The organism is Streptosporangium sp. NPDC004631, assembly GCF_053601935.1.
Genome location: NZ_JBSGCR010000015.1, coordinates 12,684 through 67,613, shown reverse-complemented (window position 1 = coordinate 67,613; position 54,930 = coordinate 12,684). Strand labels below are relative to the sequence as shown.

General features: G+C 69.5%; 60 protein-coding genes, 5 tRNA genes and 1 riboswitch (1 of these 66 cut by a window edge). Of the genes, 30 read left to right on the top strand and 35 right to left on the bottom strand.

Annotated features, from left to right (window positions below):
• The 3 genes from ACWEF2_RS17335 to ACWEF2_RS17325 form a co-directional block, all read right to left on the bottom strand.
• Positions 1–672, bottom strand: the 5' portion of a protein-coding gene (locus ACWEF2_RS17335) for a lysine N(6)-hydroxylase/L-ornithine N(5)-oxygenase family protein (RefSeq protein ID WP_453816290.1). 627 nt of this gene lie to the left of the window's left edge; 672 of the gene's 1,299 nt are visible here — the first part of the coding sequence; the start codon lies at positions 670–672; the stop codon falls past the left edge of the window.
• 73 nt (positions 673–745) lie between these two features.
• Positions 746–916 carry a hypothetical protein gene (locus tag ACWEF2_RS17330; RefSeq protein ID WP_453816288.1) on the bottom strand — a complete coding sequence of 57 codons (171 nt, stop codon included), beginning with the start codon at positions 914–916 and terminating at the stop codon, positions 746–748.
• 153 nt (positions 917–1,069) lie between these two features.
• A complete protein-coding gene (locus tag ACWEF2_RS17325) occupies positions 1,070–1,438 on the bottom strand; it encodes a hypothetical protein (RefSeq protein WP_453816286.1) in 369 nt (122 codons plus the stop codon).
• Positions 1,439–1,730: 292 nt separating this feature from the next.
• Between ACWEF2_RS17325 and ACWEF2_RS17320 the strand changes: the two genes are divergently transcribed.
• The 3 genes from ACWEF2_RS17320 (at position 1,731) to ACWEF2_RS17310 (ending at position 4,210) form a co-directional block, all read left to right on the top strand.
• Positions 1,731–2,726: a LuxR C-terminal-related transcriptional regulator gene (locus ACWEF2_RS17320; RefSeq protein WP_453816284.1), complete on the top strand. Its 996-nt coding sequence runs from the start codon at positions 1,731–1,733 to the stop codon at positions 2,724–2,726.
• 147 nt (positions 2,727–2,873) lie between these two features.
• The gene (locus tag ACWEF2_RS17315) at positions 2,874–3,293 is read left to right on the top strand and encodes a ribosomal maturation YjgA family protein (protein WP_453816282.1); all 420 of its coding nucleotides are present in this window, start codon (positions 2,874–2,876) and stop codon (positions 3,291–3,293) included.
• 107 nt (positions 3,294–3,400) lie between these two features.
• Positions 3,401–4,210 carry an Fpg/Nei family DNA glycosylase gene (locus ACWEF2_RS17310; protein ID WP_453816280.1) on the top strand — a complete coding sequence of 270 codons (810 nt, stop codon included), beginning with the start codon at positions 3,401–3,403 and terminating at the stop codon, positions 4,208–4,210.
• 25 nt (positions 4,211–4,235) lie between these two features.
• Here the strand turns inward: ACWEF2_RS17310 and dapA are convergent, their stop codons facing one another.
• The gene (dapA, locus tag ACWEF2_RS17305) at positions 4,236–5,108 is read right to left on the bottom strand and encodes a 4-hydroxy-tetrahydrodipicolinate synthase (RefSeq protein ID WP_453816279.1); all 873 of its coding nucleotides are present in this window, start codon (positions 5,106–5,108) and stop codon (positions 4,236–4,238) included.
• 71 nt (positions 5,109–5,179) lie between these two features.
• On the opposite strand from dapA, the gene ACWEF2_RS17300 reads away from it, so the two are divergent.
• Together ACWEF2_RS17300 and ACWEF2_RS17295 are read left to right on the top strand one after the other, a co-directional pair.
• Positions 5,180–6,049: a LysR family transcriptional regulator gene (locus ACWEF2_RS17300; RefSeq protein ID WP_453816277.1), complete on the top strand. Its 870-nt coding sequence runs from the start codon at positions 5,180–5,182 to the stop codon at positions 6,047–6,049.
• A 133-nt stretch (positions 6,050–6,182) separates the two neighbouring features.
• Positions 6,183–6,617, top strand: coding sequence for an Lrp/AsnC family transcriptional regulator (locus ACWEF2_RS17295; protein ID WP_355598163.1), 435 nt, complete (start codon positions 6,183–6,185; stop codon positions 6,615–6,617).
• A 143-nt stretch (positions 6,618–6,760) separates the two neighbouring features.
• On the opposite strand, the gene ACWEF2_RS17290 is transcribed toward ACWEF2_RS17295, so the two are convergent.
• Positions 6,761–7,828: an alpha/beta hydrolase gene (locus ACWEF2_RS17290; protein ID WP_453816275.1), complete on the bottom strand. Its 1,068-nt coding sequence runs from the start codon at positions 7,826–7,828 to the stop codon at positions 6,761–6,763.
• Between the two features lie 239 nt (positions 7,829–8,067).
• On the opposite strand from ACWEF2_RS17290, the gene ACWEF2_RS17285 reads away from it, so the two are divergent.
• A complete protein-coding gene (locus tag ACWEF2_RS17285) occupies positions 8,068–8,625 on the top strand; it encodes a GNAT family N-acetyltransferase (RefSeq protein WP_355598065.1) in 558 nt (185 codons plus the stop codon).
• Positions 8,626–8,645: 20 nt separating this feature from the next.
• On the opposite strand, the gene ACWEF2_RS17280 is transcribed toward ACWEF2_RS17285, so the two are convergent.
• The gene (locus ACWEF2_RS17280; RefSeq protein ID WP_453816272.1) at positions 8,646–9,056 is read right to left on the bottom strand and encodes a hypothetical protein; all 411 of its coding nucleotides are present in this window, start codon (positions 9,054–9,056) and stop codon (positions 8,646–8,648) included.
• Positions 9,057–9,304: 248 nt separating this feature from the next.
• Here ACWEF2_RS17280 and ACWEF2_RS17275 point away from each other — a divergent pair, with 248 nt between their 5' ends.
• Positions 9,305–10,120: a sirohydrochlorin chelatase gene (locus tag ACWEF2_RS17275; RefSeq protein WP_453816271.1), complete on the top strand. Its 816-nt coding sequence runs from the start codon at positions 9,305–9,307 to the stop codon at positions 10,118–10,120.
• Positions 10,121–10,182: 62 nt separating this feature from the next.
• Positions 10,183–10,590: a nitroreductase family deazaflavin-dependent oxidoreductase gene (locus ACWEF2_RS17270; RefSeq protein WP_453816270.1), complete on the top strand. Its 408-nt coding sequence runs from the start codon at positions 10,183–10,185 to the stop codon at positions 10,588–10,590.
• Between the two features lie 7 nt (positions 10,591–10,597).
• Here the strand turns inward: ACWEF2_RS17270 and pgeF are convergent, their stop codons facing one another.
• Positions 10,598–11,284 (bottom strand): peptidoglycan editing factor PgeF, encoded by a 687-nt coding sequence (gene pgeF / locus ACWEF2_RS17265; protein ID WP_453816421.1) that lies wholly within the window; start codon positions 11,282–11,284, stop codon positions 10,598–10,600.
• A 75-nt stretch (positions 11,285–11,359) separates the two neighbouring features.
• Entirely contained in the window at positions 11,360–12,538 is a 1,179-nt protein-coding gene (gene glgA / locus ACWEF2_RS17260; RefSeq protein WP_453816268.1) for a glycogen synthase, read from the bottom strand.
• 43 nt (positions 12,539–12,581) lie between these two features.
• On the opposite strand from glgA, the gene glgC reads away from it, so the two are divergent.
• Together glgC and ACWEF2_RS17250 are read left to right on the top strand one after the other, a co-directional pair.
• Positions 12,582–13,814: a glucose-1-phosphate adenylyltransferase gene (gene glgC / locus ACWEF2_RS17255; RefSeq protein WP_453816419.1), complete on the top strand. Its 1,233-nt coding sequence runs from the start codon at positions 12,582–12,584 to the stop codon at positions 13,812–13,814.
• 293 nt (positions 13,815–14,107) lie between these two features.
• Positions 14,108–15,685, top strand: a complete 1,578-nt coding sequence (locus ACWEF2_RS17250; protein ID WP_453816266.1) for a pentapeptide repeat-containing protein — start codon at positions 14,108–14,110, stop codon at positions 15,683–15,685.
• 25 nt (positions 15,686–15,710) lie between these two features.
• On the opposite strand, the gene ACWEF2_RS17245 is transcribed toward ACWEF2_RS17250, so the two are convergent.
• From ACWEF2_RS17245 to ACWEF2_RS17225, 5 genes are all read right to left on the bottom strand, one after another.
• The gene (locus tag ACWEF2_RS17245) at positions 15,711–16,706 is read right to left on the bottom strand and encodes a ribonucleotide-diphosphate reductase subunit beta (protein WP_453816264.1); all 996 of its coding nucleotides are present in this window, start codon (positions 16,704–16,706) and stop codon (positions 15,711–15,713) included.
• Positions 16,707–16,739: 33 nt separating this feature from the next.
• Positions 16,740–18,935: a ribonucleoside-diphosphate reductase subunit alpha gene (locus ACWEF2_RS17240; RefSeq protein WP_453816262.1), complete on the bottom strand. Its 2,196-nt coding sequence runs from the start codon at positions 18,933–18,935 to the stop codon at positions 16,740–16,742.
• Between the two features lie 120 nt (positions 18,936–19,055).
• Positions 19,056–19,254: riboswitch (cobalamin riboswitch) on the bottom strand.
• Positions 19,255–19,258: 4 nt separating this feature from the next.
• The gene (locus tag ACWEF2_RS17235) at positions 19,259–20,281 is read right to left on the bottom strand and encodes a Bug family tripartite tricarboxylate transporter substrate binding protein (protein ID WP_453816260.1); all 1,023 of its coding nucleotides are present in this window, start codon (positions 20,279–20,281) and stop codon (positions 19,259–19,261) included.
• A 103-nt stretch (positions 20,282–20,384) separates the two neighbouring features.
• Complete coding sequence (gene glmS, locus ACWEF2_RS17230; protein ID WP_453816258.1) at positions 20,385–22,205, bottom strand: glutamine--fructose-6-phosphate transaminase (isomerizing); 1,821 nt, start codon at positions 22,203–22,205, stop codon at positions 20,385–20,387.
• A gap of 11 nt (positions 22,206–22,216) precedes the next feature.
• On the bottom strand, positions 22,217–22,492 hold the full coding sequence (locus ACWEF2_RS17225) for a hypothetical protein (RefSeq protein ID WP_453816256.1): 276 nt from the start codon (positions 22,490–22,492) through the stop codon (positions 22,217–22,219).
• 153 nt (positions 22,493–22,645) lie between these two features.
• Between ACWEF2_RS17225 and ACWEF2_RS17220 the strand changes: the two genes are divergently transcribed.
• The 5 genes from ACWEF2_RS17220 to ACWEF2_RS17200 all read left to right on the top strand — a co-directional run bounded on the left by ACWEF2_RS17220 (position 22,646) and on the right by ACWEF2_RS17200 (position 25,263).
• Positions 22,646–24,820 carry an N-acetylmuramoyl-L-alanine amidase gene (locus ACWEF2_RS17220; protein ID WP_453816254.1) on the top strand — a complete coding sequence of 725 codons (2,175 nt, stop codon included), beginning with the start codon at positions 22,646–22,648 and terminating at the stop codon, positions 24,818–24,820.
• Positions 24,821–24,857: 37 nt separating this feature from the next.
• Positions 24,858–24,929 (top strand) — tRNA-Gly (locus ACWEF2_RS17215).
• 25 nt (positions 24,930–24,954) lie between these two features.
• Positions 24,955–25,025: transfer RNA gene (locus ACWEF2_RS17210), tRNA-Cys, on the top strand.
• Positions 25,026–25,102: 77 nt separating this feature from the next.
• Positions 25,103–25,174, top strand: a tRNA-Gly gene (locus tag ACWEF2_RS17205).
• A 14-nt stretch (positions 25,175–25,188) separates the two neighbouring features.
• Positions 25,189–25,263: transfer RNA gene (locus ACWEF2_RS17200), tRNA-Val, on the top strand.
• A 180-nt stretch (positions 25,264–25,443) separates the two neighbouring features.
• Here ACWEF2_RS17200 and ACWEF2_RS17195 read toward each other — a convergent pair.
• Together ACWEF2_RS17195 and ACWEF2_RS17190 are read right to left on the bottom strand one after the other, a co-directional pair.
• Positions 25,444–26,376, bottom strand: coding sequence for an inositol monophosphatase family protein (locus tag ACWEF2_RS17195; RefSeq protein ID WP_453816252.1), 933 nt, complete (start codon positions 26,374–26,376; stop codon positions 25,444–25,446).
• Positions 26,377–26,393: 17 nt separating this feature from the next.
• Entirely contained in the window at positions 26,394–27,488 is a 1,095-nt protein-coding gene (locus ACWEF2_RS17190) for a hypothetical protein (protein WP_453816250.1), read from the bottom strand.
• A gap of 272 nt (positions 27,489–27,760) precedes the next feature.
• Between ACWEF2_RS17190 and ACWEF2_RS17185 the strand changes: the two genes are divergently transcribed.
• From ACWEF2_RS17185 to pcp, 6 genes are all read left to right on the top strand, one after another.
• Positions 27,761–28,057, top strand: coding sequence for a hypothetical protein (locus tag ACWEF2_RS17185; protein WP_453816248.1), 297 nt, complete (start codon positions 27,761–27,763; stop codon positions 28,055–28,057).
• A gap of 145 nt (positions 28,058–28,202) precedes the next feature.
• Positions 28,203–28,868: a hypothetical protein gene (locus tag ACWEF2_RS17180; protein WP_453816246.1), complete on the top strand. Its 666-nt coding sequence runs from the start codon at positions 28,203–28,205 to the stop codon at positions 28,866–28,868.
• Positions 28,869–28,874: 6 nt separating this feature from the next.
• Positions 28,875–29,036: a hypothetical protein gene (locus ACWEF2_RS17175; RefSeq protein ID WP_453816244.1), complete on the top strand. Its 162-nt coding sequence runs from the start codon at positions 28,875–28,877 to the stop codon at positions 29,034–29,036.
• A gap of 768 nt (positions 29,037–29,804) precedes the next feature.
• The gene (locus ACWEF2_RS17170) at positions 29,805–30,782 is read left to right on the top strand and encodes a hypothetical protein (RefSeq protein ID WP_453816242.1); all 978 of its coding nucleotides are present in this window, start codon (positions 29,805–29,807) and stop codon (positions 30,780–30,782) included.
• Between the two features lie 27 nt (positions 30,783–30,809).
• Positions 30,810–31,187, top strand: coding sequence for a thiol-disulfide oxidoreductase DCC family protein (locus ACWEF2_RS17165; protein ID WP_453816240.1), 378 nt, complete (start codon positions 30,810–30,812; stop codon positions 31,185–31,187).
• Positions 31,184–31,804 (top strand): pyroglutamyl-peptidase I, encoded by a 621-nt coding sequence (gene pcp / locus ACWEF2_RS17160; RefSeq protein WP_453816238.1) that lies wholly within the window; start codon positions 31,184–31,186, stop codon positions 31,802–31,804. Before ACWEF2_RS17165 ends, pcp begins: the two co-directional genes overlap by 4 nt.
• Before the next feature lie 40 nt (positions 31,805–31,844).
• Here the strand turns inward: pcp and ACWEF2_RS17155 are convergent, their stop codons facing one another.
• Both ACWEF2_RS17155 and ACWEF2_RS17150 read right to left on the bottom strand, forming a co-directional pair.
• The gene (locus tag ACWEF2_RS17155; protein WP_453816237.1) at positions 31,845–32,891 is read right to left on the bottom strand and encodes a hypothetical protein; all 1,047 of its coding nucleotides are present in this window, start codon (positions 32,889–32,891) and stop codon (positions 31,845–31,847) included.
• Positions 32,892–33,040: 149 nt separating this feature from the next.
• Positions 33,041–34,474 carry a glutamate--cysteine ligase gene (locus ACWEF2_RS17150; protein WP_453816235.1) on the bottom strand — a complete coding sequence of 478 codons (1,434 nt, stop codon included), beginning with the start codon at positions 34,472–34,474 and terminating at the stop codon, positions 33,041–33,043.
• A gap of 280 nt (positions 34,475–34,754) precedes the next feature.
• On the opposite strand from ACWEF2_RS17150, the gene ACWEF2_RS17145 reads away from it, so the two are divergent.
• Positions 34,755–35,444: an SDR family NAD(P)-dependent oxidoreductase gene (locus ACWEF2_RS17145; RefSeq protein ID WP_453816233.1), complete on the top strand. Its 690-nt coding sequence runs from the start codon at positions 34,755–34,757 to the stop codon at positions 35,442–35,444.
• 150 nt (positions 35,445–35,594) lie between these two features.
• Here ACWEF2_RS17145 and ACWEF2_RS17140 read toward each other — a convergent pair whose 3' ends face one another.
• Entirely contained in the window at positions 35,595–36,533 is a 939-nt protein-coding gene (locus ACWEF2_RS17140; RefSeq protein WP_453816231.1) for an MBL fold metallo-hydrolase, read from the bottom strand.
• 309 nt (positions 36,534–36,842) lie between these two features.
• On the opposite strand from ACWEF2_RS17140, the gene ACWEF2_RS17135 reads away from it, so the two are divergent.
• Entirely contained in the window at positions 36,843–37,661 is an 819-nt protein-coding gene (locus ACWEF2_RS17135) for an SAM-dependent methyltransferase (RefSeq protein ID WP_453816229.1), read from the top strand.
• 210 nt (positions 37,662–37,871) lie between these two features.
• Complete coding sequence (locus tag ACWEF2_RS17130) at positions 37,872–38,480, top strand: aldo/keto reductase (RefSeq protein WP_453816227.1); 609 nt, start codon at positions 37,872–37,874, stop codon at positions 38,478–38,480.
• 261 nt (positions 38,481–38,741) lie between these two features.
• Here the strand turns inward: ACWEF2_RS17130 and ACWEF2_RS17125 are convergent, their stop codons facing one another.
• Entirely contained in the window at positions 38,742–41,063 is a 2,322-nt protein-coding gene (locus ACWEF2_RS17125; protein ID WP_453816226.1) for a tetratricopeptide repeat protein, read from the bottom strand.
• 119 nt (positions 41,064–41,182) lie between these two features.
• Positions 41,183–41,530, bottom strand: a complete 348-nt coding sequence (locus tag ACWEF2_RS17120) for a hypothetical protein (protein ID WP_453816224.1) — start codon at positions 41,528–41,530, stop codon at positions 41,183–41,185.
• Between the two features lie 266 nt (positions 41,531–41,796).
• On the opposite strand from ACWEF2_RS17120, the gene ACWEF2_RS17115 reads away from it, so the two are divergent.
• Positions 41,797–41,886 (top strand) — tRNA-Ser (locus ACWEF2_RS17115).
• A gap of 382 nt (positions 41,887–42,268) precedes the next feature.
• Here ACWEF2_RS17115 and ACWEF2_RS17110 read toward each other — a convergent pair.
• The 9 genes from ACWEF2_RS17110 to ACWEF2_RS17070 form a co-directional block, all read right to left on the bottom strand.
• The gene (locus tag ACWEF2_RS17110; protein ID WP_453816223.1) at positions 42,269–42,781 is read right to left on the bottom strand and encodes a hypothetical protein; all 513 of its coding nucleotides are present in this window, start codon (positions 42,779–42,781) and stop codon (positions 42,269–42,271) included.
• A 170-nt stretch (positions 42,782–42,951) separates the two neighbouring features.
• Positions 42,952–44,316, bottom strand: coding sequence for a tyrosine-type recombinase/integrase (locus ACWEF2_RS17105; RefSeq protein ID WP_453816221.1), 1,365 nt, complete (start codon positions 44,314–44,316; stop codon positions 42,952–42,954).
• Positions 44,313–44,504: a helix-turn-helix transcriptional regulator gene (locus ACWEF2_RS17100; RefSeq protein WP_453816219.1), complete on the bottom strand. Its 192-nt coding sequence runs from the start codon at positions 44,502–44,504 to the stop codon at positions 44,313–44,315. Before ACWEF2_RS17100 ends, ACWEF2_RS17105 begins: the two co-directional genes overlap by 4 nt.
• A complete protein-coding gene (locus ACWEF2_RS17095; RefSeq protein WP_453816217.1) occupies positions 44,504–45,895 on the bottom strand; it encodes a replication initiator in 1,392 nt (463 codons plus the stop codon). Before ACWEF2_RS17095 ends, ACWEF2_RS17100 begins: the two co-directional genes overlap by 1 nt.
• Before the next feature lie 97 nt (positions 45,896–45,992).
• A complete protein-coding gene (locus ACWEF2_RS17090) occupies positions 45,993–46,133 on the bottom strand; it encodes a hypothetical protein (RefSeq protein ID WP_453816215.1) in 141 nt (46 codons plus the stop codon).
• Positions 46,123–46,440, bottom strand: coding sequence for a hypothetical protein (locus ACWEF2_RS17085; RefSeq protein WP_453816213.1), 318 nt, complete (start codon positions 46,438–46,440; stop codon positions 46,123–46,125). The genes ACWEF2_RS17090 and ACWEF2_RS17085 overlap by 11 nt, the downstream gene beginning before the upstream one ends.
• 14 nt (positions 46,441–46,454) lie before the next feature.
• A complete protein-coding gene (locus ACWEF2_RS17080; RefSeq protein WP_453816212.1) occupies positions 46,455–47,105 on the bottom strand; it encodes a DUF2637 domain-containing protein in 651 nt (216 codons plus the stop codon).
• 21 nt (positions 47,106–47,126) lie between these two features.
• Positions 47,127–48,476: an FtsK/SpoIIIE domain-containing protein gene (locus ACWEF2_RS17075; RefSeq protein ID WP_453816210.1), complete on the bottom strand. Its 1,350-nt coding sequence runs from the start codon at positions 48,474–48,476 to the stop codon at positions 47,127–47,129.
• The gene (locus tag ACWEF2_RS17070; RefSeq protein ID WP_453816208.1) at positions 48,469–48,822 is read right to left on the bottom strand and encodes an SCO3933 family regulatory protein; all 354 of its coding nucleotides are present in this window, start codon (positions 48,820–48,822) and stop codon (positions 48,469–48,471) included. The genes ACWEF2_RS17075 and ACWEF2_RS17070 overlap by 8 nt, the downstream gene beginning before the upstream one ends.
• A 129-nt stretch (positions 48,823–48,951) precedes the next feature.
• On the opposite strand from ACWEF2_RS17070, the gene ACWEF2_RS17065 reads away from it, so the two are divergent.
• Positions 48,952–49,284 (top strand): GntR family transcriptional regulator, encoded by a 333-nt coding sequence (locus tag ACWEF2_RS17065; RefSeq protein WP_453816206.1) that lies wholly within the window; start codon positions 48,952–48,954, stop codon positions 49,282–49,284.
• Between the two features lie 5 nt (positions 49,285–49,289).
• Here ACWEF2_RS17065 and ACWEF2_RS17060 read toward each other — a convergent pair whose 3' ends face one another.
• A complete protein-coding gene (locus tag ACWEF2_RS17060; protein ID WP_453816204.1) occupies positions 49,290–49,472 on the bottom strand; it encodes a hypothetical protein in 183 nt (60 codons plus the stop codon).
• Positions 49,469–49,687, bottom strand: a complete 219-nt coding sequence (locus ACWEF2_RS17055; RefSeq protein ID WP_453816203.1) for a hypothetical protein — start codon at positions 49,685–49,687, stop codon at positions 49,469–49,471. Before ACWEF2_RS17055 ends, ACWEF2_RS17060 begins: the two co-directional genes overlap by 4 nt.
• A gap of 153 nt (positions 49,688–49,840) precedes the next feature.
• Between ACWEF2_RS17055 and ACWEF2_RS17050 the strand changes: the two genes are divergently transcribed.
• The 3 genes from ACWEF2_RS17050 (at position 49,841) to ACWEF2_RS17040 (ending at position 51,522) form a co-directional block, all read left to right on the top strand.
• Positions 49,841–50,581: an XRE family transcriptional regulator gene (locus tag ACWEF2_RS17050; protein WP_453816201.1), complete on the top strand. Its 741-nt coding sequence runs from the start codon at positions 49,841–49,843 to the stop codon at positions 50,579–50,581.
• Between the two features lie 3 nt (positions 50,582–50,584).
• A complete protein-coding gene (locus ACWEF2_RS17045) occupies positions 50,585–51,064 on the top strand; it encodes an NUDIX hydrolase (protein WP_453816199.1) in 480 nt (159 codons plus the stop codon).
• Between the two features lie 71 nt (positions 51,065–51,135).
• On the top strand, positions 51,136–51,522 hold the full coding sequence (locus tag ACWEF2_RS17040; RefSeq protein WP_453816197.1) for a nuclear transport factor 2 family protein: 387 nt from the start codon (positions 51,136–51,138) through the stop codon (positions 51,520–51,522).
• 3 nt (positions 51,523–51,525) lie between these two features.
• Here ACWEF2_RS17040 and ACWEF2_RS17035 read toward each other — a convergent pair whose 3' ends face one another.
• From ACWEF2_RS17035 to ACWEF2_RS17025, 3 genes are all read right to left on the bottom strand, one after another.
• Complete coding sequence (locus ACWEF2_RS17035; RefSeq protein WP_453816195.1) at positions 51,526–52,077, bottom strand: HD domain-containing protein; 552 nt, start codon at positions 52,075–52,077, stop codon at positions 51,526–51,528.
• Positions 52,078–52,142: 65 nt separating this feature from the next.
• Positions 52,143–52,613, bottom strand: a complete 471-nt coding sequence (locus tag ACWEF2_RS17030; RefSeq protein ID WP_453816193.1) for a GntR family transcriptional regulator — start codon at positions 52,611–52,613, stop codon at positions 52,143–52,145.
• A gap of 6 nt (positions 52,614–52,619) precedes the next feature.
• Positions 52,620–52,958, bottom strand: a complete 339-nt coding sequence (locus tag ACWEF2_RS17025; protein WP_453816191.1) for a hypothetical protein — start codon at positions 52,956–52,958, stop codon at positions 52,620–52,622.
• A gap of 166 nt (positions 52,959–53,124) precedes the next feature.
• On the opposite strand from ACWEF2_RS17025, the gene ACWEF2_RS17020 reads away from it, so the two are divergent.
• The gene (locus tag ACWEF2_RS17020) at positions 53,125–53,856 is read left to right on the top strand and encodes an XRE family transcriptional regulator (protein WP_453816189.1); all 732 of its coding nucleotides are present in this window, start codon (positions 53,125–53,127) and stop codon (positions 53,854–53,856) included.
• 273 nt (positions 53,857–54,129) lie between these two features.
• Here ACWEF2_RS17020 and ACWEF2_RS17015 read toward each other — a convergent pair.
• On the bottom strand, positions 54,130–54,930 hold an 801-nt coding region (locus ACWEF2_RS17015), incomplete at its 5' end, for a hypothetical protein (RefSeq protein WP_453816187.1).

Genomic DNA, 54,930 nt, shown 5'->3' with positions numbered 1-54,930 from the left:
GCACTGGGCGTTGGGCATGCCCTGGTGGACGGCCCAGAGCATCTCGGCCGCGCTCTGCGCGCCGCCGATCACCGCGACCCTCTGCGGGGCGTCGTGGTCGAGCCGGGCGACTTCCCGGCTGTACTCGGTGCTGTGGATGATCCGCTCCCTGGGGAGCGCCGTGAACACCTCGGGGATGTGCGCGTCACGGCCCGCGCCGACCACCAGGGTGCGGCAGGCGATGGTCGAGCCGTCGCCGAGCCGGACGGTCCACCGCTCGACCTGGCCGTCGTGGGACAGGATCGGCTCGATCGCCACGCAGCGCCGGTCGTACTCGATGCGCACCTGCGCCAGCGATTCAGCCACCCAGAGCAGGTAGTCGGATATCTCCATTCTATAAGGGGTGAAGCTTCCCAGGTTGACGAATTCGTTGAGCCTTCCCACGGAGTGCAGATAATTAACGAAGGAGAATTTGCTCTGCGGGTTTCTCAAGGTGACCAGATCCTTGAGAAAGGAGACCTGGCTCTGTGTCCACGGCAGCAGCATTCCGCGCTGCCAGGCCACGTTCTCGTGCTGTTCGATGATCAGTGTTCTGGTTGCCAGTTCCGGTGCGAGCTCTTCGAGAGCCACGGCGAGGGCTAGATTGGACGGCCCTGCACCGAGTGCGAGCAGCTCGACTTCCTGGTGATTCACAGTGGTCGCCTCCCGGACGACTTCCCGGGCACGGCGCCCGGGGCGAATGGGTTTCCCCTCGGATCACTCCGGATCACTGCCAGCCGGCTCCGGTGGTCGGAGTGGGGGCCCGGACTGCGGTGAGAGCCGTGTTGCCGCCGGCCGTCCCGCCGGCCATGGCCGTGGTCGCCACGGTGGCCACGGGGGCGGCGGCGGGCGAGAGGGCGCCGAACACGGCGGCGTCCGAGCGGGTCATGGCGTTCATTGTTTTCTTCCCTTCGGCCGATGGCGCTCGGCGCCCTTCTCGCTTTTCCGCGGGTTCGGTGTTTCCGGCGCACCTTCTCCGGACATTTCCCGCTTTTTTCTGACACTTTGATTCTTGGCCGACATATGGGGGTCTTGGAAGGCTTCCGGGCTGTCAGGGCGCTGCACTGGCAGGACACTGCCAGGCTTCCCCGCCGAGCGTGTCGAGACGGGCGAGCACCAGATCGAGGTTGCCGCCGCTGCCCGTCAGCGACCAGCCGGCGAGCGCGGGCACCGTGTCGAGGCAACGCAGGCACAACCGGATCGCCGCGCCCTCGGCGGCGTTGAGCGTGGGCTGCCGGAGGAAGAACCCGAGATCGACGCCGGCGGAACGCGCCTCGCTGTAGACGTGCTCAAGCCGATCCTCGGGCTCCGCCAGCACCATGATCAGCCGCCGGAGCTCGGAGGCGGAGATCCGCTCCTCGGGCGGGGCCGGACGGCCCCCGCTCTCGGGGGCGCGCAGCCGTGCGTTGATGAGATACATGAATCGACCGTGGTCGGCCCGCGGCGAACAGACCAGGGTTTTCCACTGGCAGGCCCCTGCATGGCAGAGACCTGCCAGCGGTACCGGGAACCCGCCGGAACCGCCGCCGGCGACGGCGGTTCCGGCGCTCGAAGGCGACCGAGGGCGACGAGGCGACTGGAAGTGATCGGGGATTATTGGGGGTTATCGACATAACCCGGTCATCACTCCGCCGAGCTAACGTCAGGCCGCGACCATGACTGGTCTGGCCCACACGGTCGTGTCGCGGCCACGCTCGCATCGTGGAGGTGTCGTGCTCACGCTGCTCGGCCTCGGATCCACCGAGGAAACCATCTATCGAACCATGCTGGAGAACCCCTCCTACGGGGTGACCGAGCTCAGCCTGGAGCTGGGCTGGCCGGTCCACCTGATCCGCAGTACGCTGGACGAGCTGGCCAGGCTGTCGCTTCTGCGTCCCTCCTGGGAGGAGCCGGACGTGCTGCGCCTGGTCCGTCCCGAGGTGGGGCTGGCCGCGCTGCTGGCCCGCGAGGAGGCCGCGCTGCTGAACAGGCAACAGGAGATCGAGCGGGGCCGGACAACCGTCGCCCAGATGATCGCGGCCTACGCGGACCACAACCCGGCGCAGCTCAGCGGGGATTCCGAGACGCTTACCGGCATCGACACGATCCGCGCCAGGATCGAGGAGCTGTCCGCCGAATGCCGTCAGGAGCTGCTCGGCTTCGAACCACAGGGCGCTCAGACCCCGGACAACATCGAGGCGAGCCGTCCCCTGGACAGGGCACTGCTCGAACGCGGCGTCGCGATGCGCACCATCTACCTGGACAGCGTCCGCAACGACCAGCCGACCATGGGGTACGCGGGCTGGCTCACCGAACACGGCGGCCGGGTTCGCACGGTGCCCAGCCTCCCGCTCCGCATGATCGTCTTCGATCGGCGGACGGCCCTGGTGCCGACGAATCCCGAGGACAGCGGCACCGGGGCGGTCCTGTTGCGCGGCGCGGGCATCGTCACCGCCCTGATCGCGCTGTTCGAGCAGACGTGGGAGACCGCCATCCCTCTCGGCGAGGAGCACCGGACCGACGACAAGGGGCTCAGCAGCCAGGAGCGTGAGATCCTCCGTCTGCTCTCCATCGGGCTGACCGACGAGGCGGTGGCCCGCAGGCTCGACGTCTCGGTGCGCACCCTGCGGCGTGTCACCGCCGGGCTGATGGAACGGCTCGACGCCCGGAGCCGGTTCCAGGCCGGATACCTCGCGGCCGTCAGGGGATGGCTGCCCACCTGCCCGTGACAGCGGTCCCACCCGGCGGCTCCGGCCCCGGGACCTCCGTTCCGGCGCCCGGTTGCAACGCTCCACACCCGTTCTCGGCGGAATACCGGCAGATCTCCGGGCTGTTTGGATGCCTGAGGCCCGTGGCGGCACCATCAGAGGAGACACGTGGGTACGAGCACCTCTCGTCCGCCCTGGCTCCGCAGCCGGGTGCCCGCCGCGCTCGCCGCCGTCGCGATCGTCGCCGCCGGGCTGACGGTCCGCGCGGTCACCGACGGCTGGTTCGGCAAGTACGCGGGTGACGCCCTCTACACCGTGCTCGTCCACACGCTGATCGTGCTGGCCCGTCCCCGTGTCCCGCCGGTCCGGGCCGCGCTGGGCGCCCTGGCGTTCAGCTGGGCGATCGAGTTCGCGCAGCTCACCTCCGTCCCCGCCACGCTCTCCGAGGCGAGCGTGGCGGCCAGGCTGGTGCTCGGCAGCACGTTCGGCGCCGCCGACCTGGTCGCCTACGCCGTAGGGGCCGCCCTCGCCGGAACGGCGCACGCACTGGCCCGCGGCCTCCGCTCATCCGGACACGTCACCCGATAGCCCGGCCTCCCCCTCGTCAGCACGGGTACCGCCGGGGAGGGCGGCGGCCACCCGGCGGGGCTCCAGGCGCCCTGCCGGTCTCCGATCAGGCCGTATCATGGGGGACCATGCCTGAAGGACACACCATTCATCGGCTGGCCGCGCTGCACCGGCGGATGTTCGGTGGCGGGACGGTGCACGCCGAGAGCCCACAGGGCAGATTCGCCGCCGGGGCGCTCCAGATCGACGGGCGGGTGCTCCAGGAGACCGACGCGCACGGCAAGCACCTGCTGCTCGGCTTCGACGACGACCGCTGGCTCCACATTCACCTGGGCATCTACGGCAAATACACCTTCGGCCCGACGCCGCCGCCCGCGCCGACGGGGATGGTACGGCTCCGCCTGAGCGGCGCCGAGGAGTACGCCGACCTGCGCGGGCCCAACACCTGCGAGCTGATGGACCCCGGGGAGAAGAAGGCGCTGCACGGCAGGCTCGGGCCGGATCCGCTGCGCGCGGACGCCGATCCCGAGCTCGCCTGGCGGCGGATCGGCCGCAGCCGCACCTCCATCGGGGTCCTGCTGATGGACCAGTCGGTCGTGGCGGGCGTCGGCAACATCTACCGGGCCGAGGCGCTGTTCCGGCAGGGCGTGGACCCGTCCCGCCCCGGCCGTGACCTCACCCGCGAGCGGTGGACGGCGATCTGGGCCGACCTGGTGCTCCTCATGGCCGACGGGGTGCGGGTGGGCCGGATCGACACGGTCAGGCCCGAGCACACCCCCGAGGCGATGGGCCGCCCGCCCCGGGTCGACGAGCACGGCGGCGAGGTCTACGTCTACCGGCGCTCCGGCATGCCCTGCCTCCTGTGCGGTTCCGAGGTCAGAGCCGGGGTGCTCGCCGGCCGTAACCTCTTCTGGTGTCCGAGCTGCCAGGCCGCCTGAGCCGCGCGGCCGGGCGGGCCGTGTGTCAGAGCAGGCGTGCCGCCGCCTCGACGGCCGCCTGACTCGCCGGGACCAGTGGGAGGCGTACCGAGGCGGTGGGGATGCGGCCCCCGGCGTGCAGCACCCCCTTGATCACGGTGGGGTTGGGCTCGGCGAACAGGCTCGCCGACATGACGGAGAGCCGGTGGCCCAGGGCCCGCGCGCGCGCGACGTCACCGGTGCGCCAGGACTCCACCAGTTCCACGTATTCGGCGGTGCGCAGGTGGGCCGAGGCGAGGATGCCTCCGGAGGCGCCGAGGGCGAGCAGCGCGGAGAGGAACGGGTCGTCCCCGGCCAGCACCGCGAAGTCGTCCGGCAGATCGGCCAGCAGGGTGACGGTGTCCTGGTCGACGCCCCCCACCGCCTGCTTGACCCCGGCCACCATGGGCAGTTCCCCCAGCCTGCGCAGGGTGGCCGCGCCCACGGACTGCCCGGTCCGGTAGGGGATGTTGTAGATCACCATCGGCACCGGGCTCTGCTCGGCCAGCACCGTGAAGTGGGCGAGCACCCCGGCCTCGGACGGGCGGACGAACGACGGCACGGTGACCAGCGCCGCCGACACCTCAGGCCGGTCCTTCAGGGCGCGCAACGCGTCGGCGGAGCTCCGGGTGTCGCTTGATCCGGCCCCGACGATCAGCTCCGTCCCGTGTTCCCGGCTCACCCTCGCGCACACCTCGACGACCGCCCGCCGCTCCTCCTCGGCGAGTGTGGCCACCTCGGCGGTGGTGCCGAGCGCCACCAGCCCCGCGGCCCCGTCGGCGAGCGCGGTGCGCGCGAGGTCTTCGAGCGCCTCCAGGGCGATCTCACCGTTCTCGGCGAACGGGGTGATCAAGGGAACGTAGATACCGCTGAGAGTCATGACCCCAGCCTGACGGCAGGTGACCATGCAGGTCCAGTTCCGTTTTCTTCCGAAACCGTTAAGCTGAACTGATGCTCGATGTGCGCCGTCTCCGCCTGCTCCGCGAACTGTCCTACCGGGGCACGATCGCCGCGGTCGCCGAGGCCCTGATGTTCACGCCCTCGGCGGTCTCCCAGCAGCTCGCCGCGCTGGAACGGGAGGCCGGGGTGGCGCTGCTGGAGAGGACCGGCCGCGGGGTGACTCTCACCCCGGCGGGGATCGCGCTGGTGGGACACGCGGAGGCCGTGCTGGAACGGCTGGAGCAGGCTTCGGCGGAGCTGGCCGTGGCACGCACCGGCCTGGTCGGGACCATCAGGATCGGCGCCTTCCCCACCGCCACACGCACGATCCTGCCCGCGGCCCTGGCCACCCTCGGCCGGGACCACCCCCGGCTGGAGCCGATGGTGGACGAGACGGACCCCGCCGAGGTGGCCCCCCGGCTCCGGGCGGGCGACCTGGACCTGGCCCTGGTCCACGAGTACGACTTCGTCCCCGCCGCGGCCGACCTCGCCCTGGACACCGAACCTCTGCTGGAGGAGCCGATGTATCTCGCGTCCGGCACCGGCGGCGACTCCCTGGTACGGCGGCGCGACGCCGCGTGGATCGTCTCCAAGCCGGGCACGCTCTGCTACGAGATGACGGTACGGGCCTGCCAGGCCGCCGGGTTCGCGCCCAGGATCCGCCACCACATCGACGACTTCGCCGCCGTGCTGGCGATGGTCGCCGCCGGCCAGGGCGTCGCGCTCGTGCCCGAGCTGGGGGCGGCCGATCCGCCGGAGGGCGTCCGGCTCACCGAGTTGCCCATGCGCCGCCGTACCCAGATCGCCTTCCGCCGGGGCGCCGCCGCCCACCCGGCCCTCGCCGCCTTCACCGCCGCGCTGCGCTCGTCGATCCCCCGTTGAACGGCCTCGCGGCCCCCGCCCCGACCTGCGGTAACACATCCGGAAATAATGAAAGAAAAGGTACCTTCAGGATGAGACCTTCCAGACCGAAGGCGCTGAGGCCGACCGGGTTATGAGATGACGGAGCGTGACGGTGGACGCGGTGGACTGGACCCTCCTGGCCGAGTTGCAGGCCGACGCGCGGCTGTCCTACAGCGAGCTCGCCAGGCGGGTGCACATGTCGGCCCCGGCGGTGGCCGAGCGGGTACGGCGGCTGGAGGAGACCGGGGTGATCACCGGCTATCACGCGCGGATCGATCCGGCGCTGGCCGGGCGCGGGGTGGCCGCGCTGATCAGGATGTCGTGTTACGGACCGCGCTGCGTGCTCCGCGACGAGCAGGCTCTGGCGTGGCCGGAGATCCTGGAGGTGCACCGGGTGACCGGGGACACCTGCTGCCTGCTGCGGGTGGCCGCCTCCTCGATGACCGCCTTCGAGGAGCTGATCGACAGGCTCGCGCCGTACGGTCACCCGTCGAGCATGATGGTCCTGTCCAGCCCGGTCCCCTGGCGCCCGCTCTCCCCCGCCTAGGGTTCCGCCCAGCCGTACCCGCCCGTGGGGCCCTCTCCTCACATCGCCGTCACCGCCCCCTGCCGGCCGTGCCCGCCCGTGGGGGCGGGGGGACCGCCGGGGCGTCGGATCCGGCGCCCTCACCGGTGTCCCGGTCGGAGGGGTCAGGACGTGCGGCCGGCGATCACGCCGGCGGTTGCCCGCCAGATCGGGGAGGCCGGGTCGATGATGTCGAAGTGGTCGCCGGACATTTCTAGATATGTCACCTCATCGCCAGATTCCTGGGCGGCGCGCGCGTAGCGGCGGCTCAGGTCGACCAGGTCGAGGTCGTCGCCGTCGCCCTGCGCGACGAGCTGGGGCACCCCCAGCGGGAGGCGCTCCAGCGGGCTGGACCGCCCGTACACGGCGGGCAGGTCGGCGGCCGATCCGCCCAGGGCCGAGGCGACCGCGCCGGAGCCGAGGTGCCTGCGGTCGCCCTCCACCAGGTCGAGGACTCCGGCCAGGGAGACGGCGAGGGTGATCCGGCGGTCGTCGGCCGCGGCGCGGAGGGCCAGCTGCCCGCCCGCCGAATGGCCGATCACCACGACGGGACCGGGCACGTCCCCGGCCGCCAGCGCGACGCCCCGGGCGACGTCCTCGGTGGTCGCCGCCCAGCCGTGCAGGTCGGGACGCCGGTATTCGAGGTTCCAGGCGGCGAATCCCCGCTCGGCCAGGTCGACGCAGAGCGCGTCCATCAGATCCGCGCCCCAGACCGAGCGCCAGTAGCCGCCGTGCACCAGCACCGCCACGGGCGCCGGTCCCGCGTCCTCGCGCGGCGGCCGCACCTCCGCCCACTGGTCGGGGTGCTCACCGTAGGCGACCCTGCGCGCGGGGCTGCGCAGCCGGTGTACGGCGTGCCTGATCGCCCAGGTCAGCCCCCCGACTCCCCGGCCGTACAGGTGGGTGACCTCCGGGTCCCCCGGGCCGGAGACGGACCTCGTCAGGTCGAGCCGGACCGCGTGGGGACGCCGCGAGAGCAGATCGCGCGCCTCGGGATCCGGGCCCGGGAGGACGACCAGGGCGCCGGGGAACTCCAGGGCGGCCCGGAGATCGGGCAGGCCGGGGGCGGGCACCGTCCTCCCCTTGACGCCGAGGGCCGCGAACTCGCGATCGGCGACCTCCGCGAGCAGCCGGAGATCGGCGACCAGACCGGGACCGGTCACCACGAGCACGTCAGGGACAGAAGGGATCATCCGCCCATTGTCCCCCATCGTGCCCACCATCGCCCCGGCGGCCACGGCGCCGCACCGGGATCATCCCGGGAGGCAGGCCGGGGGTTGTATCGAGAAAGATCACCTTCGTCGTGACTTCCGGGTCACCGCTCCTCCGGCCGACACCAACTCGACAGATTAAGAATATTTATCGCCTTTGGTGGGTTTGTCGGGTGGAACGATCTCTAGCCGTAGGACCTCTGAGGCGTTAGCGTCTGCGCATGGAGCACGTTGAGATCTCCGGTAAGAGGCTCCGGCTGAGGGAGGTCACCTACGATGACGTGGACGCGCTGCACGCCGTCTACGGCGATCCGGCCGCCACCGAGCACCTGCCGTTCGACCCGCGCAGCCGCGAGGAGGTCGAGGGGATCGTCACCGAGGCGCTGCGCGGCGCCAAGGCCGAGCCCCGGCGGCTGTACCTGCTCGCGGTGGTCGATCTGGAGGACCGCGAGACCATCGGGGTGGCCAGGCTGCACATCGAGGCCGACCACCCGCACAGCGCGGAGATCGGCCTGGGGCTCCGCCCCGACCACTGGGGCCGGGGCATCGGCACCGACCTGATCCGGCTGATGCTGCTGTTCGGTTTCCGGCACCTGCGCCTGCACCGCGTCTGGGGCGCCCGCTCCCCCGCCAACACCGCCGCCCAGCTCGCGATGCTGGTCGCCGGAATGGTGGAGGAGGGCAGGATCAGGCACCACGTGCGGGCCCACGGCACCTGGCGCGACTCGGTCGTCCACTCGGCCCTTGAGGACGAGTGGGAGGGACACAGGGACGTCTGAGTGTCGCGGGGAGCCCGCCCTCACCCCTCGCCGGGGACCGGCCTCGGGGATCCCGATCCGGCGCGGGGCCAGGCCCACACCGCCATGGCGACGACCCCGCCGAACAGCGTCACGCCGAACGGGACGTGCAGCGCCGTGTTACCCGCGCCGCCGACCGCGGACTGGGCGAGGCCGAGGAGGAGCAGGGCCAGGCTCGCCAGTGCCGGCCGGCCCGGCCCGCGGCCCGGACGCCAGAGCACGACGGCCGCCACCAGCTGGACCAGGCCCAGCAGGTGAACCGCGCCGGCTCCCATGGCGTGCGCCCCCGCGGCGCCTCCGTTCAGCAACCGCCCGGCGGTCACCGCCTGGACGAGGATCGCCACCGCGTTCAGCGCGATGACGATCCGCAGCACGGTCAGCGTGCGGCCTGCCTGCGCGACCTCGGACCCCACCGGAGCCACCTCTCTCCCGGAAAACCCCGGAAACCTCTGGGAAACCGTCGGCCTGAAGTGTCCCGGAGCCCGATGACCATGACATCCGCCGCTCGGCGCAGCCCGGACTACACCTCTCGGCATACTCCGCCCAGCCCCTGGATGAGGGCCCATCGCGCGCGGCGGAAGGCCCCCTCGGAAAATGTCGTGACAAAATTGCTGCCGTTTCTCATTACAAAGATCATAAAATAGCTCTAGAGTCCGCGCATGTGAGTGAGAGTTCCATCCTCCCTGTGCGCGGACGCGCCGTGCGGCCCTCCGGCCGGCACCGCAGACCCGTGCCCGCCCAGCTTCCGCCCGAGGCACCCGCGCTGGTGCTGGCCGCGCTCGGCGACGCCTCCGGCGCCGCCACCGAGTTGGCGGCCCTGATACGGGTGGACAACCCCCAGATCGAGGTCCGCCTGGCCGGCCTCGGCAGAGACGGCAAGGAGCTGACCTCCGAGCTGGAGACGGCCGCCGGCAAACGCCCCAAGGACGGCGTCGCCGCCATCGTGGTGCCGCTGCTGACCTGCCCGCACCCGGTAGCGGACCCGCTGATCGCCACGGCCGTCGCGGCGAGCGGGGTGTCCGTGACGGTCACCGAACCGCTCGGCCCCCATCCGCTGCTCGCCGAGGCGCTGCACATCCGGCTGGCCGAGAAGGACCTCGCCCGGGCCGACCGGATGCGCCTGCTCAACGTCTCCAGCCCGATCGACGCGGTCATCCTGGCCACGGTCGGCGGCGAGGCCGCGGCCGCGGAGGGGCAGGCGACGGCCGTACTGCTCGCCTCTCGGCTGACGCTCCCCGTCCTGGTCGCCTCCCTGGACGGGGCGCCCGCCGTCGCGGCCGCGGCCGAGCGGCTGCGGGGCATCGGCGTCGAGCGCATCGCGCTGTCCCCGTGCTTCATCGGCCCCGAGGCCGATCCCGGGCTGGCGCGCGCCGCGGCGGCGGAGAACGGGATCGCGTGCGCCGACCCGCTCGGCGCGCACGGGCTCATCGCCGACCTCGCGGCACGCGCCTACGGGAGCATCCTGGCCCTAGGCTGACGTGAGAGATCCCCCGAGGGGGGTACTGAGCAGGCGTGAGTACCGTCAGAGGGGGATCGATCATGTTGTTCGGGAGAGAGCACGTCGAGCGCTACCGCGCGACCGACGGCGCCGAGGGGCACGACTGGCAGGGCACCACGGCCCTGATCCTGACCACCACCGGCCGCCGGACCGGCGAGCGGCGCGACGCGCCGCTCATCTACCAGCGCCACGGAGACGACTATCTCGTGGTGGCCTCCAACGGCGGCGCCGACGCCCCGCCGACCTGGTATCTCAACCTGCAGGCCGACCCGGAGGTGGAGGTCCAGGTGCGGGGTGACCGGTTCAGGGCGAGGGCGCACACGGCCACCCCCGAGGAGAAGGCCGAACTCTGGCCGATCATGACCGCGGCCTGGCCGCCCTACGACGAGTATCAGACCAAGACCGACCGGGAGATCCCGGTGATCGTGCTGGAGCGCGTCCCGTCCTGACCCCGGCTCAGGTCTCCAGCCAGACGTAGCCGGCGAAACGGCCGGTCCGCCGGTCCCTGCGGTGGGAGAAGAGGTCGGCGGTCTCGATGGTGCAGCGGGTGTCGTGGGTGACGTCACGGACCCCCGCCTTGGCGAGCTGCGAGATGATCGCGGCGCGCAGGTCGAGGGCCGGGGTGTCCTGACGGGTGATCGACCAGGCTTCGGGCAGCACGGCCGCGACCTCGGCGCGGAGCGCGGCGGGCACCTCGTAACAGGTGCCGCAGGCCATCGGGCCGATCAGGGCGGTCATTCCCGCCGGGTCCGCTCCGCGTCCGGCCATCTCCTCCACCAGGGCGGGGACCACGCCGAGAACGGTGCCGACCCGGCCGGAGTGCGCGGCCCCGACCAGGCCCGCACTCGGGTCGGCCAGCAGAACGGGGGCGCAGTCGGCGCAGAGCGCCGCCAGGCCGAGTCCGGGCACGTCGGTGCAGACGCCGTCCAGCGGCGGCGGGTCGTCGCCGAACGGCTCGCTCACGTACCGGACGTCGGCGCTGTGCACCTGCCGCATGAACACGACCCGGTCCAGGCCGAACTCGGCGGCGGTCCTGGCCCGGTTGACGGCGACCGCCTCCGGGTCGTCGCCGCACATGCCCCCGAGGTTGCGGCTGCCGTACGGCTCCGCGCTGACTCCGCCGTGGCGGTCGGTGATCCTCATTCGAAAGTTCACGGCCCCGACCTTACCCACCGATGGAACCCCCCTCTTGGCGCATTCGCCGCACAAGGCGGCGGATCACGGCCGGATGACCGATCGGTAGAGGTCCATGGTCTGCTCGGCGATCCGGGTCCAGGAGAAGTGCTCCACGGCCCGGCTCCGTCCGGCCGCGCCCATCTCGGCGGCGCGCTCCGGGTCGGCGAGCAGCAGGTTGACCCGCTCGGCCAGGCCGGCGGCGAACCGTTCGGGGTCGTCGGGGGTGCCGTCGGCCGCGGACCGCCCGATCGGGACCAGCAGTCCGGTCGAGCCGTCGGCGACCACCTCGGGGATACCGCCGGTGGCGGTGGCCACGACGGCGGTCCCGCAGGCCATGGCCTCCAGGTTCACGATGCCCATCGGCTCGTAGACCGAGGGACAGACGAACACGGTGGCGTGGGTGAGGATCTGGATCACCTCCGGGCGCGGCAGCATCTCCGAGATCCAGACGACGCCGTCCCGGTCCAGCCCCCGCACGAGCCCGGCGACCTCGGCGGCGATCTCCGGTGTGTCGGGCGCGCCCGCGCAGAGCACGAGCTGGGCGTCGGGGTGGATGTCCCTCGCCGCGTGGAGCAGGTGGACCAATCCCTTCTGCCGGGTGATCCTGCCCACGAACACGACGTACGGCCGGCCGGCGTCGATGCCGTGCCCGTCCAGGACGGCGGTGCCCGGGTCGGGGGCGTACTCGGCGGTGTCGATCCCGTTGTGGATCACCGAGACCCTCTCCTCCGGTATCCCGGGGTAGCAGGCGAGCACGTCACGCCGCATCCCCTCCGAGACGGCGATGATCGCGTCGGCGCTCGCCAGCGCGCCGCGCTCGGCCCACGAGGAGAGCGTGTAGCCGCCGCCGAGCTGCTCGGCCTTCCACGGCCGCAACGGCTCCAGACTGTGCGTGGTCACCACGTGCGGCGTGCCGTACAGCATCTTCGCGACGTGTCCCGCGAAGTTGGCGTACCAGGTGTGGCTGTGCACCAGGTCCGCGCCCCGGCAGCCCGCGGCCATCTCCAGGTCGACGCCGAGCACCTGGAGCGCGGCGTTGGCCGTCTCCAGCCCGCCGGGCACCCGGTACGCGTCGACGCCGTCCTCGGGACGGGGCGCCCCGAAGCAGCGGATCCGGACGTCCGCCAGCCGGCGCAGCTCCCTGGCGAGGTACTCGACATGGACCCCGGCGCCGCCGTACACCTCGGGGGGATACTCACGACTCAGCAGATCAACGCGCATACGATCACCCTAGTGTTTCAGGCCTGTTCGTCAGGTTAAGGTCCTGGTTATGAGAGTCCTCGCGATCGTGCTGGCCGGCGGCGAAGGCAAACGGCTGATGCCGTTGACGGCTGATCGGGCCAAGCCCGCGGTGCCGTTCGGGGGGATATATCGGCTTGTCGACTTTGTGCTGTCCAACCTGGCCAACGGTCACTATCTGCAGATCGTGGTGCTGACGCAGTACAAGAACCACAGCCTCGACCGGCACATCTCCCGCACCTGGCGCCTCTCGGCCATGCTGGGCAACTACGTCACGCCGGTGCCCGCGCAGCAGCGGCTCGGGCCCCGCTGGTTCTCCGGCTCGGCCGACGCTCTGTTTCAGAACCTGAACCTCGTCTACGACGAGATGCCCGACCACGTCATCGTGTTCGGCGCCGACCACATCTACCGGATGGATCCCCGGCAGATGGTGGCGCAGCACATCGACACCGGCGCGGATGTGACCGTGGCGGCGATCAGGCAGCCGGTGTCCCTGGCCGACCAGTTCGGGGTGATCGAGACGGATCCGGCGGGGCGGCGGATCGTGGCGTTCCGGGAGAAGCCCAAGGACGCCGTGGGCCTGCCGGACGCACCGGATCAGGTGTACGCGTCGATGGGCAACTACGTCTTCAGGACACAGGCGATGCTGCAGGCGCTCCGGGAGGACGCCCTTGACCCCACCAGCAAGCATGACTTAGGCGGAAATATCATCCCGATGATGGTTAAGTCGGGTAGCGCGGAGGTCTACGACTTCGCCGACAACATGGTGCCCGGCTCCACCGAGCGGGACCGGGGCTACTGGCGGGACGTCGGGACCCTCGACGCCTACTACGAGGCCCACATGGACCTCATCTCGGCGCACCCGGTCTTCAACCTCTACAACAGCCGGTGGCCGATCTACACCGGCCACGACCCGCTGCCCCCGGCCAAGTTCGTGCACAACGAGGGCGACCGGGTGGGCCGGGCGATCGACTCGCTGGTCTCCGCAGGAGTGATCGTCTCCGGCGGCCTGGCCGAGCGCTCCATCCTCTCCCCCGGAGTGATACTGCACTCCCACTCCCTGGTCGAGGACTCGGTGCTGATGGACAACGTGAAGGTCGGCCGGGGCGCCGTGGTCCGCAAGGCCATCGTCGACAAGAACGTGGTCATCCCGGACGGCGCCCGGATCGGCTTCGACCTCGAAGAGGATCGCAGCCGCTTCGCGGTGACCCGGAACGGTGTCGTGGTCATCGGCAAGAACGAGATCGTCGACCGGTAGGCGTCTGGACGATTAATGAACAACGTGGCGACATGGTGGCCAACGGATGATTCACCACCATTAGAGATCTTTACCGGGTAGATTCTTCCGGGACGTCTCCCCAGTCACATGGCGGACCCCCTGAGCCCGAGAGGCCGGATGTTCGGAATCCTTCGCCGGCGCCGTACCCGTTCCCGCACGTCACCTTGCCGCACGTCACCGCGTCGGGCCCGCGAGGCGTACGGCGGGCACCCCGGACGCTGTGACGACCGCGACGGCCGCCGCGACCGCGGACTCCCGGAAAGGGGCTCCGGGTGCCACGGCTGACACGGGAGTTCCGGCGGCTGAGCCCGGCCGAGCGGCGGGTCTGGAACGCCTATCCGTCCGGGGTCTGGGTGGATCTGCGCACCGGGGAGGCCGGCGCCGACGACCCGGCGAACGGCGAGGAGTGGGGGCCGGAGCGGACGGTCCGGGCGGAGGTCGTCGCGGCGCTGCTGCTCGGCGCGCGGGAGCCCGAACCGGGCAGGACCGCCGGACTGCGGCTGGCGGGCGCCCGGGTGGCGGGGACACTGGACGTGTCGGACGCCGTCCTGACCGGCAAGCTGCACATGCTCAACTGCTACCTCCCCGAGGACGTCTCCCTGACCGACACCACCACCGTGGGCGTACGGTTCCGCGGGTGCGAGATGGGGCGGATCCGGGCGGCCCGGTGCACGGTCAACGGCCTGCTTGAGTTCGACGGCTCCACGGTCCACAGCGGGATCCGCCTGGACAACGCCCAGGTGAACGGCCAGTTCCGGCTCTCCAGAATGCGGCTGTCGGCTCCCGCGGGAAAGCCCAGGGCCTCGGAGAGCATGCTGGAGGACGCGCGGAGCCCGTTCACCGAGGCGGAGATGCTGGAGCGGGGCATCGGCCAGAGCCAGTGGGCGCTGTGGGCGGGTGGCATGGTCGTGGAGGGCGGGGCGTTCATCCGGGACACCCGGGTCACCGGCGGCCTGCGGATCATCGGGGCGAAGTTCCGCGGCGGGCTCTACCTGCAGAGGTCGGTCATCACCGCGACCGGCCCCTACGCCGTGCAGGCGGACTTCGTGGAGTCGGGGGCCGCGGAGTTCAGCGCGGGGTTCGCCTCGTCGGGCACGATCCGGATGCGGAACGCGCGCGTCAACGGGGTCCTCTCCTTCGACAGCGCGACGATGGAGGCCCCGGGCCGGGTGCTTCACCTCAGCCACGCCCAGCTGGACGAGCTGATCCTGCGGCCGGCCTCCCTCAAGGGGGAGGTCAACCTCGCCTACTCCCGGATCGGCCTCCTGCTCGACAGCCCGGCCAGCTATCCGGCGGGGGTCCTTCTCAACGGGCTGGTCTACGAGGCGCTGCGCGGTGGTGAGTGGACCGTGGCCCAGCGGCTGGCGTGGCTGGCCAGGGACCCGGACGGCTACCGGCCGCAGCCGTACGAGCAGCTGGCCGGCTGGTTCCGCCGGATCGGCCACGAGCCGGACGCCCGCCGGGTGCTGCTGGCCAAGCAGCGCCGCCGCCGCCGCACGCTCAAGCCCACCGGCAAGATCTGGGGCCGGCTGCTCGACCTCGTCGTGGGATACGGCTACCGCCCCTGGCTGGCCGGGCTCTGGGTGGCGGTGCTGCTGACCGCGGGCACCGCGATCTTCGCCGCCGTGCCCCCCGCGCAGATCGACCCGGACGAGATCAGGAACTTCCAGCCGTTCGTCTACACGCTGGACCTGCTCGCCCCGGTGAGCGTCTTCGAGCAGCGGGGGGCGTGGGAGCCGGTCGGCTGGACCCGGTGGCTGGCCTGGACCCTGGTCGCCTCCGGCTGGATCCTGGCCACCGCCCTGATCGCCGGCGCCGCCCGGGTGCTCCGCCCCAGCGGGACACCCTAGGCGTCCCGCGGACGGATCCGTCCCCTCAGAAGGACTCGTCGAAGGCGACGTTTCCCTCGACGGCCACCTGGTAGGCCGAGACCCGCCGCTCGAAGAAGTTGGCCAGTTCCTGAACGTCCTGCAGCTCCATGAACGCGAACGGGTTGGCGGTGCCGTACCGGACGGGCAGCCGGAGCCGGACCAGCCGCTGGTCGGCCACGTACTCAAGGTACTGCCTCATCTGGCCGACGTTCATCCCGAACAGGCCGTCGCCGCACAGGTCGGCCGCGAAGGCCAGCTCGACCTCCACCGCCTCCTCGATCATCTGGGTGACCTGGGCGCCGAGCTCGTCGTCGAAGAGCCCGGGCTCCTCGGCCCGTACGGTGTCCACCACGCCGAAGGCGAACTCCATGTGCATGGACTCGTCGCGGAACACCCAGTTGGTCCCGGTGGCCAGACCGCTGAGCAGGCCCCTGGAACGGAACCAGTAGACGTAGGCGAACGCGCCGTAGAAGAACAGCCCCTCGATGCACGCGGCGAAGCAGATGAGGTTGAGCAGGAACGCCCGCCGGTCGTCCCTCGACTCCAGGCGGGTCAGCCCGCCGAGTGAGTCGATCCAGCGGAAGCAGAACTCGGCCTTGTCCCGGATCGAGGGGATGTGCTCGACCGCGGCGAAGGCCTTGACCCGCTCCTCGTGGTCGGGCAGGTAGGTGTCCAGCAGGGTGAGGTAGAACTGGACGTGCACCGCCTCCTCGAACAGCTGCCTGCTGAGATACAGGCGCGCCTCGGGGGCGTTGACGTGCTGGTAGAGGTTGAGCACCAGGTTGTTGGCCACGATCGAGTCGCCGGTCGCGAAGAACGCGACGAGGCGGTTGATCAGGTGGCGCTCCTCCGGCGTCATCCTGGCCAGGTCGGCCAGGTCGGAGTTGAGGTCGACCTCCTCCACGGTCCAGGTGTTGCGGATCGCGGCCCGGTAGCGTTCGTAGAACTCCGGGTAGCGCATGGGCCGGAGGGTGAGGTCCATTCCAGGGTCGAGCAGCATCGGGCAGGCCTTTCGCGAAGAAAAGGGGGGCGCCTACTGGCAGGCGTCGCAGTACTCGGGGTTCTCCAGGGAGCAGGCCACGGCCTCCGGTTCGGCGACGGTCTGCGCCACGGTGGTCTGCGCGATCCTGGTGGCCGGGCGGGAACGCAGGTAGTAGGTGGTCTTGAGGCCCGACTTCCAGGCGTAGGCGTACATCGAGGAGAGCTTGCCGATGGTCGGCGTGGCCATGAAGAGGTTGAGCGACTGCGACTGGTCGATGTACGGCGTGCGCGCGGCGGCCAGGTCGATGAGCGCCTTCTGCGGCAGCTCCCATGCGGTCCGGTAGAGCGACTTCAGGTCCTCGGGCATGCCGGGAACGTCCTGGATGGAGCCGTCGGCCCGCTTGATGGCGTCCCGGATCACCGGGGTCCACAGGCCACGGGCCGAAAGGTCGCGGACGAGATACCGGTTGACCTGGAGGAACTCCCCCGACAGGGTCTCGCGCTTGAAGATGTTGGAGACCTGGGGTTCGATGCACTCGTAGCAGCCCGCTATGGAGGCGATCGTGGCCGTGGGGGCGATCGCGATCATCAGCGAGTTACGGAGGCCCGTCTCGGCGACCCGCTCCCTGAGCGCCGCCCACTCCGGCGACCGCGCGGCGTCGTAGTGGTCGGGGTGGAGCACCCCGCGAGCGGCCCGGGTCTCGGAGTAGGAGGGGTGACGTCCCCGCTCCACCGCCAGATCCGCCGAGGTGGCGTAGGCGGCGAGCGCGATCTCCTCGGAGATCCGGGTGGACAGCTCCAGCGCCTCCGGCGAGTCGAACGGCAGCCGCAGGGTGAAGAACACGTCCGCCAGGCCCATCAGGCCCAGCCCGATCGGCCGCCACCGCTCGTTGGCGGCGCGGGCCTCGGGGGTCGGGTAGAAGCCCAGGTCGATGGTCCGGTCCAGGAACCGCACGGCGATGCGGACGGTCCGGCGCAGCCGTGCCCAGTCGATGTCCCGGCCGTCCAGGTGGGCGGCGAGGTTGATCGATCCGAGGTTGCACACGGCGGTCTCGGCGTCGCTGGTGACCTCCAGGATCTCGGTGCAGAGGTTCGACAGGTGGATGACGTTCTCGGGCCGGGCCGTCTGGTTGGAGGTCCGGTTGGCTGCGTCCTTGAAGGTCATCCAGCCGTTGCCGGTCTGGGCGAGGGTGCGCATCATGCGGCCGTACAGGGCGCGGGCCGGGATCTGCTTGACGAACCGGCCCTCGGCCTCGGCGGCCCGGTAGGCCTCCTCGAACGCGGCGCCGTACAGGTCGGTGAGGTGCGGGACCTCCTTGGGGTCGAACAGCGACCACACGCCGTCGGCCTCGACCCGGCGCATGAACTCGTCCGGGATCCAGTTGGCGAGGTTCAGGTTGTGGGTGCGGCGGGCCTCCTCGCCGGTGTTGTCGCGCAGTTCGAGGAACTCCTCGACGTCGGCGTGCCAGGACTCCAGGTAGACGCAGGCCGCGCCCTTGCGGCGTCCCCCCTGGTTGACCGCGGCGACGCTGGAGTCCAGGGTGCGCAGCCACGGCACGATGCCGTTGGAGTGGCCGTTGGTGCCCCGGATCAGCGAGCCGCGCGAGCGGACGCGGGTCCAGGCGATGCCGATCCCCCCGGCGTACTTCGACAGCCGCGCGACCTGCCCGTACCGGTCGTAGATGGACTCCAGCTCGTCCCTCGGGGAGTCGAGCAGGAAGCAGGACGACAGCTGGGGCCTGCGCGACCCGGAGTTGAACAAGGTGGGCGAGCTGGGCAGGTAGGACAGGGTCGCCATGAGCGCGTACAGCTCGGCGGCCTCCTCGACCGTCTCCGACAGGCCGCAGGCCACCCGGAGGAAGAAGTGCTGGGGGCGCTCCAGGACCTTCCGGGTCTCGGGGTGGCGCAGCAGGTAGCGGTCGTAGACCGTGCGCAGCCCGAAGTACTCGAAGCGGGCGTCGGCGTCCGGTGCCACCAGCGCGTCGAGCACGGCGGCGTTGGCGGTCACGAACGCGGCCAGCCCGTCCTGGACGAGCCCGGCCGCGTGGGTCGCGGCGACGGACTCGGAGAAGGTGCGGACCCCGTTCCCGGCCGCCTCGTCGGCGATCAGCTCGGCCAGCAGTCCGGCGGCCACCCTGGAGTTCTCCGGGTCGGTGATCACCCGGGCCGCGGCCTCCTCGATGGCCAACCGGCGGTCTGCCGGGTTCCGCCCGATCTCCTCGGCGACGTCGACCAAGGTCTGTGTCACGTGCTACCCCTCGCGCGTTCGTATTCCCCGCACGGCTCTCAACCGGAAGGGACGCACGCGTCACAGACGGTTCCGGGCACGCCGGACCGCCTCGCTCCGCGGGCCCTCCCACGAGGCCCTGGACCAATCACGTCACCGGCAGGTTTTCGGACTCGCGGGCGCCTGGCGCATGCCTACTGGCCGTCGCTTCCCAGGCAGACCTCACCCAGTGCTTCATGACGGCGGTCGTTCCCGCTCACCGCTGCGGGGCAGTCCCGGACTTTCACCGGGTTCCCTCTTACCTCGCCCCGATGGGCGAACCAGCAACGACCAGGATCCTACATCTAGTGCCGCCCGACGCAACTACCCCAACAACTTGTGTCGATAGACCTCATTAATCCAAGCTCGTTGAGCACTCCCCGGGTACGGCGGGTCTCGGTGACGAGCCACTGACGAAAATCGTCGCCGCTCAGGTAGACCCGGTTCCAGCCGTTGGCCGCGCAGACGGCCTGCCAGCGGGGCGAGGCGTCGATCCGGTCGCACAGGGCGAGGGCCTCCTCCCGGTCCCCGGCGCTCATGCCGCGCGGGCCGAGCAGCCCGCACCAGTCGGTGTACTCCAGCCGGACCTCCCGCTCCATCAGCGTCGGCGCGTCGATCCCCTCGATCCGCTCGGCGGAGGAGACCACCAGCGGCCGCACGCGGCCCGCGGCGATGTCCGGCATGAAGGAGCGCGCCGACCCCAGGATCGCGGCCACCCGGCCCTCGTAGAGCGCCTCGGCGGCCTCTGCTCCGCCGGAGTATCCCGCGTAGTCGAGCAGCCGGACGTCCACCCCCAGGCACCTGCCGATCATGCCGTAGAGCACGTGGTCGGAGCCCCCCTCCAGCCGTCCGCCCACCATCATCTCGGCCGGGTTGCGGCGGAGCACCGCGGCGAAGTCCTCGAAGCTGCGCAGCAGGGAGTGCGCCGGGACGACCAGGGCGGCCCAGTCGCCGACCAGCCGGGCCAGCGGGGTGGTGGCCTCCGTCACGGAGTCGGCGTTGGCGATCTCCGCCCCGGCCACCATCGGCATGCCGGTGAGGAGCAGCCTGCCCTCGCGCGCGAACGCGCCCCGGGTGGCGGTGAACGCGCTCAGCGCGGCCACCCCCACGTTGCCCGGGTAGTTGCTCACCTCGACCGCCCGCGCCAGTCCCTCCCCGCGCAGGACCGCGGCCAGCGCGCGGGCGGTCCGGTCCCAGCCCTGCCCCCGCCCCGCGGGCGCGACGATGGTGAGCCGGCCCGCCGGCGCCGCGCCGGAGTCGCCCGCCCTGCCGCAGCCGCCGGCGGCCATGACCCCCAGCGCGAGCGCAAGGAACCGCCTACGGTACATAAGCGTCCTTCCGCCGAGATCCCCCAGACCCCTCAACACTTCACGTTACAGGCATGTCACCATCTGTCACATGCCGGGGGTCACCGTCGGCGGACGGCGGGCATCACTCCACGGTGACGCTCTTGGCCAGGTTGCGAGGCTTGTCCACATCGCGGCCCAGCACCACGGCGGCGTGGTAGGCGAAGAGCTGGAGCGGGATCGACAGCAGGATCGGGTCCAGCTCGGTCTCGTTCCTGGGCACCACGACGCAGTCGTCGGCAAGCCTCGGGTCGGCCGTACGATGCCCGACCATGAGCACCCGCCCGCCGCGCGCGCGGATCTCGCCCAGCGTGGTGAGGTTCTTGTCCAGCAGCTCGTCGTCCGGGACGATCGCCACGGTCGGCATCTCCGGGCCGATCAGCGCCAGCGGCCCGTGCTTGAGCTCACTGGCCGGATAGGCCTCGGCGTGCACGTAGGAGATCTCCTTGAGCTTCTGCGCGCCCTCCCTGGCCACCGGATATCCCCGGACCCGGCCCACGAACATCATGCTCGGCGAGTCGGCGTACTTACGCGCCAGCTCCGCGATCCGCGGCTCCAGCGCGAGGATCTCCTCGATCTGCCCGGGGAGCGCGCGCAGCCCCTCGCAGATGCGGCGGCCGTTCGCCGGCGACAGGTCGCGCACCCGGCCCAGGTGGAGGGCCAGCAGCGCGAAGGCCACCGCGGTCGAGGTGAACGCCTTGGTGCTCGCCACCGAGACCTCGGGCCCCGCGTGCAGGTAGAGGCCGCCGTCGCACTCCCTGGCGATCGCGCTGCCGACGGTGTTGACGATGCCCAGCACCCGGCCGCCCTTGCGCTTGAGCTCCTGGACGGCGGCGAGGGTGTCGTAGGTCTCCCCCGACTGGCTGATCGCCACGTACAGAGTGTCGGCCTCCACGACCGGGCTGCGGTAGCGGAACTCGCTGGCGGGCTCGGCGTCGGCCGGGATCCGCGCCAGCTCCTCGATGAGCTGGGCGCCGATCTGCCCCGAGTAGTAGGCGGAGCCACAACCGATGATCTTCACCCGGCGGAACGACCTGGTCTCCCGCGCGTCCATGTTGAGGCCGCCCAGGTGGGCGATGTGGAAACGGTCGTCCAGGCGTCCGCGCAGCGTCCTGGCCACGGTGTCGGGCTGCTCGGAGATCTCCTTGAGCAGGTAGTGCTCGTAGCCGCCGGTGTCGTAGTGCCCGGCGTCCCAGTCGACGGTCAGCGGCTCCTTGGCCGTCTCCCGCGCGTCGCTGGCGAAGGTGTGGAACCCGTCGGCCCTCAGCACCGCGAGCTCACCGTCCTCCAGGTGGACCACCTGGCGGGTGTAGCGGACCAGCGCGGACACGTCGGAGGCGGCGAACATCTCCTTCTCCCCGATGCCCAGAACGATCGGGCTGCCGTTGCGCGCCACGACCACCTCGCCGGGGCGCCGGGCGTCGATCACCGCGATGCCGTAGGTGCCGACGACGCGCTTGAGCGCGCTCCGGACCGCCTCCTGGAGCGAGTCGGTCTCCTCGACGGTGCGGGCGATCAGGTGGGACAGCACCTCTGTGTCGGTCTCGGACAGGAAGACCGCGCCGTCGGCCTCCAGCTTGGCGCGCAGCTCGTCGGCGTTCTCGATGATGCCGTTGTGCACGACCGCGATCCGCTCGTCGGCGGACAGGTGCGGGTGGGCGTTGACGTCGCTGGGCGCGCCGTGGGTGGCCCAGCGGGTGTGCCCGATGCCCAGGGTTCCCTTGAACCGCGCGGGCACGACCGCCGCCAGGTCCGCCACCCTGCCCTTGACCTTGCGCATCTTCAGGCCCTTGTTGGAGACCACCACGCCGGCCGAGTCGTAGCCCCGGTACTCAAGACGCTGCAACCCCTCCAACAGAATCGGCGCCGCGTCCTTCGACCCTACATAGGCCACGATTCCGCACATCTGGCCGCTCCTTACCCATAGACGATCCGGCGCAGTTGGCGCAGGGAGAGTTCCGGTGCCGCGACACGACGGGCCTGCAACTCGACGGCGATCCTGGGGAAGATCTCGTCGTTGACCAGCCCCCTGGCCTTCAGTTCGGCGTGCCGACGCCGGACGAACGCCCCGGTGGGCTCGGAGAAGTAGGCCAGCACGTCCGCCACGACCCGCGCCGCCTCACCGGGGCCGAGCACACTGGTCCGGGTCAGATGGGCGATCAGGTCGTCGTGGGGATGCCATGCCGTGGACACAGAGGAGGACCATACGCACCCGAACGGGATTCACCAAGTTTTCTGCCCGATTTCAGGCAAAAATTATTACCCTTCCCCCCTCTCCCCCCGATGACGAAACAATCGGTAATCTCTCATGACTCTGGGTAGCCATCTGGTGGAGAGGAACCACGTATGCGTCGTCTGCCGGGGATCTCGATAGTTGCCGCCCTCGCCGTGTTGATCCCCGCCGCCTGGGAGGCCGCGCCCTCGGGGACGACGGCCGACGAGACCGTCCGCGGAACGGCCGCCGGCACCTCGCCGGCGACGGGCCCCGGCCCCGCGGCCGCGACAGGGACCCCCGGCACCCGCCCAGGCCCCGGCCGCGACCCCGGCCCCGCCCTCGTCCCCGACCCCACCCCCGGCCCTCCCGCCGGCCTCACGCGCGGCCCCGGCCGCACCCACGGCTCCAGGTCCGGTGGTTCCAGGTCCGGCGGCCCCGGCGGCGACCTCCGCGGCGGGACCGGCCGCCAGGCGGCCTTCGAGCTGGCGGCCCGGGCGTACGGCGTGCCGGAGAGCGTGCTGCTCGCCGTCTCGTACCTGGAGTCCCGGTGGGACTCCAACGGCGGCCGGCCCAGCGTCTCCGGCGGCTACGGCCCGATGCACCTGGTCGACGTCCGGATCCGGCCCGGTTCGCACCGGCACACGAGCGGAGACCCGCGCGGCGACGAGACCCGGCCGCACCCGATCGACGTCCCGGCCATCGCCCCGGTCCCGCCCGAGAACACCCTGCGCCGGGCCGCGGAGCTGACCGCGACCGACCCGGCCGCGCTGCGCGGGGATCCGGTGGCCAACATCCAGGGGGGCGCCGCGCTGCTCGCCGACTATCAGCGGCGCGCCGGGCGGGAGCCGAGCGCCGACCCGGCGCACTGGTACGACGCGGTGGCCCGCTACTCCGGCTCGCCGGACGCCGGGGCGGCCGAGTTCTTCGCGGACGAGGTCTACGCGACGATCCGCGCCGGTGCCACGCGGATGACCGACGACGGCGAGCGGGTGGTCCTGCCCGCGGCCCCGAATCTGGTCCCGCCGCGCCCCTCCGGCCCGGCCGGGCTGCGCCGCGCCCCCGGAGCCGCCGCGCCCGACTGCCCGGCCACCGTCTCCTGCGAGTGGATCCCCGCCGCCTACCAGCGCCTCAAGAACGGCGGATACGGCAACCACAGCAAATATCGCGGACACCGTCAGATCGACTACATCGTCATCCACGACGGGGAGACCGGCTACGACGTCATGACCCGGCTGGTCAAGAACCCCGCCTACCTGAGCTGGCACTTCACGCTGCGTTCCAGCGACGGGCACATCGCCCAGCACCTGCGGGGCGACGACGTCGGCTGGCACGCGGGCAACTGGTACTTCAACGCCCGCTCCATCGGCCTGGAGCACGAGGGCTACCTGGCCAAGGGGGCGTGGTACACCGAGGCGATGTATCGCTCCTCCGCCAGACTGGTCCGCCACCTCGCCGGCAAGTACGACATTCCGCTGGACCGGGCGCACATCCTGGGCCACGACAACGTGCCGGGCACCACCCCGGCCAGTGTGCGCGGCATGCACCAGGACCCCGGCCCCTACTGGGACTGGAGCCACTACTTCGAACTGCTCGGCCGCCCGCTGACCGGCTCGTCCGACCCGGACGCGCGCCTGGTGCTGATCAGGCCCGACTACGCCGTCAACCAGCCCCGCTTCACCGGCTGCGCCAAGTCCGGCGAGTGCCGCCCCAGAGGCGCCGCCTCGGTCTGGCTGCACAGCCGCCCCTCCCCCTCCGCCCCGCTGGTCAAGGACATCGGCAAGCACCCTCACGAGGGCTCCACCTACAGCGTCTACGACCACGCGGCCCGCGCCTCCACCGGCCAGCGCTACGCGCTCGCCGACCGCAGAGGCGACTGGACCGCGATCTGGTACCTCGGGCAGAAGGCCTGGTTCCACGACCCGGCGGACGCCCCCACGTCCGTACCCGCCGACGGCCGCCTGGTGACCCCCCGCCCCGGGCTGGCCTCCGTCAAGGTGTACGGCCGGGCCTACCCCGAGCCGTCGGCCTACCCCAGGGGCGTCCCCCGGCAGCCCCTCACCCCGCTCCAGTACACCTTCCCCGCCGGGCAGTCCTACAGCCTCGGCATGACGAGGCAGGGCAGCTACCTGCGGAGCTCGGCCTCCGGCCCGGCGAGACACCGGGTCATCAGGGGCGACGCGCGCTATCGCCAGATCCAGTTCGGCCACCGGGTGATGTTCGTGCGGGCCGCCGACGTCCGGGTGACCCCCGCCGAGGTTCAGCGGCGAGCAGCCCGGTTGCACACATCCACCCGCCGAAAGCGCTAGAGTTTTCACGTGCCCCGGGCGATCCGCCCGGGGGCGCGCGGAAGTGGCTCAGTGGTAGAGCATCACCTTGCCAAGGTGAGGGTCGCGGGTTCGAATCCCGTCTTCCGCTCCGGCAGGTCCTCCGGGGCCTGGCTGGTGGAGTGGCCGAGAGGCGAGGCAACGGCCTGCAAAGCCGTGTACACGGGTTCAAATCCCGTCTCCACCTCAATGCGCGGACACCGGAGTCCCGACGATCCGGTAAAGTAGCGCCAGTGCCGCCGAGGGGGAACCCGGAGCAGACACGCGGAAGTGGCTCAGTGGTAGAGCATCACCTTGCCAAGGTGAGGGTCGCGGGTTCGAATCCCGTCTTCCGCTCTGATGTCACCCGAGGACGATTAGCTCAGCGGGAGAGCGCTTCCCTGACACGGAAGAGGTCACAGGTTCAATCCCTGTATCGTCCACCACGCTCCATGGCGGGCCAGGTCCGACCTGGTCAAACAGGAGACAGAGCCCCAGCTTACGGCGCCTGCGCGGGAGTCTGGGGCTTCTTGCTGTTCCCGGTTGATCCCCGTATTTGCCAGCACCGGTGCTGACGTTGTGCTGACCTACGGGAGGTACCGGCCCACCGAAGTCGCTTACCCGCCTCATACCTTCCGCATCGCGTCAAGGATGCCCTGAGCGAGGGGCAGGCTGGAAGCGGCGACGAATTTCCGGCGCCGCCCCATGGCCCTCCTGATGTCGGTCACGGTACCGAACTGGTAATCCAGAGGGAGAGGACGGCCCTGGAGATCGAGAACCACCCCTCCGGCGGCGTTGAGGATGTAGTGCCCTGGCGCGAGGTCCCAGACGGCGAAGCCCTTCGCGAACTCGATCATCGCGTCACTGAAGCCTGCGGCGACATGGCACAGACCGATGGACCCGAAGTCCACACCGAGCCGACCCCGGCGGGCACCGTCCTGAGACGGTTGGCTCAACTCCTCCATCAGGCGAGTCTGTCGGGCGAGCGGTTGGAAACGTTCGGCCGGCTTCATGAAGTAATTCGTGATCAACGACTCTGACAGCGATGCGAACCGGTTCAGCCGCAGTACATGAGGGATCTTATCTTCTGTGAAGACGAAGGCTTGTTCTTGCCCGGCATTGTCACGGACAGCGAGGTAGATCTGAAGATGGTGGAAAATATCGCCGACAACCGCCACGATCGGGCGCGCGAGGCTACGTGAGTAGACCAGGACATGGGTGTATCCGTACAAGGCGCGGACCGCTAGCTCGCTCGTGTCGAGCGGATCGACCAGAACACACAGGTCCGGGTCCGGATCATCTCCGATGATCTGAGGATCCGCCTCCTCTGAGGCGTAGACGTACGACGGAATGACCTCGGTCAACAGCTCCCGGTAGCGGTTGTGCATCCACAGATCGTGTTCCGACAGAAAGTTGTCGGCGTGCCGATAATTCCGGCTTTCTGAGCGATTACCCGAAAGTGCGGCCTCGACGAGGCGCGGACGAATCTCGCTGATCACCGTAGCGACCAGTTCGGTGAGGCTCTGTGCGATACCTGGTAGAGGGAGCTGGGACGTCACGACGTACCTTCGTTCTTTCAGCGTAGTTCTAGGGGTGGCTCAATTCCGGGAGGGCTCATCGTCGCGGCGATGAACACCGCTTTGAAGTCTGCGGCCCGCATGATGCCTGCGCCGGTCAGATCATCGAAGCCGGCCACTTCAAGATCCCGCCCCTTCGTCATGGCACCGAAGACGGCGAAGTAGATTTCCGCACCTGGATAGCGTCTGCGAATCTCTCTGGTGATGAATCCGACGACGTCCGCATGTTTCACCTCGAAGTCGCATAGGACGATCGAGGGAGCCTCCGGCAGCCCCGGGTACACCGAAGCCTGATCGAGGGTGATGAAGTCCCGGCTCTTGTTGCACTTGAGGTATCCGATGGGGCATCGGCCGAACTGGGCAGAGGCAAGGAAGGTCGCCATCACCAGGCCCGCTTCGTTGATCCCGAAACAGGCGTCCACGTCCACACGTCGCCCGACGTTCTTGATTTGCTGGATAAGCCGTTCCAGGCCATAGCCGAATGATGCCCAGGTCAGGTTCAGCAACTGACCTGGTTTGGGGTTGAGCAAGGAGTATAGGCAAATCTCTGGATTCCCGTACTCAACGGTCGGGACAGCAAGGTTGAAGTCGGGACCGGTGATGTTGTCTTCAGTGGAGATCATTCGTGAGCTTGGCTCGACCGAGTGTTCTTTTGAGCCTATCTGCGGACTAGGTGAATCGGCGGCAGTGAACCTCTTCAGCGAGAGCTGGTCTTCGGGCGCGAGGCGCTCATATGCCTCAGCGACCAGATCACCAGGTGAGACGTGATCGTTCGCCACCCCCAAAGGGCCGGCGCTGTACGCGGTGGCGAGGATCAACAGGCTTGAGAAAGACGGGGGCGACCCGGCTCCGGTGCGGGCACGCGCCCACGTTTCCCATGCGTTGATGGAGGTGCCCCCCAGACTGGTTTGGTGTCCGGCCACCTCGTTGTATCGAACGGCGGCTTGGTCCTGAGAGAGACCGCATACGTAGCGATGCGCCTGAAGGCTAGGTATGTCCGGATGCTGATTCATCAGCTCGATGGCGGCTCTCTTGACCGAGCCCGTCTCCTGCCAGAGCTGCTTTCCGATACGCGCCAGTTCACGCCCTCGCACCTGAGGGCTTCCTCCGCCCTGACTCCGGGTAGGCATCACTCGCCTCCTCATTGGTTCGGGGCCAGATTACCCATCTCAATGGGCGATGATCTGAAGATCAGCAAAAAGGCAGCTCAATGCCGCCCATAGATCCGAGTGATTACGGACTGTGCCGCAGGTGCGGGAAAGAGTCGTCGACTCCTACGGTCTGAGCCATGGCATCCGGACAGACAGCGACAGAGCCCAGCACGGGGGGCCAGAGCAGCAGCGCGGGACAGCGCCGGGTAGACCAGTTGTCCGAGCTTGAGCAACTCCTCAAGGCCCAGGGCATCAAAACATCAATCATTCACCGGGTAGGGCTTCGCCTGTACGGCAAGGAGACGAATCTCTTCCCCCGAACCGATCGGGTCGAGCTGGTCGCCTTCAGCCGTGGAGGCTGGGAGGTGGCCACCGTGATGGTAGGTGAACGCGCCGGCGGCTTCCTGGTCTCTCTTCCCACGGTCGAGGTCGGCTGCCAGCAGGTGAATGGAGACCAGCCGCACGCGGTGGTGGACCTGATCCTCGCCACGCTCCCGAAGGACGCCGGGTGAGGCGGGAGATACCGGAGTCCGACGTGACCGAACTCCCGGACGGCACCTTCGAGGCACACCGCAGGGGCGCTTCCGCGAGCGTCCCCAGTGTGACCGCCCCGACGTTTCGCGCGCTTGAGCTGGAGTGCCTGGCCGCGCGGGTGACGTGGACGCTCACACCGGCCTGGAGGGCAAGATGACCGGCCCCGCGGCGGTCGGCGTCGCCCTTCGCAAGCCCTACGTGACGCCGTACGCCGAGGAGAGCGTGGACCTGCCGGTCACCTTCGAGATGGCGGCCGGGGTGCCCCGGCTGACCTACCCGGACGCGCTTTCGCAGGAGTGGATGTTCGGGGTGCTGTGGGCTCGCTGCGGCACCGCGCGAGCTGGAACGATCCTGTGGTCCAAGATCCATACGCTGCGTCAGCGCCGCTGCATGCTCAAGCGACTGTGCCGGGTGTGCGGCGGGTCAGCCGTGGACCCCGAGACCGGGCGCGTCTGGTGGGTCATGGCCTCCCCGCTGCCCGGTGACCATGCCGAGACGTGGCCTACGGTCGGACCGGCCACGTGCAAGGGGTGCGTCAGCGAGGCCCTGAGCGCCTACCCGTATCTGCCCATGGAAAGCCCTGCCGTCTACACGGTCGGCGACTGCTCCCCCATCGGAGTCCTGGCTGACATCTACGGCCAGGACGACGACGGCCGGGTGATGGAGACCCGTCATCAGACCGCCATCGGCCTGGACGAGTTCCATCTGTTGCATCGGGCGCTGGCCACACAGCTGATCGTCCAGGTCCACGACCTCCAGCCCGTGCCGTATCCGGTGAATCAGGACTGAGGGCACATGATCATCGAAGCGGGCGGGAAAGCCGCCGACGCCATCACCGTGACCATCCTGCCTGCCATCGTGGCCGCCATTGCCGACTCCTTCGTGAGGGACCGGCGCAACGGGGGGGCGGCCGTGGCACCGAGACTCCTGGCGCGACTCCTGAGACTCCCCCGATAGGGCAAGCCCTTCCCTGGACGGTCCACACCCGTTGACCGAGCCCTATCGGGGGCTCCACACCGGACAGGCCTCCGCTTCTGTCCGAATACCTCATACTCCCAGGCTGTCACCTGGGCAAACAGCGCGGACAAACGCCACGGACAACTCGTGACACCCAGATTTCTTCGTCAGTAAGTCTTAAGAAGATCCACCAGAGCGGTTCCATCCGCGCCACGACCCGCCGGGATCACGGCGGTGGACCTGCTCCGGTCAAAGATCACCTCACTGGCCCCCTCCCCACAGAGGAGGCCGGTGTCGTTGTGTGCCCGGACGAGGCGGCGTCCGATGTGGGTCTTTCCGGCGGTGTCGGCACGCGGGAGTCAGACGGCCGGCCCGCCGATTCGGCTCCTCCCCCTCCCCCGCGACCCCTGCGGGTCGTGTGTGCCATATCCCCGGAGAGAAGCCCCCCTGTCTCCGCCATGCCGGCGAGGAGCCGGTGTCATGCGAGTACATCAAGGCGATCACGCCGGTCTGTCCCGCTCCCCACGACGTCGTGCGTCCCGGCCCGCGACGGCGGCAGGCTCGGGGAGCCGCGGGTCACCGGGGCGCCGTACGGGCCGCCCGGGGAGGGCCCGAGGGCCGCCGGGCGGATCGTGCCCCGGGCATGAAATGTGACGGGCGCCGACTTTACCCGCGACACTCGCCGCCAAGGAGGCACCATGGAGGGACGCATACCGTAAAACCAATTAATTGCCATGCTTTTCCGAGCACGGCGGAGGAGGCGAGCCTGTGCACCGCGTGGTGGTCGATCCGGAGATACCGGCGGATGTGGCCGGCCTGCTGCGCCGGAACGGGCCCCTGCTCCTCCGCCTCCGCGCGGGCTGGAATCCCGAGCCGGACGGCACCTCGCGGATTCCGGCCGCGCTCCTGGCCGCCTTCGGCGGCACGGCGCTGCTGGGCGTGGGGGCCTCGGCGCTGACCGGCGCCTTCCTGGCGCCCCTCCTTGTCCTGCTCAGCGTCTATCTCGTCGTCCTCTCCTGCGTGTACCTCGCCAGGAGACCCCGTCCCGCCGACTCGGCGGAGCGTGTCCTGTACCGGATCTCCCGGCAGTACGCGGGGCGATACCTGATCATGGAGGACTTCGACTACGGCGCCAGGGACCTGCTCGGCCGGGCCCAGCGGGCGATCGACCACGTCCTGCGCTCCCGGGTCAACGCGGTGGGGATGCTCGACAGCGTGCGCAACGCGGTGATGCTGCCGGCCGAGGAGTGGGAGATCGCCCGCCTGCTGACCAAGCTGTCGGCGCTGCGGGCCAGGCACGGCCATCTGGCCCGGGGCGGCAGAACACCGGAGGTGGCCGCCGCGATGGCGCCGCTGGAGCGGGCGCTCGTCGCCAGCGAGGCCGCCGTCGTGGCCCGGGTGGAGGCCCTGGAACGTTACGCGGGCCACGTGACCCAGGCCGACCGCGCCCTCACCTCCCAGAGCCAGATCGAGGCCCTCAGGGCGCACCTGCCGGAGTACGAGCAGCTCGTCGCCGAGACGGGCGCCGCCCGTTTCCTCACCCCGGAGATCGGTCACCTCAGCGAGGACGCCGTCCACCTGCGGCGTGCGCTGCGCGACAGCGTCCGCTCGGCGCACGAGGCGTTCCAGCACCTGGACGGGCCCTTCCACCCCGGCCCCTCCCACCTCCCCTCCGGCCGTCCGGACGGGCCTTTCCAGAACTCGGCCGGACACCACTCCCCGCCACCCCCGTCGCCACATTCTTGATCAAAACGCCTGGGTAGTGTCTGGTACATGACGGGACAACCAGTGCTGGTGTACGACGGCGACTGCGGCTTCTGCACCGCGAGCGCCCGGTTCGCCGAGCGGCGGATCGGCGTGCGGGCCCGCTTCACCCCCTGGCAGCTCGCGGACCTGGCCGCGCTCGGCGCCACACGGGAGCGGGCGGACCGCGAGGTCCTCTGGATCGACCACGGCCGGGTGTACGGCGGGGCGCAGGCGGTCGCCAGGCTGCTCATCGCCGCCGGTCCGCCGTGGAGCCTGCCTGGCCTGCTGCTGCGGATGCCGCCGCTTAGGTGGGTGGCCCACTGGGTCTACCGGCTCGTCTCGGCGAACCGTCACCGCCTCCCCGGCGGCACTCCCGCCTGCTCACTGCCCGCGGACCGGCGATGAGCGTCCTGCTCACCGGGTTCGAGCCGTTCGACGGCGCCGCGGTCAACCCGTCGTGGGAGGCGGTCAGGCTGGTGCCCGGGGTGCGGGCCGTACAGCTGCCGTGCGTGTTCGGCCAGTCGCTGGAGCGGCTGCGCACGGCGGTGCTGGAGCACGACCCCGCGGTGATCGTCTGCGTCGGGCAGGCCGGGGGGCGGCCGGACGTCACCGTCGAGCGGGTGGCCGTCAACCTCGACGACGCCCGCATCCCCGACAACGCAGGGCGGCAGCCGATCGACGAGCCGGTGGTGCGCGGCGGCCCCGCCGCCTACTTCGCCACGCTGCCGGTGAAGGCCTGCGTGGCCGCGGCCCGTACGGCGGGGGTTCCGGCGAGCGTGTCGCACAGCGCGGGAACGTTCGTCTGCAACCACCTCTTCTACGGCCTCATGCATCTGATCGCCACCGAGTCGCCCGGAGTGCGCGGCGGCTTCGTGCACGTGCCGTTCGCCCCCGAGCAGGTCCTGGGCCGGGGCGAGCCGTCCATGCCGGTCACGATGGCGGCCGGGGCGCTGACCGCGATCGTGACCGCCGCCGTCTCGGTACGGAGCGACCTGCGCCTGGTCGGCGGCTCCATGCACTGACGGTGAGAACATCGACGCCGGCCACGGCCGCTTCCGGGTACTACAGCGGCACGCCGTACACGGTGCGGCGGCCGACGAACTCGGTGACGCTCCAGACCATGCCCCTGTCGCGGACGCAGGTGAGGTCCTCGGGGCCGACCGGGTAGGGCCGCCTGCTCACCGTGTCGCCGACCACGACCAGGACGCCGTTCCTGGCCGCCCCCGCCCCCTGGCTGAGATACCAGACGCCGCCGTGGGAGAGCGCGCCCTGGATCCTGGCCTCGGGCAGGTGGTGGACGTCCAGGGCACCGGCGACACCGGCGGCGTCGGCGCGCAGGGAGCCGTCGGGGTTCAGCGGCCAGCGGGCCACCCGGCCGGGTGGCTCGGGAGTCTCCACGTACTCGCCGGAGACGAGCGTGCCGGGGTCGGTACTCCGGTCGACGGCGACGAAGGAGAAGCGCGCGGTCCCGCCGGCCGAGGTCCAGGCGCCGGTCTGCGGCATGACGTAGCGGTAGCCGAAGGCGTTGTACACCCGGCCCCTCCTGCCGATCGCCGTCCTGTCCTCCCCGTTCACCTCCAGGATGTGCCGGGTGTCGAACACCCGCAGCCCCAGCCGGGTGTCCGCGACGTACAGCAGGCCGCCGTACCAGGCGACGCCACCCGCGTGGATGTCGACCGGGGAGACGTCGCCGCCCGGGTCGGCCACCACCAGCAGGACATGGCGGTAGCGGAGCGTCGCCGTGTTGAGGAAGGACAGGCGCACCCCGCGCTCGATCCCCGTCTGCGGCCGGTGATACCAGCTCACCACGAACGCGCCCCCGCCGACCCCCGCGTCGGAGGCGCAGGTCAGCCCCTGGGGGTACCAGTCGGTGACGGCGTTGTCGTCGGCGTCGAAGCAGTACCAGTCCGCCGGACGGGGTCTCATCGTCCCGAAGGCCCCGGCCCCGGCGGCCCCCCTTCTGACCGCCACCCGGTTCGCCGTGGCCAGCACGGTGTCGAGGGGCACCTGCCTGAGCCGTTTGCCCAGGGCCTCGACCCCGGCCATGAGGTCGCCGTCGTTCCGCCTCAGCTCGAACGGTTCCACCTCGGTGGGCGCCATCGCGCTCATGGGGGAATCTCCTTCTCCGGTCACCGCCCGGACTGACGGAGCAAGATATGGAGTTTATGAGTATGCCGGGACTCAGATCCCTTCGTGACCGGCGGTCAACCGGTCAACGTGGTTCCCGGTGGCCACCGTTCCCGGGACCCGGCCGTGGATCAGCGCGGCCAGGTGTGCACCGGATCGCCGGTCAGCGCCAGTTCCCGGTAGCGGGCCACCATGCGGGCCCGCTCCGCCGGGTCGCCGGCGAGCTCGCCCAGGGCCTCCCGCTGCCAGATCGCCCCGGTACGGCGGAGCCTGACGCGCTCCCGGATGATGTCCAGCGCCCACGCGGCCTCGTCCGGATCCACCCCCACCCGTTCGAGCCCTGCCGCGGCCACGGGCAGCAGGTCGAGGGCGAGCCGCGCGGCGGGAACCTCCTCCGGCATGCCCGGCCAGGCCATCGGCGCGTCCAGGCCGTGAATCGCGGCACGGTAGAAGTTGCGGTAGGCGGCGGCGAAGGGGAAATCCTCCACCGGTTCGACCGCCAGGGCCGCGGTGAGCCCGAGCAGGAACGCGCTGTTGGCCGCCATGTCGGCGGCGGTCGGCCCGGCGGGCAGCGAGCGCATCTCCACCCGCAGGTGACCGCCGTCGGCCGGGTCGTAGACCGGCCGGTTCCACTGCCACACCGTGCCCTGGTGCAGCCGGAGCTCGGCCAGCCGAGGGGCTCCCCCCGCCTCCGGATCCTCCTCGGAGGTCATCGGCATGACCGGCTCGTAGTCGCGGACACACGCCTCGAACATCTCCTCGGCCCCGCGCACCCAGCCGGAGCCGAAGGCCACCCGCCGGTCCCTGCGGTCGCGCCGCTCCACGTCCCGGTCGTCGGCCGCCTCCTCGAACAGCGCGATCCTGGTCTCCTCCCACAACCGCCGTCCCAGGAAGCCCGGCGAGTTGCCGCTCACCGCCAGCACCGGGCCGGTGGCCAGCTGGGCGGCGTTGTAGACGCCGGCGAAGGTGGCGGGAGCCGTACGGAGGTGCACCTGCCACGAGGTGTTGGCACTCTCCAGGATGACCCCCTCGACCTCCAGCTCCAGCTGCTCGACGCCCTCGATGCTCACCCGGAACGGCTCGGAGCGCAGCCGCCGCATACCCCGGCTCAGCGCCCGGTAGCGGCTCTCGTCGCTGAGCGCCTCGTGGGTGAAGTCGAACTCGCTCAGGGAGGGCAGGATGCCGATCGCCACAGACTGCCCGCCCTGCGTGGCCGCCGCCGCGTCCACCATGGCCATCGCCTCGCGCAGCTCCCGCAGCAGGGCGGTGAAAGGCCGCCCGGCGAGCGGCAGCGGGGTCAGGTTGATCTCCAGGTTGTAGCGGCCGAGCTCCGGCACCAGCCGGTCGTCGTCGGCCGCGGCGCGCACCTCGTGGTTACGCGGGAGCGGACGCCCCTCGGGGGTTATCAGAAACAGCTCCAGCTCGGCCCCGATGGTCGCGGTCCCCGCGCCGAAGCCCGGCCGGGCGAGCAGTTCCCGGAGCGTGACGAGCTGGTCCGCCAGCCGCTCCCCGAAGCGGGCGAACTCCGCCTCGGAGAATCGGTCCTTGTCGACTTGCTGGCCCATTGCACCATCCGATCAGTCGGTCCCTGTGCCCCTCCCCTGTCCCAAGCCGGCGGTTCTAATCGGTACGCCCCGTAAAAGGCGGCTCCAACGCGTACCCGGTCGCGGTTCCGGCGGCCCCGGAGCCGCCCTGCCTCCCGCGCGACCCGGCCCGGCGAGGGCCGGAGAGCACCCGTGCCCCGCCCATGCCCCGCGCCCGGTCAACGGCGTCACAACCGGCTCACAGGCCACTTCCAAGCGGCGGCGCCCAGACTGTGCGATCCCAACAGAAGGAGAACGACTGATGAAGATCGCACTGGTCACCGGAGCGGGGCGGGGTATCGGCCGGGAGATCGCCCGGCAGCTCGCCGAACGCGGAATGACCGTGCTGGCCGGGGTCCGCGACGAGAGCCACGCCCCCGAGGGCACCCGCCCGCTGCTGCTCGACGTCACCGACGAGGCGGCGGTCGCGAACGCGGCCAAGGTCGTCGGGGAGGAGTTCGGGCGGCTCGACGTCCTGGTCAACAACGCCGCGATCTGCGGTGACCTGGGAACGCCCCCGGCGGAGGTGACGGCCGAGCACATGCGGACCACCTACGAGGTCGGCGTGTTCGGGGTCGTCGCGGTCACCCACGCGATGCTCCCGCTGCTGCGGGCCTCCGGCGAGGCCAGGGTCGTCAACATGACGACCCGGCTGGCCTCGCTCGCCCTCACCTCGGCCAGGGACGGCGTCAACGCCGAGTGGGCGATGCTGGCCTACAACTCCGCCAAGAGCGCGCTCAACGCGATCACCGTGCTCTACGCCAACGAGCTGGACGGGTCCGGGGTCCTGGTCAACGCCGTCGATCCCGGCCACTGCGCCACCGACCTGACCGGCCACACCGGGACCCGCACGGCGGCCCGGGGTGCGGCGGTGGCCGTACGGATGGCGACCCTCGACGCCGGAGGGCCGACCGGCACCTTCAGCTCGGAGGAGGGGCCGCTCCCCTGGTAACCGGACCCCGGGCCGCGCCCGGCCGGCCGGTCCGGGACCGCCGCGTCCGGGGTGACCCGGGACGGCCGGGATGACCTGGGGCGGGACGATCCGACCCCAGGCGCTCCGGGGCGAGACACGCCGGAGGGGTCGGCCCGGGAGGAGGCCCGATCAGGCCAGGCAGGTCAGCGGCTCGCCTCCGTTGAAGTCGATCATTTGGAGCACCGCGGCGATCAGGTCGATCGGCTCCCCCCGGGGCAGGCCGTCCAGCTCGGCGTAGGCCCGGTGGAGGTTGCCGACGATGCGCTCGGGGTCGAGCAGCCCGCCGTACTCGCCGAGGTCGGTCTCGCGGGCGGTCTCCAGCGGTGACAGACCGGCCGCCCTGCCCCGCTCGGCGGTGTCCATCACGAATCGAAGGTATCCCTGCACGTGGTCGATGATCTCGGGGCCGCACACCTCGCCGTGCCCGGGGACGATCGTCTCGGCGTTCAGCCGTCTGAGCTCGTCGAGCGCCTCGATGGAGCCCAGCACCGAGCCCATCATCACGAACGGCGTGCCGCCGTTGAACACCAGGTCCCCGGCGAACAGCAGCGACCGTTCCGGGATCCACACGATGGAGTCGTTGGTCGTGTGCGCCGGGGCGCCGATGTGCCGGACCTCACACCGCAACTCGTCGGAGTGGACGGTCACCCCGTCGGTGTAGGTGAGAAACGGCGGGCACGCCCGGAGGTCACCCCAGTCCACCTCGGTCCAGGCCAGCGTGCGGTACTCCGGGATGCCCTCGGCGAGAATCATCTCCCGGGTCCGTTCGTGTCCGACGATCGTCGCCTCGGGAAAGGCGAAGTTGCCGAAGGTGTGGTCGCCGTGGTGATGGGTGTTGATCAGGGTCGTGACCGGCCGGTCGGTGACCGACCTGATCGCCTCGCGGTAGGCCAGGGTGCGCCGCTCGGTGGAGCAGGAGTCCACGCTGATCACCCCGCGCCCGCCGACGAGAAACCCGGTGTTGTTGACCCACCAGCTCCCGTCGGGCTGGATGTAGGCGTAGACGCCGTCGGAGACCTCTTCGACGCGGGCCGGGGGCAGCGTCCGATCATGCCGCGATGAACTCATGGCGGAAATTGTCGGTCCTGGGCCGGGCCTCGGTCATGATGATCGAAAAGTTGCCCGTGGAATGCGCGCCCGCGGCGTCCCCGTGCGCGGCCGACGCTCACGGCCCGGTGGACGGCCCACCGGGCGGTGAAGGATGTCGGCCCGGTACGGCCCAGCGAATGACGAGGGATGTCAGCCTGTGGGCAGAAAGTGGCGAATGGAGCGTAGATTACGGATTATGATCAAGGTTCGGGATCTACGCCTCTTGACCGGGTATGGCCGCCTAGGTTGTAGTGATCCAACACGTACTTCCCGCCAAGGAGAGCAGCCGTGACGGACAACTCGTTGCCCCCGGTCGAGTCACACAAGATCGACATCACGGTGTCCCACTCCCCCCGGATCTGGAACTACTGGCTGGGCGGGAAGGACCACTATCAGGTGGACCGCGAGGTCGGTGAGCAGTTCCAGGGGGTCTTCCCGGACATCGTGGAGATCGCCCGCAGTTCGCGAGGGTTCCTCTCGCGCGCGGTCGAACACCTGGTCGCCGAGGCCGGGATCCGCCAGTTCCTGGACATCGGCACCGGGCTTCCCACCGTGGACAACACCCACGAGGTCGCCCAGCGGGTGGCCCCGGAATCGCGGATCGTCTACGTCGACAACGACCCCGTGGTGCTGGCGCACGCCCGCGCCCTGCTCATCAGCAGTCCCGAGGGCGTCACCGAGTACATCGACGCCGACCTGCGCGACCCCGCGAGGATCCTGGAGGCGGCCGGCCGGACCACCCTGGACTTCAGCCGCCCTGTGGGGCTGATGCTGCTGAACATCCTGGGCCACATCCCCGACTTCGACGAGGCGCGGTCGATCGTGGGGCAGTTGGTGGACGCGCTCCCCTCGGGCAGCTACCTGGCGATCGCCGACGGCACCAACGTCGTCCACGGCAAGGAGTTCGACGAGGCCATCGCCATCTGGAACGCCAGTGGATCGGTCCCGTACACCCTGCGCAAGCCCGAGCAGATCACTCGCTTCTTCGACGGCCTGGAGCTCCTGGAACCGGGCGTGGTCTCCTGCCCGTACTGGCGGCCCGACCCCGCCGACCTCGGTTTCTGCCGCGAGGTGGACGAGTTCTGCGGCGTCGGCCGGAAGCCCTGACGGCGAGCCGGGCCACCCGGGACCAACCGGTCACTCCCCCTTAAGGGAGCGACCGGGCCGCCGGTCGGCCACGGCGGCCCACCGGGTCACCGTCCGCCCGGAGACGCGCAACCGGCCGGACGGGCACGGACCTTCGGGCCGGACACCGGCCTCAACACCGGAACCGCCGACCATAAGCTGGAACCTGGTCATTGATCAGGAGGTTTCACCATGGAATATGTGCGCCTGGGATCCACCGGCACGAAGGTGTCGAGGGTCTGCCTCGGGATGATGAGCTACGGCGACCCGGCCAGGTGGGGTGAGTGGGTCCTCGACGAGACCGCCGCCGAGCCGATCGTACGGCGAGCCGCCGACGCCGGGGTGACGTTCTTCGACACCGCCGACGTCTACTCCGGCGGCGCCAGCGAGGAGGTCACCGGCCGCCTGCTCTCCCGGATCTTCCCCAACCGGGACGACTATGTGCTGGCCACCAAGGTCTGCCTGCCGATGGGCAAGGGGGTCAACGACCGCGGACTGTCCCGCAAGCACATCCGTTCCTCGGTGGACAACTCCCTGCGCCGTCTGGGCACCGACCACGTGGACCTCTACCAGATCCACCGCTGGGACCCCGAGACCCCGATCGAGGAGACCATGCTGGCCCTCCACGAGGTGGTCCTCGCGGGCAAGGCCCTCTACATCGGCGCCTCCAGCATGAGCGCCTGGCAGTTCGCCAAGGCCCAGCACGTGGCCGAGGTCAACGGCTGGACAAAGTTCGCATCGATGCAAAATCACTACAACAAGCGGTTCACTTCAGGCGAGATGTTCTTCCAGGCCGCCTGACCCCACTCCCCCACCGGCCACCACGGCGACGAACCCCCGTTGAGCTGCCGATTCACTCCGGGGAACACCACCTCACCCATCGGCCGAAGACGTGAGAGTCACGGCCCAAGGGCCGATTCGGCGAGGACCTTCACTACAGGGTTAAAGGCGACCCGCCTTCGGCGTCTCGCCGCGCGTTGGGCGGCCGCCGGCCGCGCTGCGGCTCTCCGGCCGGTCGCGACCAGCGCCGTCCACGCGCTCGATCACTGGGACGACGCAAGTCTAGGAATCAGCAAGGAACTCGTCGGTAATCGCGATCAAGGCATCTGGCTCTATATGGGTGATAGCACTCAAGCCAATCGTCCATGAACCCTCGCATAGAGCCCGTACAATCAGTTGCCGACTACGAACTGGTTCAGTGAACTCTGCCAGTTTGGCTAAAGCCCAAGCCTGCCAGTAGGGGTAGGTGATGGAGCGGGCAAGAGCCTCAGCGCGATCGAGATCACCGAGCTTGGCCACCTCATACGCCAGTCCGGCCAAGGACAAGGCCTGCCAGTCGGGGTCGGTGATGGAGCGGGCGAGGGCTTCGGCCTCTTCCACGAGCCGCCGGGCGCGATCGAGATCACCGAGCTCAACCACCCTGCCCACCACCAGTCCAGCCAAAGCCCAAGCCCGCCAATGGGGGCCGGTGATAGAACGGGCAAGAGCCTCAGCGCGATCGAGATCACCGAGCTTGGCCACCTCATACGCCAGTCCAGCCAAAGACGAGGCCTGCCAATGGGGGTCGGTGATGGAGCGGGCGAGGGCTTCGGCCTCTTCCACGAGCCGCCGGGCGCGATCGAGATCACCGAGCTTGGCCACCCTGCCCACCAGTCCGGCCAAGGACAAGGCCTGCCATTGGGGGTCGGTGATGGAGCGGGCGAGGGCTTCGGCCTCTTCCACGAGCCGCCGGGCGCGATCGAGATCACCGAGCTCAACCACCTCATCCGCCAGTCCGGCCAAGGACGAGGCCTGCCGTTGGGGGTCGGTGATGGAGCGGGCAAGAGCCTCAGCGCGATCGAGATCACCGAGCTTGGCCACCCTGCCCACCAGTCCGGCCAAAGACGAGGCCTGCCAGTCGGGGTCGGTGATGGAGCGGGCGAGGGCTTCGGCCTCTTCCACGAGCCGCCGGGCGCGATCGAGATCACCGAGCTCAACCACCTCATCCGCCAGTTCGGCCAAGGACGAGGCCTGCCGTTGGGGGTCGGTGATGGAGCGGGCAAGAGCCTCAGCGCGATCGATGTGTCCGAGCTTGGCCCATACCGCAGGCAGCCCAACAGGAGTGTTAGCGTTGCGGTCGGTCAACCAGTTGCGGGCAATGGCCAGGCGCAGCATCGTCAACAGGTCCGGGGCGGCCTGGCTGCGGATCACGTGCTGAATCGCGGCAATCTCCGCGAGAGCCCCGGCATCACCACCGGTGATGTCCAGCATTCGATCATGGCGAGCCCGATCGACGGCCACGACGGCCATCCGGTCGTGATCGTCTGTCGCCTGGAGAAGACGGAAGTACCCGCGGAGAAGATACTCCGGAGTGCCCGGCGGCCAGCCGCGATCGCGGTAACCGTCGGCCCAGGCGTGCAACCGCTGCCGATACCCCTCCAGCCGCGTGCCGCCGAGATACCGGACGGCGCTGTTCTGGAGTTCCTCATGCGCCAGCACGTACACCACCGGCCCGGCCCCCGGCTGCCACTGACCGGCCCGGCCGGTGAAGGTCCGGCCCGAGACCGCGCACAGGTGCTCCTCGACCTCCGCACCGGACAGCCCGGCGAGTTCGGCCAGATCCGGACCGCTCAACCCGCCACCGGCTGCGACCACCAGGCCGAGCAGGTCCCGCTCGACCTCACTGCCGTGCAGCAGCCGCTTCAGCTCCCGCTCGGCATCCCTTCTGATCACCTGGGCATCCGGGGACCTCTCCAACCGCCGCACGACGCACGGATCACGCAACGGATGATCGTCGGGGACATCCGAGGGCACCGGCGGATGCGGCCGCCCGGCCACTACCACCCGCATCCCCTCGGGCAACTCTGTGGGAAGCAGCGCCGCGATGCTGTAGGCCTCCGGACCGACCACCACCCCCCGGTCCTCGTCCAGGCCGTCGACGACCAGCACCAGCCGCACGCCCTGCGCCCGGCAGAGGCGCACCGCCCGATCGAGCAGATCCAGCAGGTGCGACTCCTTAAGAGCGCTTGTCAAGAACGCCGGCAGCGACTCCCCAACCACCTCGGCCAGCTGCTCCAGCACCGCGTCGATGAACGCGACCCGATCGCTTTGCCCCGCGTACCGTGCTGTGATGAAGAATGACACCACCCGCACCCCGGGCGGGGGGTTCAGCACGAACCACGACAGCAACGCCGATTTGCCCGCCCACGCCGGAGCCTGCCACCACACATACCCGCCCCCACCCGCAGCCGGGGCCGTGCAGAACGCCGCCAGTTCCGCCAACTCCTCATCCCGCCCGACCAGCGTCGGCGGGGCGATACGCCGCACCTGTTGTCGGTACGCCGACCGAACCGCCGGTACAGGCGAAAGGTGAATGTCACCGTGGTTGACGCCGCTGATGGCCACCCCGCCACCGACGGCCCTGGCCTCCCCGCTGTCTTTGACCGTGCTCTTCAGCGCCCCACCACCCGGCATCGACACGCCCGCCCTACCCCGGCCCCTTCGCCCCGCACAGTCAGTTCACGTCAACGCAGGTGAACACCGCTGGTGGCCTCCCCGCCGTCAGAGGCGTCGGCGTCCCCGGTTCCTTCGGCCACGACCTCTCCCACCGCAGCGGAAGCCGACCCGCTCACCCCGCTCACTGCCCGGCCCCCACGGCCGGAGACCGCTTTACCCGTGTTGGAGACCCGGATCCTGGTTGCCGTTCCCGGGAACGCCGCCCACACCGCAACCCCGACCGCCGCCAGCCCCGCCAGCGCCGACACCGAGGTCGCGATCCGATTGGCCTGCTCCCACTGAAGGACGGCGAACACCACACCGAACACCGCTACGACCACACCGGTAACCGCGAGTACGACACGCCGTGCGTTCACCTCGCCATCATCCCTCATGGCAAACCCAAACATCCTGGGCTTACCGGAACGGCCGCTGGCAGGTTCACCGACCGAGGCACCTGCGGTTCGAGGACTGCCGCGGGGCTTCCGTGCCTCGGGCCTGGCGGCCCTGCGGTACGGGTCCCCTTGCCACCGGACCACGTGGCACAGGCCGGCGAGCGTCCTGCGGCCCCCGGCTGCGCCAAGGCGTTCCCTCGCCCTGGAGCATGCACGGAATGATCAAGAAAAAGGCAAACATCCTGAATGCCGTATCAGCAGGTCAAAACATCAGTCCCACTAGAAAGACGATCGCTCTCCTAAAGCGGGTGTCGCATGTTCGAATCATGCCGGGGGCACTCTTCTGACCAGCCGCTTAGCCTCTGACCTGGGCTTCAGTGTGCTCCCCCTTAGCGATCACATGCAGCCGAGTGCCACAGTGTGCAGCCGCAGGCCAATGATCGCGAACCATACGCGATCCGATCTTGAGATGGTTTACCCAGGTCGCCGACCCTTCTACGTTGGTACATCGTCAGGCCGTGATGATCGCCGGCGGTGCTGAGCGCCGCACGGAGCCGGGGCGATCGCCGCCACAGGATCCCCTCCATCGGACCCACGGCATCAATGACCGTGGCCAACGTCCGCACTCACCCCGGTGACCATCAGATCCTCCATGAAAAGCCAGCCAAGGCTCCGGAGCGGGCGAACGGAAGCCCCCGCCCTCACCTCAGCGGGCAGCGATCAGAGGTAGAAGATCACCAGAATGGTGAGGCCGATGCTCAGCGCTGTGAAGCCCGGCGTTCTGGGCTGCCGGGCGGCCTCCCTCCGTGAGGAGATCACCAGCACAACGCCCACGGCCAGTGCCACCAGCAGGTGCAGGCCGTACCACATGGGGATGGGCAGTTTCCCAAGGACGGTCCCGGACAGCAGGTCGTCGGCGGCTCCGTAGCCGGAGAGCCCGGTGAGCACACCCAGGCCCAGCACCGCGAGGGCGTACCGGAGCCGGCCGAGCAGGGCCCAAAGAACCGTTCCCAGGGCGAGCAGGACCGAGGAGGTGTGGTGCAGTTGCCGGATGAGGAGACCGCCGCGCACGTCGAAGCTGAGGTTCAGGAGCGAGTTGTAGGCGGCGCTCATGGGAGTGCCTCGAAGGGGCTCATAGAGGCCGTTGTAGGCCACCGTCTGGCCGCTGGGCACGTAGAAGAAGGCCAGGAATCCTCCGGTCAGCAGGACGATCACGAAACAGTAGATCAGCATCTCGCCCACCAACTGCCTCGCGCGCTCCATTCGGCATATTTCACCACAACGGCCAGACACCGGCCTGGCGATAAGGACCGTCGGTGTGAGAAGGAAGGGAACGGCCGAGGGACGCGGCAAACAGAAGGCCCCGGCAGTGAGGGCCGGGGCCGAGGTGGGGCAAGGGGCAGTTATGTGAGTGCGTCGTTGATCTTTCCATTGATGTGGTCTTGCTGACCATCGATGCACTTGGCGTAGACACGGAGCAGAACGTCCACGCCGTGTCCGGCGCGTTTGGCGACCTCGGGAGCCGAGACCCCGGCGTTCAGCCACAGGGACACGGCGGCGTGGCGCAGGTCGTACGGCCGACTCGCCAGCGGGGAGACGACCTGTTCGGCGGTGAAGGCCTGCCGTCGGGCCTCCTGCCAAACGCCGGAGTAGGCCGAGGAGGAGAACGGCCGTCCCTTGGAGGTGCAGAACAGCCGCCCGTCGCCAGCGACGCCATACCGGTCGATGTGCGCCCTCAGGACGGCCACCAAGACGGGCGGGATCGGGATCTCTCGGGTGTCGTCCTTGGCTCGGTGCTTCAGGCCCCGGGAGTCGTGCGTCTCCCCTGAGTTGGTCCATCGCTTGTTCGCCTGGGGATGTACTTTCTCGACCGTGAGCAGGCCCCAGCCCTTTTCGGGAAGGTCGCAGTTCTGACGGCGCAGGCCTGCTGCCTCTTCTGGCCGAAGCGCGGCGTAGTACATGCACGCGAACATCCCGTGAAGCCGTCCGCCACGAGTCCGACCGACTGCGGGGACAGCGGCCAGCAGCGCACGAGCCTGTTCGGGGTTGACGACTGTACGGGGGTCGATGGTGCCTGCGGCCTTGGGCGGGGTCCATTTGATCGCGTGCAGCGGATTGGCAGGAAGTTCCTTCTGCTCGACGGCGAGTTCGAGCAGGTGGTGCAGGACTTCCCGCTTGCGGCGCACCGTGTTGGCGGCAGCGTCCTTTCCGGCGAAGGTCACCGAGATTGCGTCGAGAGCGATCCGCACCACCCGAGGGTCTTGCAGGTCAGCCAGAGGCAGCGAGGCCTTTCCCAGCCAGGCCAGCACCGACACCAGTGCGCGGGGCACCTCGCCGCGCCGGTCCTTGGGCAGCAGAGCATGACCGCGCAACACCTCGCGCATGTCGCTGTCCTTCGGCCGGTCCGGCAGGTCGGCCACCAGCGCCGGGATGAGCGATAGCAAGCCGTAGACGTCGGTTTCCCTGGTCCGTGCCGCCGAAGTGCGCCACCGGCCGATCACGTAGGTCTGTGCGAACTCCAGGAACGTCGGCCCCGCAGGCGGCTCAGCGGCGAGCATCGACAACGGCAGTCCGGTGGCGATGTCGAAGGCCTCCCCCGCCTTGGCTGCCTGCCGCAGATCGGACAGGTGGCTCTCGGCGAGCCCCTTGGTTCGGAAGCTCTTGGACCTGGTCTTTCGGGCCACCGTCCAGCGCACGAGGAAGGACAGCGTCTTACGATCCTTACGCCGCTGGATCTCCCAGAACTTCACGTCATAACTGGTGTTCACGCAGCCTCCCGGAGGGAGCCGAGCCAGGCGAGAAGATCGCTCCGCCAGACGCGAAGCTCGTTGTTGGGGAGCTGTACGCAGACAGGAGCACGACCGAGTTCGCGCCAGCGGTAGAAAGTACGGCGGGAGATGCCGCCCAACTCGTCGAGGATCTGAGGAATGGTCAGCAGCTCATCGCGGCGGGTCATCAGGCACTACCTTCTCCGTCTATCGGCGAAGCAGGTAAGGCCGTGCCGGTTAGCGCGGCGACGAGGAGTGCGTCACCGACCGAGAAGCCCTTGCCTGCGTACTCCCAGGTGGAGAGCACGAGGACGGTGTCCTCGTCGAAGAGGGGCAGGCGGCCGGTGATGACCTCTTCGGTGCGGACGAAATCGCGGCGCTCGTCGCGGATGGAGCCCATGGTCGTGGAGTAGTGCCGGGAGCGGGTGGAGAAGTGGCCACGGAAGCCCAGCATGTGGGCCCACTGGGTCAGGCGGAGGTCGGCCAGGTCGTCGAGTTGGCCCAGGCGCATGCATTCGGCGACGAGGCGGCGGGGATGGTCGCGGAGGTTGAAAGCGGCCAAGTCGTCGAGGGGGTTGATGCGCCGGTCCAGGGTTCCGACGCATTCGGCGGCCTTGGTGGCGTACTTGGCGATGTAGCTGGCCACCGCCTGATCCGACAGTTCGCCGTCCATGGTGATCGGGCGGATGTCGAGCTGTCGCCCCCAGCGCAGGATGCGAGCGGGTGCGTCATCGGTGGCGGGGACGGTGACGGTCACCGCTTTGACGGCGTGCCGTACGGCATCGGCCAGCATCTCAGCGGTGGCCCAGGCCGGAGGCGGGAAGGTCGGTCCGTTGGGGCCGTCGAGACGAATGACGGCGTGGAAGTGCACGACGCCGCGACGTTGGTACTCGGCCACCTTGGCGAAGGAGATCATCAGGTGCTCGCGGAGCTCTCGCAGGGTCAGGCCGGTCACCTTGGCGATGCGTCGGCGCAGGGCATCGGTGAAGCGCTGCCACAGCTTCGGGGCCACCGCGTTGAACAGCACACTGCCGCTGTAGTCGTAGCAGTCCGGGCACAGTGGCTCTCCGAGGCATGCCTCGTCGGCTCCGTGCCGGGCGGTGCAGGACATGACCCGGCCGTGCGGGCAGGTTTCGGCGGCGCGGCGGGCGTGGCAGGGCAAGGTCTTGCCGTTCTTCTCCTGCCGGGTGTGGACGACTCCGAAGGACGGTGCGGTGAGAGTGACGAACAGGCACGGGTGGGCGGTCACCGAGGCCGGGACGCCCTTGCCGCCGACGAGTCCGGCGCGGATGAGGTGGTAGGTGTCGGCCCGGTAGACCTCGGCGCAGGCCGGGCAGCGGGAGGCCCGCCGGGTCTTACACGGCAACCGAAGGACGCCGTCGGATTCGGTGGCGGTGGTGTAGGAGTGCAGGAGCCGGCCGGTGGCGCGGTCGACGTGCAGGACGCGGCCCCGCAGATGGATGGGCTGGCGGCAGCCGCCGGTGGCGCGGAGCTGGGCGGCCCAGCGAAGGTAGTTGTGGTCGTTGAGACGGGTGATCATGCCTGCGATGGCGTGCGGATCAGGGCGTGTTGTGGGCAAGATGGTCTCCTCCTTTCACTCGTTCGGGTGAGGGGGATGGCCCCCGACCTGGCAGGCGTCTTGGCGGATGTACGGCCAGGCCGGGGGCGCCGACGGCTCAGCAGAAGCCGAGGCCGTCGCAGTGGGTGCAGGTGGTGCCGTAGCTGTCGCTTCCGGTGCCGCCGCAGGTGCAGCACCGCCACCACCGGGACGGGACCTCAGCCGACGTCACCGGCTTGTCGGGCGGATCAGAACTCATGGGGCGGCTCAGGGGTGTTTTCCTGGGCGGCGCTGAGGATGGCCGTCCATTCGACGTGGACGGGGCCGAAGCAGCGGGCCACCGTGTAGTGGCCCAGCGGCAACAGGCGCGGGTCGACGGTGGTGCCGCACAGAGCGGCGATTCGGTCGATCTCGGCCCGCAGGCCGTCATCGGTGCTCTGCTCGGGGTAGTAGGTGATGATCGTCGGATCGGTCGGGACGGGGACGGCGGGGTTGGCCTGAAGGAAGATGGCCAGGTCCCGCAGGCCGCAGATGAAGGCGGTGCGGCGCTGGGTGTCGGTGGACATGATCGGTTCTCCTTTCACAGGGCATCCGGAGCTGTGCGCAGGGCGCGCAGCAGGTCGGAGGCCAGTTGGTGGGACACACCCAGACGGGCGCGCAACGTGTCGCGGCTGATCGGCCTGCTGTGCGCGGTCTGGTATTCCTCGGCCACGCGCCGGGCGTAGTCGAGGAGCTCTGAGGACGGCCCGTCCCGCTCGTCCCGTTCAGCGAGGACGGATGCAGGGGCCAGGGCAGGTTCGCGGACGGCCTCCGGGACGAAGGACGGGGCCGGAGACGGCTCGGGCCGGGAGCCGGTTGCCCGCCGTTCGAGCATGGAGACCGCGACGAGGAACGCCCCGGCCGGGGTCGCGGCGGTGATCCATCCCCATGTGGTGGGGTTGGCCTGGTTCAGGTTGGCGGCCAGGGACAGGACGATCCCGGCGACCAGGACGAGGGTGGGCCAGGAGATCCAGCCATCCCGGACGCGTCCGGTGTGCTTGTCGCGCTGGCGTTCGCGGGCGGCCATGACACAGGTCAGGTCGACGCACACCGCCACCGCCCAGGCCATCCAGCCGGTCTGGCCGTTTTCGGCGGAGGTGTCGCGGATGTGGGTGAACGATCCGGCACCCGCGATCGCGGCCAGGGCCAGGATCGACCCGGCGTCCAGCAGCCGGCGGATGAGGCGTCGCATCGTGTCCCCCTTTCGAGTGAGTCAGGCGGTGAGGAGTTCGTTCAGGTCGGCGGAGTCGAACGCGGTCGTCGGAGCATGGGCGGTGATCTCCGTCCAGGACGGGGTGAGATCGGCGTACATTCGGGCGGCGTGTTCGGCGGCGGCCTCGGAGATGTGGAAGGAGCGTGCCCGGTACCACTGGCCATCCTGGGAGGCCACGATCGCCACTCCCGGTGTCTCGGAGGCGATGGCGCGAGCCGAGACCAACGCGGCCGGATCGAGATCGCCGAGAGTCATGGTCGCGGTCTCCGGATCGTTGACCCGATGGCAGATCCGGCCCGAGCACTGCGCACGCAGGGCCGTAACCCCCGGGCCGAGGTCGGAGCCGATGCGCTGGCCGCAGCAGAAGAGGTAGATCCCGAACGCCCGTCCGAGCTGGGCCACCCGCAACAGCGCCGTGGACGTCTTGGCGATCTCGTCTTTCTCGCTCTTGTCGGCCATCAGGTACAGCTCGGCCAGCTCATCGACCAGGACCACGACCGGCACCGGCCGCACGGCCGGGGGAAGCTGCCAGATGTTGCGGGCGCCCGCCGTGCGGCACAGGCTCATCCGCTCCAGCATGAGCGCCACCAGGTCATCGAGCAGCCCGGCCGACTCGGCGCGAGAGGTGGCCAGCGCCGACAGCCGCGGGCTGTAGGGGGTGAACTCCACCCCGCCCTTGAGGTCGAAGCCGACCAGTGCCACCGGTTGCGGGGCCAGGCCGACGATCAGGGCGTTGGCGAGGTTGGACTTGCCGGACTGTGTGGCTCCGGCGTTGAGCCAGTGCGGCACGGTCCGGAAGTCGACCACCCACGGTTTACCGGTCTCCAACCTGCCCACCGTTACCTTGAGCAGTTCCTCCGACGGCGGTAGCCGGTCGACCCGCACCAGTGGATCTCGGATGGTCACGGCCAGGACGATGCGTCCGGGACGCGGGGACGACACCCGGACGGCGTGCACGCCCCAGGAGTGCGCGAGGCGTTCGGCGACTTGGGCGTAGTCGTCGGGGATCTGTCCTTCCAGCAGGTGGACGGTGACGCGCCAGCCGTGCCGGGTGGGCAATGGCCATCGCATCCAGGGGGTGGTGTCGACGGCGACCCGGCGGAAGCGGCGCCGTACCTTCACCGCGCCGGTTGAGATGAGCGCACCGGGGGTGAGGGTGAAGGCCCAGCGGGCGCGTTTCTTGGTCAGTCCGCAGCCGAGGGCGACCTTGCGCCAGCTCACCAGGACGCCGATCGCGGTGAGCGGGTAGCCAGCCGCCAGCCAGAACGACCGGTGGTGCAGGCGTTCCCAGGCCCCCAGCACGGCCGTTGTACAGGCCAGGACGATCAGCAGCCGTAGGAGATCAGCCATCGCTGCCCCCACCGGGCTTGCCGGAGACGGGGACGATGGAGGCGGCCTTGTAGCTGATGCCCCAGCGGGTGGTGCCGTTGCTGGGGATCTCCCAGACGTAGCCGACCATGGCGGTCGGCACGACATCCTGGCCGGGTGTGATGGGCGGTTCTCCGGAGGTTCCGACCTTGACCAGTTCGATCCGGCCGAACTCGTCCTCGGCGAGCAGGACGGATTCGTAGACCTTGTTGCCGTCCTTGTCGGTCTTGATCTTGCCGGTGTCCTGGTCGATGACGCGGGGGCGGGCGGCTTTGACGCAGGTGAAGCGGAGCCGGTGGGTGTCGACGGGGATTGGGATAGTGCGCATGGATGAACCTCCTTGTTCGTCTCAGTCAACATAGTCAACCTAGTTGGCGTGGATGTCAACGTTCTCATGGTTGGCCTGGTCGCGTGTCTGTGCTGAACTAGAGGCACTCACGACCGAAGAAGAGGGCGGATGGTCAAGAACACCGGGCGGCCCGGCTACCTGCAGATCGCCGACGACCTACGCGACCAGATTCGGCGCGGAACCCTCGCGCCCGGTGAGGCGCTGCCCTCCACCACCCAGCTCGCGACCGCCTACGACGCCTCGCTGAGCGTGGTGAAACTCGCCGTCGGAGTACTACGCAACGAAGGACTGGTCATCGGCCAGCAGGGCAAGGGCGTGTTCGTCCGCGAGGACGCAGCCCCCGCCCCGCCGGCCTCCGATGAGCTGGCCGAGATCCGCGCCACGCTGCGCGACCTGTCGGCCCGGCTGGAACGGGTGGAGTCGAAGCTCTCCGATGAGTAGCGCGCTCACCCGCGCACGTGGCAGCCGGTGACCCGCCGGGCCAGGCCCGCCGCACGGCTCGGGGGCGTCGCACCGAGCTGCATCCGCCGGTCCTCCTGGCGCATCCCGACCAGCACCAACACGTAGCCGACGAACACCGTCAGGCCCAGCACCAGGCCGACGATCAGCGGGATCATGGTCGTGGTCACGTCCAGATCACCCCCGCCTCGGCGGTGCCGTAGGGGCGGTTGGCCGGACGCCGCACCTGACCGCGCCGCCGGTTGGCCGTCCTGCGCCGGGCCACCTGACGGCGAACCCACCGGTCCCGTGCCCGGCACTTGCGGCACAGGAACCGTCCCTCCTCCAGAACCGCGCCGCACTCGCACGCGGGGGCCTCGTCGATCGGCCGGTTGTCGTTGATCACTGCTGTTGCTCCTCTCGTCGCTGCCGGTGATGCCTTGCGATACCGAGAGTGCGACGAAGAGCCAGGACGTGATCACTACAGGATGGGACATGTAGCAGACGTCCGGTCTACGATTGCCCCGTCCCTGGACGTCCCCGCTGACAGGCAGGTGAGATGGCGAACGAGCGGTTACGGATAGCCCTTCTCGAACACGGCACCACTGTCGACGCGCTGGCCGAAGCCGTCCAGGTCGATGCCAAGACCGTGGAGCGGTGGATCACCCAGGGCCGCATACCGTACCGAAAGCACCGATTCACGGTCGCCAAGCTCCTCGGCGTGGAGGAGGGGTACCTGTGGCCGGACGCGCTTACCCCCGCCCAGACCGTTGCTATCTCCGAGACCGAGATCGTCACCGTCTACCCGCACCGCTGGGCCGTACCCAAGGACGCCTGGGGACGACTCTTTTCGACCGCCCAGGAAAAGATCGACATTCTGGTCTACAGCGGCATCTTCATCGCCCAAGACACCGGCATCGTGCGCACCTTCGCCGAGAAAGCCGACGCCGGAGTGAAGGTACGGATCCTGCTCGGTGACCCCGACTCACCCGAGGTCGCCCAGCGCGGCCTCGATGAGGGCATCGACGACGGCATGGCCGCCCAGATCAAGACCGCGCTCGTGTTCTACCGGTCGCTGCGCCGGCATGAGAATGTGGAGATCCGGTTCCATCACACCGTGCTGTACAACTCCCTCTACCGCGCCGATGACCAACTCATGGTCAACAGCCACGTCTACGGCACCTTCGCGGCCAACGCCCCGGTGATGCACCTGCGCAAAGTGCCCGGCGGCACCATGGTGGCCACCTACGCCACCAGCTTCGAAGCCGTCTGGAACCAGGCCGTCCCGGTAGAGTCCTGACCCATGACGGCCCGCCGGATCGACTTCTACGACGACCCCGCCGCCCCCGTACCCAACAGTCTCGTCCCCTCGGTCAACGTCGTCGTCGTCAACGACGTCGGCGACATCCTGATGATCCGCCGCACCGACAACGACAACTGGGCCGTCCCCGGCGGCGCCGTCGACCTCGGCGAATCCCTGCCCCAGGCCGCGATCCGGGAGACGGCCGAGGAGACCGGCATCACGTGCGAGATCACCGGCCTGGCCGGCACCTACACCGACCCCAAACATGTGATCCTCTACACCTCCGACGGCGAAGCCCGCCAGGAGTTCTCCATCGTCCTCACCGCCCGCCCCGTCAGGGGTGAGCCGACTCCGAGCAACGAGTCCCGCGAAGTCCGCTGGATGCCGCGTGACAAGATCGCCTCGCTGACCATGGACCACTCGATGCGGCTACGGCTCGGCCACTTCCTCGGTGGCACGGCCGAGCCACACATCGGGTGAACGTTCTCACGCAGACAAGCAGCATGACAGTGTGAGGCACTCGCACGCCCCCTCCCCCGAAAGGTTGTCTCATGGCCGAGCGCACCCTCACCGATGAGCTATATGAGGCCGAACGTCGCTTGCAGGTGGCGATGCTTGCCGGAGATGTCGAGGAACTCGACCGGCTGCTGGACGAGCGGCTTGTCTTCACCGGCCCGCCGGACGGTGCCTGCTACCCGCAGGCCAAGCAGCTCGACCTGGACAACCACCGCTCCCGCCGACAGGTGATGACCAAGCTCGTCCAGGAGGATCTCACCGTGGTTGTGGCGGGCACCACCGGCGTCACCTGCTTCCTGGGCCTGCTGGAGGGCACGTTCGCGGGAGAGCCGTTCGCCTCGCGGCTGCGCTACACCCGCACCTGGGTCCACACCGACGAGCACGGCTGGCGCATCCTGGCCGCCCACGCCAGCCCGGCGTAACGTTCACTGCCCCGCGTCCAGGGCGGCCTGTACGGCGTGTACAGCCGCAGTGATACACGGAGTTGCCTTAGTGATCGACCGGCTGACCAGATGCTCCGGGCCGTACCGAGAATGGATCTCCAGCAGCCGGGCCTCCGCCTCGACCGGCAGACCATCCGGGCTGGTGGTCATATCGCAGTAGGTCAGCGCCTCGACCAGCTCGGGGCGTTCCTTGTCGAACTCGGCGTTCAGCACGTCCAGCAGGCCACGCTCGGCCGCCTCGTATTCGGCGCACGTGTGATGAGCCACCAGCCGGGCGATCGTGTCATCGGCCCGGTGGACGTCGCGCAGGTAGCGGGCGCCGTCCAGCGCGTGGGAACCCGTGTCGACCAGTGCCGGGGAGTATCCGATGTCGTGCAGCCAGGCCGCCGCGGTCAGCAGGTCGGCCTCCGCGCCGAGGATCGGCGCCAGCGACACCGCCCGCGCGGCCACTCCCTGGGTGTGCGCCCACCGGCGCGGCAGCGGTTCTTCCAGCAGTTGCCGGGCCAGGTCATGAGCCCATTCGGCTTGTCCCATGCGCTTCACCATAGAAACCGTCTTTCGAACCCTTCCAGAGATGACGCCAGACGTCCTAAGACGTCTCAAAGCCCCACAGGGCGGACGAAGCGACCCTTGCCATGCTTTGTCACGATCAGCCCTTCGCCCTCCAGCTCGGCCAGGGCCTGCCGGACGGTGTTGCGTGACGCCCTGTATTGCCGCCGCAGCGCGCTCTCGCTCGGCAACGCCGCCCCCGCCGGTAGAGCACCGGTGCTGATCTGTTCGCGCAGGCTGGCGGCGATCGCTTGGTAGCGGTACAGCGCGGCCCGGCGCTCAGGACTCTTCACCCGGCGTCCCGCGCCGGGCATCGTGTCGATCATCCCTTCGGCCTCCAGAACGGCCAGCGCGCGCCGGACGGTGCTGCGGGCCACGTGGAAACGCTGGGCCAGCGCAGCCTCCGAGGGCAGGGTGCCGGCCGGAGGGTAGTGACCGGCAGTGATCTGTGAGCGGAGCCGTTCGGCGATCCGGTCGTAGATGCGCCTGCCGGTCAGCCACCCGTCGGTGTCGTCGGTCATCCGTCGTCAGCGGCCGTGCGCACCGTGGATGTTGCCCAGGTTGATGCTGAGCGTGCCCTGCTCGCCCTCGCGCCAGCCACGCCGGACCGCTGCGGCGATGTCCTCGGCGGCCATCGGCAGGTGGATGGTGGAGGTGCGCTCGTCGGGCTGGTCGCCCCAGTAGAACCAGTAGAAGACGACCTGGACGTAGACGCGGCGGGTGCGGGCGTTGTGGTCGGTGATCTTCAGGCAGGGCTGGCCGTTGTGGTCGGCCGTCAGGAAGGTCGGTACGTACAGCGGGGTGAGGTGGCCGCGCAGCTTGGTCAGCAGGTCTTGCTGGTGGGCGAGGATCTTCTCTCTGGACATGGGTGGGTGCTCCTGTCGGCTCACAGGAGCCCGGCGGGGGTGCCGGGCTCGGTGCCAGCGAGTTTTCTGTCCAGGAGCGGACACGGGCACCACGACTTGAGGGACGTCTAGGGACGTCTTATGTTAGCGTCGCCGGTACCGACCTGCTCCGGGAGGGAACCGACCCGTGAACGAAAACCTCCGCCACGCCCTCATCCGCGCCCGCCTGCAACCCCTCGACGTGGCCACCCACCTGACCGTCGACCCCAAAACCGTCACCCGCTGGCTGGCCGGCCGCACCCCACACCCACGCCACCGCCTCGCCGTCGCCGACCTCCTCCACGCCGACGAAAACGACCTATGGCCCGAAAGCACCCGCCGCCAGGGATCACCGACCGAGATCAAAGCCGTCTACCCACACCGCTGGACCGTACCCGCCGACATCTGGCGCACCTTCTTCGAATCCGCGCAGACCGAGATCGGCATTCTCGTCTACAGCGGCCTGTTCCTCGCCGAAGACGCCGGCCTCCTCCGCATCCTGACCCAGAAAGCAGCCGCCGGAGCACGAGTGCGCATCCTGCTCGGCGACCCCACCAGCCCCCACGTCGCCACCCGCGGAACCGACGAAGGCGTCGGAGCCGACGTCATGATCTCCCGGACCAGGAACGCCCTCACCCTCTACCGCCCCCTCGGCGACATCGACGGGATCGAGATCCGGCTCCACGACACGATCCTGTACAACTCCATCTACCGCGCCGACAACGACCTGCTGGTCAACCTCCACGCCTACGGCACCCGAGCCCCCGAAGCCCCCGTCATCTACCTCACCGGCAACGACCCCAACAGCACCGCCACCACCTACCTCAACAGCTTCGAACGCGTCTGGACCAGCGCAACACCCGCAGCCCAGAGCGCCTGACAACACTCAGACCAAGATCGAAAGAAACTTATCTACCCGTCTTTAAAGGCGAGCCGCCTTCGGCGTCTCGCCGCGCGTCGGGCAGTCGCCGACCGCGCTGCGGCTCTTCGGCCGGTCGCGGCCGCGCCGCCCACGCGCTGATGTCTACCGGGCAAATACTTGAGCCGGGAAAGGCTTCCGGCAGTCACGATGATCTCCCACAAGGCTCTACGCCGCCCCGTTTCTGTTCCTCGGGCATTGGTGGCCCTGCGGTGCGGGTCGGGCTGCCACTGATTACCCCGGGTGCTCATCATTAATGGGCTTGTCTGCTTCCACGTCATCGGGATGTAGCAGGTGGGCCAAACGAATTACCGCCAGCGGTTCGACGCACGCAAGCCTCACCAGTAGATCATTTGATCGAGCGATGGTTAAAGCCCAGGCCAGTAACCAACGCGGAATATCACTACCGACACTCTCGACAATCCCGACGGCAGCTTGCGCCTGAGAGTGGGGGTCGGTGATAGAGCGGGCAATGGTGTGGGCACGGTCGATCTCACCAACTTCGGCCAGAACTGAGACCAGTTCACTCAGGGCCGCCGCCTGGAAGGTAGGGCTGGTGATGGAGCGGGCAATGGTGTGGGCACGGTCGATCTCACCAACTTCGGCCAGAACTGAGACTAAATTGCTCAGAGTCTCCACCTGGGAGTCATCATCGGTGATGGAGAGGGCGGTGATCTCGACATCGTGGGCTAAGCGGAGGGCGCGATCGATCTCACCAGCCTCGGCCAGAACTGAGACCAGTTTGCTCAGGGCCTTCGCCTGGAAGGTAGGGCTGGTGATGGAGCGGGCAATGGTGTGGGCACGGTCGATCTCACCAACTTCGGCCAGAACTGAGACCAGTTCACTCAGGGCTACCACCCGGAAGGTGGGGTCGGTGATGGAGAGGGCGGTGATCTCGACATCGTGGGCTAAGCGGAGGGCGCGATCGATCTCACCAGCCTCGGCCAGAACTGAGACCAGTTCACTCAGGGCTACCACCCGGAAGGTGGGGTCGGTGATGGAGAGGGCGGTGATCTCGACATCGTGGGCTAAGCG

Bases quoted from the DNA above. Each gene is read 5' to 3' on its own strand.
- ACWEF2_RS17310 (WP_453816280.1), top strand. From the start codon at position 3,401: ATGCCTGAAGGACACACCATTCATCGGCTGGCCGCGCTGCACCGGCGG.
- ACWEF2_RS17025 (WP_453816191.1), bottom strand. From the start codon at position 52,958: ATGTCCAGAGAGAAGATCCTCGCCCACCAGCAAGACCTGCTGACCAAG.
- ACWEF2_RS17270 (WP_453816270.1), top strand. From the start codon at position 10,183: ATGTTGTTCGGGAGAGAGCACGTCGAGCGCTACCGCGCGACCGACGGC.
- ACWEF2_RS17330 (WP_453816288.1), bottom strand. From the start codon at position 916: ATGAACGCCATGACCCGCTCGGACGCCGCCGTGTTCGGCGCCCTCTCG.
- ACWEF2_RS17130 (WP_453816227.1), top strand. From the start codon at position 37,872: ATGGAATATGTGCGCCTGGGATCCACCGGCACGAAGGTGTCGAGGGTC.
- glmS (WP_453816258.1), bottom strand. From the start codon at position 22,205: ATGTGCGGAATCGTGGCCTATGTAGGGTCGAAGGACGCGGCGCCGATT.
- ACWEF2_RS17325 (WP_453816286.1), bottom strand. From the start codon at position 1,438: ATGTATCTCATCAACGCACGGCTGCGCGCCCCCGAGAGCGGGGGCCGT.
- ACWEF2_RS17110 (WP_453816223.1), bottom strand. From the start codon at position 42,781: ATGCTGATCTACTGTTTCGTGATCGTCCTGCTGACCGGAGGATTCCTG.
- ACWEF2_RS17300 (WP_453816277.1), top strand. From the start codon at position 5,180: ATGCTCGATGTGCGCCGTCTCCGCCTGCTCCGCGAACTGTCCTACCGG.
- pgeF (WP_453816421.1), bottom strand. From the start codon at position 11,284: ATGAGGATCACCGACCGCCACGGCGGAGTCAGCGCGGAGCCGTACGGC.
- ACWEF2_RS17085 (WP_453816213.1), bottom strand. From the start codon at position 46,440: ATGTCCACCGACACCCAGCGCCGCACCGCCTTCATCTGCGGCCTGCGG.
- ACWEF2_RS17150 (WP_453816235.1), bottom strand. From the start codon at position 34,474: ATGGGCCAGCAAGTCGACAAGGACCGATTCTCCGAGGCGGAGTTCGCC.
- ACWEF2_RS17100 (WP_453816219.1), bottom strand. From the start codon at position 44,504: ATGACCCGCCGCGATGAGCTGCTGACCATTCCTCAGATCCTCGACGAG.
- ACWEF2_RS17145 (WP_453816233.1), top strand. From the start codon at position 34,755: ATGAAGATCGCACTGGTCACCGGAGCGGGGCGGGGTATCGGCCGGGAG.
- ACWEF2_RS17050 (WP_453816201.1), top strand. From the start codon at position 49,841: ATGGCGAACGAGCGGTTACGGATAGCCCTTCTCGAACACGGCACCACT.
- ACWEF2_RS17165 (WP_453816240.1), top strand. From the start codon at position 30,810: ATGACGGGACAACCAGTGCTGGTGTACGACGGCGACTGCGGCTTCTGC.
- ACWEF2_RS17175 (WP_453816244.1), top strand. From the start codon at position 28,875: ATGATCATCGAAGCGGGCGGGAAAGCCGCCGACGCCATCACCGTGACC.
- ACWEF2_RS17285 (WP_355598065.1), top strand. From the start codon at position 8,068: ATGGAGCACGTTGAGATCTCCGGTAAGAGGCTCCGGCTGAGGGAGGTC.
- pcp (WP_453816238.1), top strand. From the start codon at position 31,184: ATGAGCGTCCTGCTCACCGGGTTCGAGCCGTTCGACGGCGCCGCGGTC.
- ACWEF2_RS17075 (WP_453816210.1), bottom strand. From the start codon at position 48,476: ATGGCTGATCTCCTACGGCTGCTGATCGTCCTGGCCTGTACAACGGCC.
- ACWEF2_RS17070 (WP_453816208.1), bottom strand. From the start codon at position 48,822: ATGCGCACTATCCCAATCCCCGTCGACACCCACCGGCTCCGCTTCACC.
- ACWEF2_RS17040 (WP_453816197.1), top strand. From the start codon at position 51,136: ATGGCCGAGCGCACCCTCACCGATGAGCTATATGAGGCCGAACGTCGC.
- ACWEF2_RS17080 (WP_453816212.1), bottom strand. From the start codon at position 47,105: ATGCGACGCCTCATCCGCCGGCTGCTGGACGCCGGGTCGATCCTGGCC.
- ACWEF2_RS17030 (WP_453816193.1), bottom strand. From the start codon at position 52,613: ATGACCGACGACACCGACGGGTGGCTGACCGGCAGGCGCATCTACGAC.
- ACWEF2_RS17220 (WP_453816254.1), top strand. From the start codon at position 22,646: ATGCGTCGTCTGCCGGGGATCTCGATAGTTGCCGCCCTCGCCGTGTTG.
- ACWEF2_RS17155 (WP_453816237.1), bottom strand. From the start codon at position 32,891: ATGAGCGCGATGGCGCCCACCGAGGTGGAACCGTTCGAGCTGAGGCGG.
- ACWEF2_RS17090 (WP_453816215.1), bottom strand. From the start codon at position 46,133: ATGAGTTCTGATCCGCCCGACAAGCCGGTGACGTCGGCTGAGGTCCCG.
- ACWEF2_RS17245 (WP_453816264.1), bottom strand. From the start codon at position 16,706: ATGCTGCTCGACCCTGGAATGGACCTCACCCTCCGGCCCATGCGCTAC.
- glgA (WP_453816268.1), bottom strand. From the start codon at position 12,538: ATGCGCGTTGATCTGCTGAGTCGTGAGTATCCCCCCGAGGTGTACGGC.
- ACWEF2_RS17140 (WP_453816231.1), bottom strand. From the start codon at position 36,533: ATGAGTTCATCGCGGCATGATCGGACGCTGCCCCCGGCCCGCGTCGAA.
- ACWEF2_RS17235 (WP_453816260.1), bottom strand. From the start codon at position 20,281: ATGTACCGTAGGCGGTTCCTTGCGCTCGCGCTGGGGGTCATGGCCGCC.
- ACWEF2_RS17290 (WP_453816275.1), bottom strand. From the start codon at position 7,828: ATGATCCCTTCTGTCCCTGACGTGCTCGTGGTGACCGGTCCCGGTCTG.
- dapA (WP_453816279.1), bottom strand. From the start codon at position 5,108: ATGACTCTCAGCGGTATCTACGTTCCCTTGATCACCCCGTTCGCCGAG.
- ACWEF2_RS17065 (WP_453816206.1), top strand. From the start codon at position 48,952: ATGGTCAAGAACACCGGGCGGCCCGGCTACCTGCAGATCGCCGACGAC.
- ACWEF2_RS17045 (WP_453816199.1), top strand. From the start codon at position 50,585: ATGACGGCCCGCCGGATCGACTTCTACGACGACCCCGCCGCCCCCGTA.
- ACWEF2_RS17035 (WP_453816195.1), bottom strand. From the start codon at position 52,077: ATGGGACAAGCCGAATGGGCTCATGACCTGGCCCGGCAACTGCTGGAA.